The following is a 57,671-nucleotide window of genomic DNA, read 5'->3' as shown; positions in this document are numbered from 1 at the left end:
GACTTCTTCCGGGGTATAGACGCTGCCGACTTCAGTGGCCTGGGTCAGGGTCACGACCCGTGGTTTCGGGTAGTGGATGTCCTGGCGCTTGAGCGCGACTTCGCGGATCGACTGCGGGGTGATCTTGCCGTTTTCGGTGCCGGCGATCAGCAGTTTCGAGCCGTTGGAGAAGAATTCCGGCGCGCCGCATTCGTCGGTTTCGACGTGGGCGGTTTCCGAGCAGATCACGCTGTGGTAACTCTGGCACAGCGACGACAGTGCGAGCGAGTTGGCGGCAGTGCCGTTGAACGCGAAGAACACCTCGCAGTCGGTTTCGAACAGCTTGCGGAAATGGTCGGCCGCACGTGCGGTCCATTCATCGTCGCCATAAGCGCGCTGGTGGCCGTGGTTGGCCTGTTCCATGGCGGCCCAGGCTTCGGGGCAGATGCCGGAGTAGTTGTCGCTGGCGAATTGTTGGCTCTTGTCGGTCATGGCCGGCTTCCGTGGTCGAGACTCTTGTGAAGGCTCGTGGTCAATGAGGGTGCGCACTTTACCGAAGATCTTCCGGGGAGCACACGGGATGTCACTGTCAGGAAATTACCAGTTTGTTACCCGATTATGCACGTGACTAAACGCGACGGCGCGCTGGATCTGCTCAAGTGGCTGGCGCTGCTGAGCATGCTGCTCGATCACCTGCGATATGTCGGGATCAGCGCCGATTGGCTGTATGTGCCGGGGCGCATGGCATTCCCGTGGTTCTGTCTGGCGATGGCGGCGAACCTGGCCCGGGCCGGTGCGCAGAAGACCGAGTGGCGTTATCTGGGCTGGTTGCTGCTGTTCAGTCTGGTCAGCGAGATTCCTTACCGCTTGTACATTCCCGATCCCGACACCTTGAACGTGATGCCCACTCTGGCGCTGGGGTTGCTGGTGGTGCGGGGCTGGCAGGATCGTACGGTGTTGTCGCGGCTTTTGGGCGCGGGCGCCTTGCTGCTGGCGGCGCTGTTTTCGCAGTGGCTGATGTTCGGCATATTTGGCGTGCTGTTGCCGCTGGCGCTGCTGTGGGTGATCCGTCGCCCCTGGTATTTCGGCCTGCTGCCGGGGCTGGTGTGTCTGGCGGGCAATCAGTGGCGGGTGCTGTATGAGGCGGCGCAGTTCGGCAACTACGTGGCGGTGTTTGGTATCGCGGCGTGTCTGATTGCGCCATTGCTCGGGATGTTCCTGTTGCGACATGCGCGACATCTCCAGTCACCGCCAATGCGACGCTGGGGCTATGCCCTCTATCCTGCACATTTCCTCCTGCTGCTACTTATCCGCCAAGTCGCCGCATAACCCTGTGGGAGCAGGCTTGCCAGCGATAGCGGTGGGTCAGCCGTCATCAATGCCAGATGTGCTATCGCCGTCGCTGGCAAGCCAGCTCCCACAGGGTTCTTCAGTGTTTTCGAGATCGAGTCTGGCAAGACCATTTCGAGCCATGTCGTAAACGCACCTTTGTGTGGCGTCCGTAGGCATCTGGGCTGTCTGCGCCGGCCATACCATCGCATCAAAGGGCACCTCCGCAAGCCGCGTGCCTGACCAAGACGAAATGGCGCACCGACGCCGCTGGGAGAGACGCGATGTTCAGCAAGCAAGACCAGATCCAGGGTTACGACGATGCACTGCTGGCGGCGATGAATGCCGAGGAGCAACGTCAGGAAGATCACATCGAGCTGATCGCGTCGGAGAACTACACCAGCAAACGCGTGATGCAAGCGCAAGGCAGCGGCCTGACCAACAAATACGCCGAAGGTTATCCGGGCAAGCGCTACTACGGTGGTTGCGAGCATGTGGATAAAGTCGAAGCGCTGGCCATCGAACGCGCCAAGCAACTGTTCGGTGCCGATTACGCCAACGTCCAGCCGCACTCCGGTTCCTCGGCCAACAGCGCCGTGTATCTGGCACTGATCCAGCCGGGCGACACCATTCTCGGTATGAGCCTCGCTCATGGCGGTCACCTGACCCACGGCGCGAAAGTCTCGTCCTCGGGCAAGCTGTACAACGCGGTGCAGTACGGGATCAACACCGACACCGGGCTGATCGATTACGACGAAGTTGAGCGTCTGGCCGTCGAGTGCAAGCCGAAGATGATCGTTGCCGGTTTCTCTGCTTATTCGAAGACGCTGGACTTCCCGCGCTTCCGCCAGATCGCCGACAAAGTGGGTGCGCTGCTGTTCGTCGACATGGCCCACGTTGCCGGTCTGGTCGCTGCTGGCCTGTACCCGAATCCGCTGCCGTACGCCGACGTGGTCACCACCACTACCCACAAGACCCTGCGCGGTCCACGTGGCGGGCTGATCCTGGCCAAGTCCAACGAAGAGATCGAGAAAAAGCTCAACGCCGCGGTATTCCCCGGCGCCCAAGGCGGCCCGCTGATGCACGTCATCGCCGGTAAAGCCGTGTGCTTCAAGGAAGCGCTGGAGCCAGGCTTCAAGGCCTATCAGCAGCAAGTGATCGACAACGCTCAGGCGATGGCCAGCGTGTTTATCAAACGTGGCTACGATGTAGTCTCCGGCGGTACCGACAACCACCTGTTCCTGGTCAGCCTGATCCGTCAGGGCCTGACCGGCAAAGATGCTGACGCTGCCCTCGGCCGTGCGCACATCACCGTCAACAAGAACGCCGTGCCGAACGACCCGCAGTCGCCGTTCGTGACCTCGGGCCTGCGTATCGGCACCCCGGCCGTCACCACCCGCGGCTTCAAGGTCGCCCAGTGCGAAGTGCTGGCCGGCTGGATCTGCGACATCCTCGACAACCTCGGTGACGCCGACGTTGAAGCGAATGTGGCCAAGAACGTCGCGGCACTGTGCGCCGACTACCCGGTTTATCGCTGAGCGGTTTGGAGTAAATGACTATGCAACGCTATTCGGGCTTCGGCCTCTTCAAACACTCCCTCAGCCACCACGAGAACTGGCAGCGCATGTGGCGCACGCCGACGCCGAAGAAGGTCTACGACGTGGTCATCGTCGGCGGTGGCGGGCACGGTCTGGCGACCGCCTACTACCTGGCGAAAGAGCACGGCATCACCAACGTCGCCGTGGTCGAGAAGGGCTGGCTGGGCGGCGGTAACACCGCGCGCAATACCACCATCGTGCGCTCCAACTACCTGTGGGACGAGTCGGCGCACCTGTACGAACACGCGATGAAACTGTGGGAAGGCCTGTCGCAGGATCTGAACTACAACGTGATGTTCTCCCAGCGCGGCGTCTACAACCTGTGCCACACCCTGCAGGACATTCGTGATTCCGAGCGTCGGGTCAGCGCCAACCGCCTCAACGGCGTTGACGGCGAACTGCTCAACGCCAAGCAAGTGGCCGACGAGATCCCGTACCTCGACTGCTCGAAAAACACCCGCTACCCGGTGATGGGCGCGACCGTGCAGCGTCGTGGTGGCGTCGCTCGTCACGATGCCGTGGCCTGGGGCTTTGCCCGTGCCGCCGACGCCTTGGGCGTGGATCTGATCCAGCAGACCGAAGTCATCGGTTTTCGCAAGGAAAACGGCGTGTGCATCGGCGTTGAAACCAACAAGGGTTTCATCGGCGCCAAACGCGTCGGCGTGGTCACCGCCGGTAACTCCGGACACATGGCCAAGCTCGCCGGTTTCCGTCTGCCGATCGAATCTCACCCGCTGCAAGCGCTGGTGTCCGAGCCGATCAAACCGATTATCGACAGCGTGATTATGTCCAACGCCGTGCACGGTTACATCAGCCAGTCCGACAAGGGCGACCTGGTGATCGGCGCCGGTATCGACGGCTACAACGGCTATGGCCAGCGCGGTTCGTACCCGGTGATCGAGCACACCATCCAGGCCATCGTCGAGATGTTCCCGGTGCTGTCGCGGGTGCGCATGAACCGCCAGTGGGGCGGCATCGTCGACACCACGCCGGACGCTTGCCCGATCATTTCGAAAACCCCGGTACCGAACATGTTCTTCAACTGCGGTTGGGGCACCGGCGGCTTCAAGGCCACACCTGGCTCGGGCAACGTGTTTGCCGCGAGTCTGGCCAAGGGTGAAATGCACCCATTGGCGGCACCGTTCTCCATCGACCGTTTCCACAACGGCGCACTCATCGACGAACACGGCGCTGCTGCCGTCGCCCACTAACAGGAGAAATCCCCATGTTGCATATCTTCTGTCCTCACTGCGGCGAACTGCGCTCCGAAGAGGAATTCCATGCATCCGGTCAGGCGCACATTCCGCGTCCGCTGGATCCGAACGCCTGCACCGATGAAGAGTGGGGCGACTACATGTTCTTCCGCGACAACCCGCGCGGTCTGCACCATGAGCTGTGGGATCACGTCGCCGGTTGCCGCCAGTACTTCAACGTCACTCGCGACACCGTGACCTACGAGATTCTCGAAACCTACAAGATCGGCACCAAGCCGCAATTCACCGACAAGGCTGATTCGGCGAAAACAGCCACGACGGCGCTGGGAGAGAAGGTATGAGCCAGACCAATCGCCTGTCCAACGGTGGACGGATCGACCGCAACAAAGTGCTGAGCTTCACCTTCAACGGTCAGAGCTACAAAGGCTTCGAGGGCGACTCCCTGGCCTCGGCACTGATCGCCAACGGCGTCGACATCATCGGCCGCAGCTTCAAGTATTCGCGTCCTCGCGGGATCTTCGCCGCCGGTGCCGAAGAGCCGAACGCCGTGCTGCAGATCGGGGCCACCGAAGCCACGCAGATTCCCAACGTGCGCGCCACGCAACAGGCGCTGTACCAAGGCCTGGTCGCCACCAGCACCAACGGCTGGCCGAGCGTCAACAACGACATGATGGGCATTCTCGGCAAGGTCGGCGGCAAGCTGATGCCGCCGGGTTTCTACTACAAAACCTTCATGTACCCGCAATCGTTCTGGATGACGTACGAGAAGTACATTCGCAAGGCTGCCGGTCTGGGCCGTTCGCCGACCGAAGTCGATCCGGACACCTACGACTACATGAACCAGCACTGCGACGTGCTGATCGTCGGCGCCGGCCCTGCCGGTCTCGCCGCGGCCCTGGCGGCTGCGCGCAGTGGTGCGCGGGTGATTCTCGCCGATGAGCAGGAAGAGTTCGGCGGCAGCCTGCTCGATTCTCGCGAAAGCCTCGACGGCAAACCGGCGATCGAGTGGGTGGCCAGCGTCATCGCTGAACTGAAGAACACTCCGGACGTGCTGCTGTTGCCGCGCGCCACGGTCAACGGCTACCACGACCACAACTTCCTGACCATTCACGAACGCCTCACCGATCACCTCGGTGACCGTGCGCCTATCGGCCAGGTGCGTCAGCGCATTCACCGCGTCCGCGCCAAGCGTGTGGTGCTGGCGACCGGCGCCCACGAGCGTCCGCTGGTCTACGGCAACAACGACGTGCCGGGCAACATGCTCGCCGGTGCGGTCTCGACTTACGTGCGCCGTTACGGTGTGGCACCGGGCAAGAAGCTGGTGCTGACCACCAACAACGATCACGCCTACCGCGTGGCGCTGGACTGGCTCGACGCCAGTCTGCAAGTGGTGGCCATTGCTGATGCACGGAGCAATCCGCGTGGTGCACTGGTAGAAGAAGCCCGTGCCAAAGGCATTCGCATCCTCACCGGCAGCGCCGTGATCGAGGCCCGTGGCAGCAAGCGCGTCACCGCTGCCCGCGTTGCCGCGATTGACGTCAAAGCGCACACCGTGACCAGCCCGGGCGAATGGCTCGACTGCGACGTGATCGCCAGTTCCGGCGGTTACAGCCCTGTCGTGCACCTGGCTTCGCACCTCGGTGGCAAGCCGATTTGGCGTGAAGACATCCTCGGTTTCGTACCGGGCGAAGCACCGCAGAAGCGTGTGTGCGTCGGCGGCATCAACGGCGTTTACGGCCTCGGAGATTCGCTGGCCGATGGTTTCGAAGGTGGCGCACGCGCTGCCAGTGAAGCCGGTTTCGCGGTGGTCGAAGGCACGCTGCCAAAAGCGCTGAGCCGTCTCGAAGAAGCGACCCTGGCGCTGTTCCAGGTGCCGCACGAGAAGGGCACTTCGCGGGCGCCGAAACAATTCGTCGACCTGCAGAACGACGTCACCGCCGCCGCCATCGAACTGGCGACCCGCGAAGGTTTCGAGTCGGTCGAACATGTCAAACGCTACACCGCGCTGGGTTTCGGCACCGATCAGGGCAAGCTCGGCAACGTCAACGGCCTGGCCATCGCTGCCCGCTCGCTGAACGTGACCATCCCGCAGATGGGCACCACGATGTTCCGCCCGAACTACACGCCGGTAACGTTCGGCGCGGTAGCCGGTCGTCACTGTGGGCATATCTTCGAGCCGGTACGCTACACCGCGTTGCATCAATGGCACCTGAAAAACGGCGCCGAGTTCGAAGACGTCGGCCAGTGGAAACGTCCATGGTACTTCCCGAAAAACGGTGAAGACATGCACGCCGCAGTGAAGCGCGAATGCAAAGCCGTGCGCGACAGCGTCGGCCTGCTCGACGCTTCGACCCTGGGCAAAATCGACATTCAAGGCCCGGATGCCCGTGAGTTCCTCAACCGCGTGTACACCAACGCCTGGACCAAGCTCGACGTGGGCAAGGCGCGTTACGGCCTGATGTGCAAAGAAGACGGCATGGTCTTCGACGACGGCGTGACGGCCTGCCTGGCCGACAACCATTTCGTCATGACCACCACCACTGGCGGCGCCGCGCGCGTGCTGCAATGGCTGGAGCTGTACCACCAGACCGAATGGCCTGAGATGAAGGTCTACTTCACCTCGGTCACCGACCACTGGGCGACCATGACCCTGTCCGGGCCGAACAGCCGCAAGCTGCTCAGTGCCGTGACCGACATCGACCTGGCCAACGAAGCGTTCCCGTTCATGACCTGGAAAGAGGGTCTGGTCGGCGGTGTGCCGGCGCGGGTGTTCCGTATCTCGTTTACCGGTGAACTGTCGTACGAAGTCAACGTCCAGGCCGACTACGCGATGGGCGTGCTGGAGAAAATCGTCGAGGCCGGCAAACAGTACAACCTGACTCCGTACGGCACCGAGACCATGCACGTCCTGCGGGCCGAGAAGGGTTTCATCATCGTCGGTCAGGACACCGACGGCTCGATGACTCCGGACGACCTGAACATGGGCTGGTGCGTCGGTCGCACCAAACCGTTCTCGTGGATCGGCCAGCGCGGCATGAACCGTGAAGATTGCGTGAAGGATCAGCGTAAACAACTGGTGGGTCTGAAGCCGATCGACCCGAACGTCTGGCTGCCGGAAGGTGCGCAACTGGTGTTCAACACCAAGCAGGCGATCCCGATGACCATGGTCGGCCACGTGACCTCCAGCTACGCGCACAACTCCCTCGGCTATTCGTTTGCCATGGGTGTGGTCAAGGGCGGTCTGAAGCGCATGGGCGAGCGGGTGTTTGCACCGCTGGCTGATGGCAGCGTGATCGAGGCGGAGATTGTTTCTTCGGTGTTCTTCGATCCGAAGGGTGATCGGCAGAACATCTGACAGCTTCGAACCCTGTGGTGTGGCGGATATCGCCTTCGCGAGCAGGCTCGCTCCCACAGGTTTCGGGTTGTTAATGGAATTTGTGTCAGGCATCAGTCCCCTGTGGGAGCGAGCTTGCTCGCGAAGGCGGCAGTGCAGCCACCACAAGGACCGGACCAACAGAATTGAGATAGGTGCTTTATGACCACAGCCAACGTGTACCAACAACGCCCGACCACCGGGGCCAAGGCCGAGTCGTCGCTGCACCATGCCGACCTCGCCAGCCTGGTCGGCAAGGGTCGCAAGAACGCCGGCGTCATCGTGCGTGAAAAGAAACTCCTCGGTCACCTGACCATTCGTGGCGATGGCCACGATGCAGCCTTCGCCGCCGGCGTGCACAAGGCCCTCGGCATTGAGTTGCCGGGCGCCCTGAGCGTCATCGTCAAAGGCGAAACCAGCCTGCAATGGATGGGCCCGGACGAGTGGCTGCTGATCGTACCAAGCGGTGAAGAGTTCGCCGCCGAGCAGAAACTGCGCGAAGCGCTGGGCGATCTGCACATCGCGATCGTCAACGTCAGCGGCGGCCAGCAGGTGCTCGAACTGAGCGGGCCGAACGTGCGTCAGGTGCTGATGAAATCCACCAGCTATGACGTGCACCCGAACAATTTTCCGGTCGGCAAAGCGGTGGGCACGGTGTTCGCCAAGTCGCAGCTGATGATTCGCCACACCGCCGAAGACACCTGGGAACTGCTGATCCGCCGTAGCTTCTCGGATTACTGGTGGTTGTGGTTGCAGGATGCTTCGGCCGAGTACGGGCTGAGCGTGCAGGCGTAACACTAAGTGGTTGCCGCGATTGCTTCTTGTGGCGAGGGAGCTTGCTCCCGCTCCGCTGCGAAGCAGTCGCAAAAACCTGCGAGCGCATTCTTTCTGGAAGAACGCGGTTGCTGATTTTTGGGTCGCTTCGCAACCCAGCGGGAGCAAGCTCCCTCGCCACAGAACTCATTCGCCACAGAGTTCACTCTGCTCACAGATGTTGAAACAGGAGTCACCGCACCATGAGCCGCGCCCCAGACACATGGATTCTGACCGCCGACTGCCCCAGCGTGCTCGGCACGGTGGACGCGGTGACGCGTTTTCTGTTCGAGCAGGGTTGCTACGTCACCGAGCACCATTCGTTCGATGACCGGCTCTCGGGCCGCTTCTTCATTCGCGTGGAATTCCGTCAGCCCGAGGGTTTCGACGAGCAGTCCTTCCGCGCCGGCCTCGCCGAGCGTGGTCAGGCGTTTGGCATGGTCTTCGAGCTGACTGCGCCGAACTACCGGCCGAAAGTGGTGATCATGGTCTCCAAGGCCGATCACTGCCTCAACGATTTGCTCTACCGCCAGCGCATCGGCCAGTTGTCGATGGACGTGGCGGCGGTGGTGTCCAACCACCCGGATCTCAAGCCGCTGGCCGACTGGCACCAGATTCCCTACTACCATTTCCCCCTCGACCCCAACGACAAGCCGTCGCAGGAGCGTCAGGTGTGGCAGGTGATCGAAGAGTCCGGCGCCGAACTGGTGATCCTCGCCCGCTACATGCAGGTGCTGTCACCGGAGTTGTGCCGCAAGCTCGATGGCAAGGCGATCAACATCCATCACTCGTTGCTGCCAGGGTTCAAGGGTGCCAAGCCGTATCACCAGGCCTACAACAAGGGCGTGAAGCTGGTCGGTGCGACGGCGCATTACATCAACAACGACCTCGATGAAGGGCCGATCATTGCCCAGGGCGTCGAGGCGGTGGATCACAGTCATTACCCGGAAGATTTGATCGCCAAGGGGCGTGATATCGAGGGCCTGACTTTGGCCCGGGCCGTGGGTTATCACATCGAAAGAAGGGTGTTTTTGAACGCCAACAGAACTGTCGTTCTTTAGATCGCCATCGCTGGCAAGCCAGCTCCCACAGGGATTTGTGTCGTACACAATTTTTGAGTTCCACCCGAAACCTGTGGGAGCTGGCTTGCCAGCGATGAGGCCATAACAGGCAACACAACAATCAGCATCTGTACCCGAGCACTTAACGCGCTGCCTGCCTGGGCAACGCGGTTCCATAAAAACAACAGCGAGGTGAAAGCATGTCTGGCAATCGTGGTGTGGTGTATCTCGGCGCTGGCAAGGTCGAAGTACAGAAAATCGACTATCCGAAAATGCAGGACCCGCGTGGCAGGAAGATCGAGCACGGGGTGATTCTGCGTGTGGTGTCCACCAACATTTGTGGCTCCGACCAGCACATGGTGCGCGGCCGGACCACGGCGCAGACCGGTCTGGTGCTGGGCCATGAAATCACTGGCGAAGTGATCGAGAAGGGTTCCGACGTCGAGAACCTGAAAATCGGCGACCTGGTCTCCGTACCGTTCAACGTGGCTTGCGGGCGCTGCCGCTCCTGCAAGGAGCAACACACCGGCGTCTGCCTGACTGTCAACCCGGCCCGCGCCGGCGGTGCTTACGGTTATGTCGACATGGGCGACTGGACCGGCGGCCAGGCTGAATACGTGCTGGTGCCGTACGCCGACTTCAACTTGCTGAAACTGCCGGATCGCGACAAGGCCATGGAGAAAATCCGCGACCTGACCTGCCTCTCCGACATTCTGCCGACCGGCTATCACGGTGCGGTGACGGCGGGCGTCGGCCCGGGCAGCACCGTGTACATCGCGGGCGCCGGCCCGGTCGGTCTGGCCGCTGCGGCCTCGGCGCGCTTGCTGGGCGCGGCGGTGGTGATCATCGGCGACGTCAACACCATCCGCCTGGCGCACGCCAAGGCTCAGGGTTTTGAAGTGGTCGACCTGTCCAAGGACACGCCGCTGCACGAGCAGATCGCCGCACTGCTGGGCGAACCGGAAGTCGATTGCGCGGTGGACTGCGTGGGCTTCGAAGCGCGCGGCCACGGGCATGACGGGGTGAAAGCCGAAGCGCCGGCCACCGTGCTCAACTCGCTGATGGGCGTGGTGCGCGTGGCGGGCAAGATCGGTATTCCGGGCCTGTACGTGACCGAAGATCCGGGTGCCGTGGACGCCGCCGCAAAAATGGGCAGCCTGAGCATCCGCTTCGGTCTGGGCTGGGCCAAATCCCACAGCTTCCACACCGGCCAGACCCCGGTGATGAAGTACAACCGCCAGCTGATGCAGGCGATCATGTGGGACCGCATCAACATCGCCGAAGTGGTGGGTGTGCAAGTCATCAGCCTCGACCAGGCGCCGGAAGGTTACGGCGAGTTTGATGCCGGTGTGCCGAAGAAGTTTGTGATCGATCCGCATCGGCTATTCAGTGCGGCGTAAGTTTCAGGCAATGCAAAACGGCGACCTCAAGGTCGCCGTTTTTTATGGGGATGAGCACTAAACCTGTGGCGAGGGAGCTTGCTCCCGTTCGGCGGCGAAGCCGTCGTAAAATTCATACATGCGGCGTCTCAGGAAAATTACCCACTCAAGATTTGGGCCGTTTCGCAGCCCAGCGGGAGCAAGCTCCCTCGCCACAAAGGTTTGTGGGCCAGAGTCAGAGGGCTGCCAAAGCGCCTTGGTAAAGCACCGGACCGGTCGGCTGTCCGGTCGGCGAACCACCTTTCGGCTCCAGACTCACCGCCAGCGCAATCGGCTGGCCGATCAAGGCTTTCTGCGCCGCGCTCAGTTCAACCTTGCCTTTGCCGCCTGCAGGAATCACCCCCAGCGAAATCGGCTTGCCATCGGCGGGTATCGCCCACAGTTCCAGGCTGCGATCAGGCCCGACTGCCGCCAATGTCAGCGGTTCGACTTGCAGATAGTCCGCATGCGTCTCGACCTTCAGCGCCGGTTGCGCGTCGGCACTCAGCAGGGTGGCGCGATAGCGGGCGTCGTCGCGGTTGTACAGGGAACCGAGGAACACCAGCACCACGATCGAACACAGCGCGGCGCTGACCCGCAGCCAGTTCCAGAACGGACGTTTTTCCGGGACGTGCAGTACTTGCGGTTCGATGCGCGCAGTGATGCCTTGCCACACCCGATCCGGCACCGGTTGCTCTGGAACCGCGTCGGTCAGGCTGGCAAGGCTTTCCTGCCAGTGAGCGAGTTCTGTGCGCAGTGCTGCATCGTCCAGCAGCAATTGTTCAAAGCGCCGACGCGCCGCCGACGACATCAGGCCGATGGCGTAATCGGCAGCGAGGGCGCGGCGCAGGGCAGGGGTCTGGTAGTTCATGATTCAAGGCACCTGCGCAGACGTTCCATGCCACGGCGAATCCACGATTTCACCGAACCCAGCGGCGCGGCCAGGTGTTCGGCGAGTTCCGAGCAGGACAGGCCCTGAAAGTAGGCGACGCTGATCGACTGGCGCTGCATGCCGTCGAGGGTGTCGAGGCAACGGTGCAACGCGCTGGCTTCGCGGCTGCTGTTCAACAGGTCGTGGGCCGAAGGGCCTTCGTCCGGCAGGGTGGCCTGTTCGAAGTCGGTCAGCGGCCGGTCACGCTGTTTGCGTAACTGGTCGATGGCCTGGTGGCGAGTGATGTTGATCATCCAGGTCAGCGGCGCCGACAAATGGGCTTCGTAGCGCGAGGCGTTGTTCCAGATGCGCACGAAGCTTTCCTGCAGCACGTCCTCGGCCAGATCTGCCCGGCCCATGAAACGCAAGGCGACACCGTGCAAGCGCGGGCCGACGCTGCGGTAGAGGGTTTCGAATGCACGCCGATCGCCCAGTGAGCACTGGGCCAACAACTGGCGCAACTGATCGGGGTCGGCGGTGGAAATGAAGGTTCTCCAGGCAATGGGCGGACGACGAGGGCGCTGCTCGGGCTGTTCACAGGCTAGTTCAGCGACAGCGCTTGTGCCATTCATCTCGGGTTATCCACGGTTTCACGTTTTATATACGTGGCTATCCTGAAAATGGATGCGTCGGCGAGGAACATGCCAGCGCAAACCCGGTCAAATCGGCAGTTTTGCCGCCCCTAGACGGGCGGTTACCACAGTGCAAGAGGATGTATGAATGAAGATTTCACGCGGTATGGCCTTGGCTTCACTGATGACCCTTGCAGCGAGCCCGGTGTTTGCCGGTTTCAGCTTGAACGATGTCGCCGGTGCAGTCTCGGGTATGCAAGGGGGTGACAAGGCTGCCGCCGCTGCACCGACTTCGGAAACCGCTGGATTGCTGAGTGCCTTGAGTGCGCTGAACGTCACGCCCCAGCAAGCTGTAGGGGGAACCAGTGCGATGTTGGGCCTGGCCAAGAACCAATTGAGCAGCACCGATTATTCGCAGTTGGCCAAAGAAGTGCCGGGCATCGACAAACTGTCGGGCGGTAGCGGCAATCTGGCGGCATTGAGCGGGTTGCTGGGCTCGTCGGGCAAGTCAGCCGGGTTGGAAAATGCGCTGGGCAACGTCAAGACCACCAGCGACCTGAACAACGCTTTCAGTGCGCTGGGCATGGACAGCGGCATGGTTGGCCAGTTTGCCCCGGTGATCCTGCAATACCTGGGTCAACAGGGTGTTGGCGGTTCGCTGTTGAGCAGTCTGGGCAACATCTGGGGCGCCGGCAGCGGCAGCTGATTCAGCCGCGCTCACCGCGCAGTTCGCTGATGCGCTGATCCTTCTCGGTCCAGAGCTGGTTGACCCAGTTCTGGACCTGCTGGCGAAACTGCGGATCGTTCTCGTAATCGCCCTGCGACAGCGCCGGGTCGAGTTCGCGGGTCTGGATGTCGACGATCACCCGCGGCACGCTGCCGCTGATCAGATCCCAGAACCCCGGAATGTTCTCCTGTGGATAAACCACGGTCACGTCGAGCAATGCATCCAGCTGCTCCCCCATCGCCGCCAGCACAAACGCCACGCCACCGGCCTTGGGTTTGAGCAGGTGCCTGAATGGTGAGTGCTGCTGCGCACTTTTCGCCGCGGTGTAGCGAGTACCTTCCAGATAATTCACGACCGTTACCGGCTGGCGCTTGAACAGCTCGCAGGCCTGTTTGGTGATTTCCAGATCCTTGCCCGCCAGCTCCGGATGCTTCGCCAGAAACGCCTTGCTGTAGCGCTTCATGAACGGGTAATCCAGCGCCCACCACGCCAGACCAAGGAACGGCACCCAGATCAGCTCTTTCTTGAGGAAGAACTTGAAGAACGGCGTGCGCCGGTTGAGGGTCTGGATCAGCGCCGGAATGTCGACCCACGACTGGTGGTTGCTGACCACCAGATACGAGGTGTCACCGCGCAGGTCTGCGCCGCCGCGAATGTCCCACTGAGTGGGGATGCACAGACGAAAGATCAGTTTGTCGATTTCCGCCCAGGTCTCGGCAATCCACATCACCGCCCACGAGGCGTAATCGCGCCAGCGCCCTGGCGCAATCAGTTTGAGCAGGGCAAAGACCATCAACGGCCCGATCAGGATCAGGGTGTTGAGCAATAGCAGCAGGGTGACGAAACAGCCGGTGAGCAGGCGGCGCATAAGCAACTCTATGAAGGCGGATGGGCGCGCCATGATAAGTGGCTTCGGGCGACAGGCCAAATCGGCGGTGACGAATGTTTCACTTTTGGGCGGCTATGCTGGAGCCAATTAGTGAGGCTTGTGCTGGCCCCATCGCTGGCAAGCCAGCTCCCACAAGGATCTCCAGTGCATGTGATTTCCGCGAATGGCAGAGAAACCTGTGGGAGCTGGCTTGCCAGCGATGCGATATCAAGGGCGAACGAATTCCTTGATGGCTGTCTAAAATCTCGCGTCTGACGCCCTCATTTTCCAAGGAAGCCCTCTACGTGAAATCCCTCCTTGCACTGTTTGCCCTCGTCGCCCTGCCGGTCATGGCCGCCGAACCGACCCTGTACGGGCGTTATGAATACATCGCGCTGCCGGAAATCGGTGGTGAGGTGCTCAAGGCCAAGATGGACACCGGCGCGCTGACCGCCTCGCTGTCGGCCAAGGACATTGAGACCTTCACCCGCGACGGTGAAAACTGGGTGCGCTTCCGCCTCGGCACCAAGGACGCCAGCAACAAAGTGTACGAGCACAAGATCGCGCGGATCAGCAAGATCAAGAGCCGCTCGGACGAAGAGGACGAGGGCGACAGCACTGAAGTCGCCAAACGCCCGGTGGTCGATCTTGAACTGTGCCTGGGCAACGTCAAGCGTACCGTTGAGGTCAACCTGACCGACCGCAGCAACTTCAACTACCCGCTGCTGATCGGTGCCAAGGCCTTGCGCGAGTTTGGCGCCGCAGTGAACCCGGCGCGGCGTTTCACCGCCGACAAGCCAGACTGCTGAGTGGTCTCATTGACGTAAGGTCAGGCTTGGGGCACCGTTCGCGCACTTAACCCATGGGCTCGGACGCCATGCCTCATATCCTGATTGTCGAAGACGAAGCGGCGATTGCCGACACGCTGATTTTTGCCCTGCAGGGCGAGGGGTTCACGACCACGTGGCTGAGCCTTGGCGCCGCGGCGCTGGAGCATCAACGGCAGACCCCGGCCGACTTGATCATTCTCGATATCGGCCTGCCGGACATCAGCGGTTTCGAAACCTGCAAGCAGCTGCGGCGCTTCAGTGAAGTGCCGGTGCTGTTCCTCAGCGCCCGGGACGCCGAGATCGACCGGGTGGTAGGGCTGGAAATCGGCGCCGACGATTACGTGGTCAAGCCGTTCAGCCCGCGTGAGGTCGCCGCGCGGGTCCGGGCGATTCTCAAACGCATGGCGCCGCGTCCTGCGGTTGAAGCGTCCTCGACGCTGTTTCGCATCGATGCCGAGCGTGTGCAGATCGTCTATCGGGGACAGCCGTTGAGCCTGACCCGCCATGAATTTCGCCTGTTGCAATGTCTGCTCGAACAACCGCAGCGGGTGTTCAGCCGCGAGCAACTGCTCGACGCGCTGGGGGTTGCTGCCGACGCCGGCTACGAGCGCAGCATCGACAGCCACATCAAAAGCGTGCGCGCCAAATTGCGTCTGGTGCGGGCCGACGCCGAGCCGATCCAGACTCATCGTGGCCTCGGCTACAGCTACAGCCCGGGGCACAGCTGATGTCGCTGGGGCTGCGGATTTTTCTGGTGTATGTGCTGTTTATCGGCCTGACCGGTTACTTCGTGCTCAACACGGTGATGGAAGAAATCCGCCCCGGTGTGCGTCAGTCCACCGAAGAAACCCTGGTCGATACCGCCAACCTGATGGCGGAGATTTTGCGTGATGATTTCAAGGCCGGCACGCTCAGCGAGAACCGCTGGCCCGAGTTGTTGCGTGCCTACGGCGAACGCCAGCCGCAGGCGACCATCTGGGGGTTGCCGAAAAATCAGGTCAACCATCGCATCTACGTCACCGACGCCAAAGGCATCGTGGTCCTGGATTCCAGTGGCGTGGCGGTCGGGCAGGATTACTCGCGCTGGAACGACGTCTACCTGACTTTGCGTGGTGAGTACGGCGCTCGTTCGAGCCGCAGCGATCCGAATGATGCGAACTCCTCGGTGATGCACGTCGGCGCGCCGATCCGCGACAACGGCAAAATCATCGGCGTGGTCACCGTGGCCAAACCCAATAGCTCCTTGCAGCCTTACGTCGATCGCACCGAGCGGCGTTTGCTGTTTTACGGGGCCGGGCTGATCGGCCTCGGCCTGCTGTTCGGTGCCTTGCTGTCGTGGTGGCTGAGCCGTGCGCTGCACCGTTTGACCGGTTACGCCAAAGCGGTCAGTGAGGGGCGCCGGGTGGAGGTGCCGCATTACCGTGGCGGTGAACTGGAGCAACTGGCGACGGCGGTGGAGCAGATGCGCACCCAACTGGAAGGCAAGGCTTACGTCGAACGCTACGTGCACACGCTGACCCATGAATTGAAGAGTCCGCTGGCGGCCATTCGCGGTGCCGCGGAGTTGCTGCAGGATGAAATGCCAGCGATTCAGCGCCTGCGCTTTGTCGGCAACATCGACAGTGAAAGCGCGCGGATGCAGCAGTTGATCGAGCGCCTGTTGAATCTGGCTCAGGTGGAACAGCGCCAGGGTCTCGAGGAGCGCGTGGCGGTGCCGCTGGCGGCGCTGATCGATGAATTATTGCGCGCGCAGGCAGCGCGGATCGAAGGCCGGCGGCTCACGATCGAGCAGACCATTGCGCCGGATCTGCTGCTGATCGGCGAGCCGTTTCTGCTGCGTCAGGCGCTGGGCAATCTGCTGGACAATGCACTGGATTTCACCCCGATCGCCGGGTTGCTGCGTTTCAGTGCCGAACGTGTCGGGGAACAGGTCGAGTTGCGCGTGTTCAACGAAGCTGCCCCGATTCCCGATTACGCCTTGCCGCGCTTGAGTGAGCGGTTTTATTCGTTGCCGCGTCCGGACAGTGGGCGCAAGAGCACCGGGTTGGGGCTGAACTTTGTTGAAGAGGTGGTGAAGTTGCATGGTGGGTCGATGCAGATTCGCAATGTCGAGGGCGGTGTGGAAGTGACATTGCGCCTGCCTTGAGACCCTAAAAAGATCGCAGCCTTCGGCAGCTCCTACAGGGGAACGCAATCCCAAGGAGCTGCCGAAGGCTGCGATCTTTTGATCTTTCCACACAATCTCCATATTCCCCCCACATTCCCCTCATACATCAACAGCAGACTCTGCCCATCCAAACAGGGAGAGTCCCATGAACAAAAATTTGACCATAAAGCTCGGGGCCATTGCCCTGTTGATCCTGCTGTTGCTGATCCCGCTGCTGATGATTGACGGCATCATCGACGACCGCCAGCAACTGCGCGACGGCGTGCTCGAAGACATCGCCCGCAGTTCCAGCTACAGCCAGCAACTGAGCGGGCCGGTGATGGTGGTGCCGTATCGCAAGGTGGTACGCACCTGGAAGACCAACGAGAAAACCAATCAGCGCTATGAAGAGCTCGGCGAGGAACGCGGTCGTTTGTACTTTCTGCCGGAGCGCTTCGAGCTCGACGGCCAGGTGCAGACCGAGCTGCGCGCCCGGGGCATTTACCAAGCGCGATTGTTCCATGCTGACAATCGCATCAACGGGCATTTCTCCTTGCCGGCGCAGTTAGGCATCAAAGAAGACTTTGCCGATTACCAGTTCGACGCGCCGTTTCTGGCGGTGGGCATCAGTGATATTCGCGGCATTGAAAACGCGCTGAAACTGGAACTCGACGGCCAGCGTCTGGACTTTGTGCCTGGCACCCAGGTGGGCTGGCTCGGCGAAGGCGTGCGGGTCATGTTGCCGACACTGGACACCCGTAACGCCACGGAGCTGACCTTCGGTTTCGACCTGCGCCTGCAGGGCACCGGTTCGCTGCAGGTGTTGCCGGTAGGCAAGGCCAGCCGCGTCAGCCTGGCGGCGAACTGGCGGCACCCCAGCTTCATCGGCAACTTCCTGCCGGGCAAACGCGAGATCAGTGATCAGGGTTTCAGCGCCGATTGGCAGACCTCGTTTTTCTCCACCAACCTGCAAGAAGCGATGAATCGCTGTGTGATGGGCAATGATTGCGAGGCGTTCAACGGGCGCAGTTTTGGCGTGAGTTTCATCGACCCGGTGGATCAGTACCTGAAGAGTGACCGTGCGATCAAATATGCGTTGTTGTTTATTGTCCTGACCTTCGCCGGTTTCTTCCTGTTCGAAGTGCTCAAGAGCCTCGCGGTGCACCCGGTGCAATACGCATTGGTCGGGGTGGCGCTGGCGTTCTTCTACCTGTTGTTGCTGTCGCTGTCGGAGCACATCGGCTTTGCTTTGGCCTATCTGCTGTCGGCCAGTGGTTGTGTGTTGTTGATCGGATTTTATGTCTGTCACGTGCTGCACAGCGTGCGCCACGGCCTGAGTTTTTCCGCGGGATTGGCAGCGTTGTATGGTCTGCTGTATGGCCTGCTGAGCGCCGAGGACTATGCGCTGCTGATGGGTTCGCTGTTGCTGTTCGGCTTGCTCGGGGTGTTCATGGTGCTGACGCGCAAACTCGATTGGTACGGGATCGGGCAAAAACCGGCCAAGCCGCTGGCGTTTGATGTGGAGGCGATGCAATGAGCGGGTTGGGATTGCGTGAAGATCAGCGAGAGGTGGAGGTTTTGGTGACGCTGATTGTTGCAGCACTGCCGCCGCAACCCAGGTGGTGCCATCGCTGGCAAGCCAGCTCCCACAGGATTTGTGCTGAAACAGAGGGTTCTGTCATACCCAAATCCATTGTGGGAGCTGGCTTGCCAGCGATGAGGCCAGAACAGGTTCCGCCGATTTAAGGCTTGGGCAGGGTAGCGACCATGGACGGTCGCTGACTCACTTCAAAGAACCAGTTGGCCAGTTGTGGATTGGCGCTGCGCCAGTCCAGATCCGGATGACGCAGATCGATGTAACCCAATGCGCACGCCACGCTGATGGCGGCCACGTCGAAATGGCTGGTCAGCTCGGCGATGGCGTCACTTTCCAGATAGGCCAGGGCGCGGCGGATCTTCTCGCGCTGGGCATCGAGCCATTCGTCCCAGTGCTTTTCCGGGGCGCGCAATACCAGTTCGTAACGCACCATCACCGAGGCATCCATGATCCCGTCGGCCAGCGAGGCCAGGGTCAGACGGCGCCAGCGGGCCGCGCCGTCGCGGGGGATCAGCGGGTTGCCGACATGCTGCTGGTCGAGGTATTCGAGGATCACGCGGCTGTCATGGATGACGCTGCCGTCGGCCAGACGCAGGGCCGGGATCTTGCCCAGCGGATTGTCGGCGTTGAGCGCTGCGTCCGGGCTGACCGGGCTGAGCACGCAGTCTTGCAGAGCGACGCGATCCTGCTGGCCGGTCTCATGCAGCAGCACCATCACTTTGCGCACGAACGGGGAGAGCGTGTTGTGGAACAGGGTCATGCAGGGGGCGGACATTGGCAAACCTCGGTGGTCATCGAAGAACAGCAGGTTAGCCTAGCTACAACCACTGTGGCTGGCGAGGAATTGATGGTGTTCGTGAGATCGCCATCGCTGGCAAGCCAGCTCCCACAGTTTTTGCAGCGAACACAAATTTCAGATTCAGCATTAACCCCCGTGGGAGCTGGCTTGCCAGCGATGAGGCCATCACCGACAACACAAAAACTACCTGCGCTGCAACAAACCTCTAATGGCCAGATACGCCGGAACGCCCAGCCCGATCCAGCTCAACGCATCCCAGATTCCATCGCCCAACAACGCCGCAAACAACCCCGCCGCACTCAGCAGCGCAATCACCAGCGGCGTGCTGAAGACCTTCCAGAAATTGTTCTGACGCGGCTTCATGCGGCAGCCTCCACCGTCACCGGTTTTGCCGCTTTACGCCGCACCACCCACAGATACACGCCACTGCCAAGGACGATGATGGTCAGCACGTCGAGGGTCGCCCAGAGGATTTTCATCGGCATGCCGCCGTAGTCACCGAAGTGCAATGGCTGCGACAGGCCCATGGCGTCCATGTACCACGGGCGCTCGGCCACGGCGGTGACCTGCAGGGTGCCGGCGTCGATCAGCACCGGCGTCAGCAGGTGCGAGGTCAGGTGCGTGCCGCCCTTCATGAACACCGCGTAATGATGCTCGCTGGAAAAACGCGTACCGGGGAAGGCGATGAAGTCCGGGTTCATCCCCGGTGCCACGTCCCGGGCGATGTCGAGCAGGCGGGTGGCCGGGGCCAGTCGGGTCAACGGCGGGGCATCGCGGTAGGGCGCGACCATGGCGGTCAGCGAGTCATTGCGCCACGCGGCGATGATCAGATCGGCACAGGCGCTGATCACTCCGGTGACACCGACCACCAGCGCCCAGGTCAGCGTAACCACGCCGATCAGGTTGTGCAGGTCGAGCCAGCGCAGCCGGGAGGACTTGTCCTGGCGCACGGTGCCGAACTGCAAACGGCGCATGAACGGCAGGTACAACACAGTTCCCGAAATGATCGCGACCACGAACAGCAGACCCATGAACGCCAGCAGCAACTTGCCCGGCAGGCCGGCGAACATGTCCACATGCAGGCGCAGGATGAACAACATCAGGCCTCCGTTGGCCGACGGGGTTTCCAGCACTTCACCGGTGCGCGCATCGAGCATGAACGTGTGCGAAGAATTCGGCTCGGTACCGGCGGTTTTCGCCATGATGGTCAGCACGGCGTTGGGCTCGTCGTCCTCGAAACCGAAGTACTGCACCACTTCGCCGGGACGATGTTGTTCTGCCGCCTCGACCAGTTGCGCCAGGTTCAGGCGCGGGGTGTCGGCGGGCATTTCGCGCACTTGCGGGGCATCGCCGAGCAGGTGCTCGATCTCGTGATGGAAAATCAGCGGCAGACCGGTCAGTGCCAACAGCAGCAAAAACACGGTGCAGATCAGGCTGGTCCAGGTGTGGATGAACGACCAGCGGCGAATTGTTTTACTTTTCATTTCATGACCTTCAAAAACACCGAAGCCGTCCACGGGGGACGGCCTGGTGACAGGACCTGTTCAGCTCACGCGCTTACCACTTGTAGGTGGCGCTGGCGACGACGCTGCGCTGGTCGCCGTAGTAGCAATAGAAGCCGTCGCAGGTGGAGATGTAGTCCTTGTCGAACAGGTTGGTGGCATTGACCGCGACCGATGCGCCTTTGAGGCTGTTGTCCAGGCGACCGAGATCGTAGTGCACAGAGGCATCGAACACGGTGTAAGCATTGGCCTTGCCCAGCCAAGTGTTGCCCTGATCGCCGTAGGTGTTGCCGGTGTAACGCACGCCACCGCCGATACCGAAGCCGTCGAGTACGCCGTTGTGCCAGGTGTAATCGGTCCACAGCGAGGCCTGTTGGTTCGGCATCAGCTGCAGGCGGTTGCCTTTGTAGTCGCCTTTCTGCACTTCGGACTTGGCCAGGGTGTAGGCGGCAATCACTTTCAGGTTATCGGTGACGTCCGAGGTCGCCTCCAGTTCCAGGCCTTTGACTTTCACTTCGCCGGTCTGGCTGGTGATCGGGGTGTTGCCGACGGTGGTGGTGACTGCGACGTTTTTCTGCGTCAGGTCATACACGGCGGCGGTCAGCAGGGTCTTGCTGCCCGGTGGCTGGTACTTGACGCCCATTTCCCACTGCTTGCCTTCGGTCGGCTTCAGCGAACCGGTGGAGGAGGCGTCGGCGCCGGTGGTGGGCTGGAAGGATTCGGCGTAGGAAATGTACGGGACGAAGCCTGAGTCGAACACGTAGCTGAGCGCTGCGTTACCACTGAAGTTCTTGTCGCGCTGGGTGTTGGTCGCATCGGCCTTGTTGAAGAACGTGGTGCCGGTGTGGACCCAGTCTTCACGACCGCCCAGCGTCAGGCGCCATTGGTCGAGGGCCATCTGGTCCTGCACGTAGAGGCCGGTCTGGTAGGTCTTCTGGTCGTAGTCGTAATACGCGGTCGAGCGATCCGGACGGACGATCGGCTGGCCGTAGATCGGCTTCAGCACGTTGGTTTTCAGACCGTCACCGTAGATCGACAGGTAGTTGGTGTTGCTGCGTTGGTGATCCAGCCCCAACAGCACGGTGTGGCGAATGTCACCGGTGGCGAAGTCGGCCTGGAAGTTGTTGTCCACCGCGAACTGGCTGATGTCTTCGTCAACGCTGGTGCTGGTGCGCCCGACGTTGCCTTGATCGTCCACCTGGGTGTACGGGTAAGAACCGACGGTCAGGGCCTGGAACGACAGATCCGACTTGGTGTAACGCAGGTTCTGCTTGAACTGCCAGACATCGTTCAGCCGGTGTTCAAACGCATAACCGAGCGCGTAGTAAGTGCGGTCGTAGTATTCCCAATTCGGGTCGCCGAGGTTTTTGTGGTGCGAGACGCTACCGAACGGCATGTCGATCTTGGTGCCCTGCACCGGCAGGAACTGGCTGGTAATGCCGGTATCGTCGCGGGTGAACTGGCTCAGCAGGGTGAGTTTGGTGTCGTCGTCGATGTTCCAGGTCAGGCTCGGCGCGATGTTGTAGCGCTTGTTTTCGATGTGATCGACTTGCGTGTCGCTGTCACGCACCACACCGCTGATGCCGTAGAGAAACTGGCCGGCGTCGTCGATCTTGCCGGTGCTGGCGAAGTTGATCTGGCGATGGTTGTCGCTGCCGTACTGCAACTGGATTTCGCTGCTGGCGTCGCTGCTCGGGCGCCTGCTGACCATGTCCAGCAGGCCGCCCGGCGGGGTCTGGCCGTAGACGGAAGAGGCCGGGCCGCGCAGCAGGGCAAGGCGATCGAGGTTCCAGGTTTCCTGTTTCGGGTTGGCGTACACGCCTTTGGGCAGTGGCAGGCCATCGAGGAACTGGGTCGGCTCGAAGCCACGCACGCGCAGCCAGTCGGCGCGGGTGTCGCTGCCGTAGCTGCTGGCGGTAATGCCCGGCATATAACGCACGGCGTCATCGAGGCTGTGCACGCTGCGGTCGTCCATTTGCTGACGGGTCGCGACCGAGATCGAGCGCGGTGCTTCGACCAGCGCGGTGTCGGTCTTGGTGCCGGCGGCGGTGCGGGTGGCGGTGTAGCCTTCGACCGGGCCCCAGGCCGTTTCCAGGTTTTCCACGCCGATCACGGCGGTTTCCGGCAGCGCCAGTGTCCCTTCAGGCACGGCAGCCAGGCTGTAGGTACCAGTGCTGCTTTGTTCCAGTTGCAGACCGGTGCCTTGCAGCGCCGCGCGCAGAGCGCCGGCGGCGTCGTATTGCCCGTTGACCGGCGCCGAGGTCTTGCCCGCCGCCAGCGACGGATTGAGCGACAGCGCGAGGCCACCCTGGCTGGCGATCTGGTTCAACGTGGTCGACAGCGGCACCGCCGGCAGGTTGTAGGTACGCACGTTGGACGCCTGTTCAGCGGCGAGCAACGGGTTGCTGATCAGCGGCGCGCTGAGGGCAATGGCAACGGCCAGCAGACTGGGGCGCAACAAGGTGTCTAGCGAACGGGACATGCGAAGGCTCCTGAATGGAAATATTTCTCAATTGCCTGTGTGCCGGACGAGAATTGAAAAGTGATAGGGCTGGATGAAAATAATGTCGATTAACTGGGAGTGGGGCAGCCGATTCGCGTGGCAACATTGGTTTTGTGCAGTTGCGGGCGGCCTCATCGCTGGCAAGCCAGCTCCCACAGGTTCAGCGCAGCTCACAGAATTGGTATTCAACATCGATCTCTGTGGGAGCTGGCTTGCCAGCGATGGCGGCCGCTCGGGCACCAGATAAATCAGGGTTTTGTATCTGCTTTGGCCACCGTGACCCAATACGGCGTGTGCTGCTCGATCTGCACCGGCAGGGTCGGCAGCAGGGCGCTCAAGGCCTTGTCGGTGTCGTGCAGCGGGAAACTGCCGGTGATGCGCAGGTCAGCGACTTCCGGCGCCACGCCCAGATGCCCGCGCCGGTAGCGTCCAAGCTCACGCACCAGATCTTCCAATCGAGCGTTGTCCACCACCAGCATGCCGCGGGTCCAGGCATCGGCGCCTGGCGTGAGCGCAGCGACCGCGTCGAGGCCGTTATTGCGGATCAGTACTTGCTGGCCTTCGCGCAGGATCTGTTCTTCAGGATGGCTTTGCGGATGCGCCGCCACCGCCGATTGCAGGACGCTCAGACGCGTGCCCTGGTCTTCACGCTTGACCAGAAACCGTGTCCCCAATGCGCGCATGCTGCCTTCGCGGGTTTCGACGATGAACGGCCGCGCATCACCGTGACCGGTCTCGACCATGATCTCGCCTTCCTGCAATACGATCAGCCGCTGCCTGGCATCGAAGCGCACATCCACCGCGCTGTGGGTGTTGAGATTGAGCATGGTGCCATCGGCCAGGCGTACCGTGCGCTGTTCGCCGGTGGCGGTGCGTTGATCGGCAAGCCAGTAATCCAGCGGCAAATACCGATCACCGGCAAACAGCGCCAGACCGATCACCGCCACCACGCTGGCCAATCCGCTGCCGAGCTTGCGCACGCGCCGCCGAATGCCTTCGCGCGATTGCAGTAACGCAGCGCGGGCCGGGCCGTTGGCGACGTTGAAGCGCTGATCGAGCATGCCCAGTTGGCGCCAGGCGCGGGCGTGTTCTTCATGGGCCGCATGCCATTTGGCGAACTCCTCGCGCTCCAGCGGACTGCCGGAATCCAGCGACAATTGCCAGGCAATCGCCGCGTCCAGCACCTGGGCCGAGACCGGTTTGGAGCTGGCCGGATTCATGTCGGCTCACCGTAGAGGGCGATGTAGCACTGGCGAATGCCTTGCGCGAGGTATTGCCGCACGCGCGGCACCGAGACGCCGAGCTTCGCGGCGATTTCGGCGTGGCCGAGGCCGTCGAGGCGGTTATAAAGGAAAGCGGCGCGGGCCTTGGTCGACAGTTTGCCGAGCAGTCGGTCGATGGCCTTGAGGTCTTCCAGGATCAACTGCTGTTCCTCCACCGAAGGTTGTTCGCCTTCGGGGATCAGCATCAATTCGGCGAGATAGGCCTGTTCCAGCGCGGCGCGACGGAAGTAGTCGAACAACAGGCCCTTGGCGATCGCCACCAGAAACGCCCGGGGTTCGCGCGGGGTCAGCAGTTGATCGCGACCGAGCAGGCGCACGAAGGTGTCCTGGCTCAGGTCTTCGGCCCGTTGCGGGCAAGCTACATTGCGCCGCAGCCAGCTCAGCAGCCAACCGCGATGGTCGCGATACAACGCACCGACGATTTCACTGTGAGGGCTTGGGACTGACGACACCAGACGCACCGATTGGGAAATGTTAACCAACGAGAATTGTTCGCGATTCTCGCAGAGGTGGGAATGGTTAGCAATTGGCCACTGGTCGGGTGAAGTTAACGGTGAGCCCTGTAGGAGCTGCCGCAGGCTGCGATCTGTTGATCTTGCTTTAACAACAAGATCAAAAGATCGCAGCCTGCGGCAGCTCCTACAGGGGGATATGGTTCGGCCGAAAATCTAGAAGGAGGGCGCCTGCTGACGGCGTTTCCATTGAATCAAGCGCTGCTGCAGATTCAACGGACTATGAATCTGCTGCTGCCGCGCCCGGCTGAACAGGATCAACGCCAGCTCCGCCGTGGCCAGCGCATCGGCACTCGCGTTGTGCCGCTCGAACACCTCAAGCCTGAACCAGTCGATCCATTCATCCAGCCCGGCCTCGCGAATATTCGCCTGCGGGCACAACAGCGGCGCCATGTCCGCGACATCCAGAAACACGTTCTGCAGCTTGTAGCCCAAGTGCTCCTTCAGGGCGCGTCCGAGCATGTGCTGATCGAAGGGCGCATGAAACGCCAGCACCGGACTGTCGCCGATAAACTCCATGAGCTCCAGCAGCGCTTCGGCCGGGTCGCTGCCGGCGGCAATCGCGTTCGGCCCCAGGCCATGAATCAACACACTGGGGCTGAGCTTCAGCTCCCGGCATTGAAGGGTGCGTTCGAACTGCTGGCTGAAGTCGATTGCGCCGTCCTCGATGACCACTGCACCGATCGACAGCACGCGATCCTTGTTCAGGTTCAGCCCGGTGGATTCCAGATCGAGCACCACCCAGCGCTGCTCGCGCAGGCTGCATTCTTTCAGTTCGCCAATGGTCGGCAGTTTTGCCAGGCGCTGTTGCAGGTCTGCCGACAGCAGTGGGCTGGCCGGCCGCAGCCACGAAAACAGGCTCATAACTGATACCGCAAGGCCAGGCTGCTTTGCAGGCGCTGGGCCTGGCGCAGGGATTCACGCAGGATGCGCCGGTCCAGATGATTGAGGCTGTCCGGGTCGACGCGGTTGGACCAGGGCAGATTCTCACGGGTCTGGATCTGATGCTGCTGCATGCGCGTCTGTTGGATGAAGTGATAAGCCTCTTCATAAGCCGCGCCGTCGAGCCGTTCGATGACTTGTTTTTCGACCAGCTGACGCAAGCGTTCGAGGGTGTTGTTGGTTTCGATGCCATGCGCCAGCGCCAACAGGCGTGCACCGTCGACGAAGGGCGTCAGGCCCTGGACCTTGAGATCTAGAGTGGCTTTCTCGCCGTTTTTGCGCGCCAGCACAAACTCGCGGAAACGCCCCACGGGCGGGCGATTGCGTAGCGCGTTCTCGGCCATCATGCGCTGGAACAAACGGTTGTCGCCGACCTGATCGAGAATCCCGCGGCGCAGTTGCGCACAGCCTTTCTCGTCACCCCAGACCACCCGCAGGTCGAAATAGATGCTCGAACCGAGCAGGTTCTCCGGCGTCGCCTCGCGAATGAACGCTGCAAAGCGTCGCGCCCATTCTGCCCGGGACAGGCACAGCTCGGGGTTGCCGGCCATGATGTTGCCTTTGCACAGGCTGAAGCCGCACTGCGCCAGGCTCTGGTTGATCTGCTGGGCGATCGGCAGCAGCTTGCCGCGAATCTCCGCCGCCTGCGCCGCGTCCCGTGCTTCGAAGAGAATGCCGTTGTCCTGATCGGTGTGCAGCGTCTGTTCGCGCCGGCCCTCACTGCCGAAACACAACCAACTGAACGGCACGCCGGGGTCGCCTTTTTCGGCGAGGGTCAGTTCGATCACCCGGCACACGGTGTGGTCGTTGAGCAGGGTGATGATGTGAGTGATCTGCGTCGAAGACGCACCGTGAGCCAGCATGCGTTCGACCAGTTGGCCGATCTCGCCGCGCAGACTCACCAGTTGCTCGATGCGCTGGGCGCTGCGGATGGTCCGGGCCAGATGCACCAGATCGACCCGTTGCAGGGAGAACAGATCGCGCTCGGAGACCACGCCGCACAAGCGCTGATCCTTGACCAGACAGACGTGGGCGATGTGCCGTTCGGTCATGGCGATCGCCGCGTCGAAGGCGCTGTGATCGGGCGACAGAAAGAACGGCGAGCAGGTCATGTGGCGCTCGATGGCTTCGCTGAAATCACCGTTGCCATTGGCGACCACTTCGCGCAGATCGCGCAGGGTGAAGATCCCCAACGGCGCCTTGTGTTCATCCACTGCGACGATGCTGCCGACTTGTTGCTCGTGCATCAGCTTCACTGCTTCGCGCAGTGGTGTGTCGGGGCTGCAGGTCACCGGATGGCGCATCGCCAATTCGCCGAGGCGGGTGTTGAGCGAATACTGGGTTCCGAGGGTTTCCACGGCTTTCTGCTGGACTTGCTGGTTGACCTGGTCGAGCAGGCTGCTGACCCCGCGCAAAGCGAAATCGCGGAAGCTGCTGGACAGGGCGAACAGCTTGATGAACGCCGGTTTGTTCAGTTGCAGGCAGAAGGTGTCTTCGCCGGCCAGGTGTTCGGTGCGGGTCGCCCGTTCGCCAATCAGTGCGGCCAGCGGAAAGCATTCGCCGGTGGTGATCTCGAAGGTGGTTTCGGTGCCGGGCCGGGTGATGTGCTGACGCTCGCCGATCACGCGGCCCTGTTTGACGATGTAGAAATATTCGACCGGCCCGTCGGCAGGTTTGATGATGCTTTCGCCCTGGCCATAGAAGCGCAGCTGACATTGCTCCACCAGAAAAGCCAGGTGGGCGTGTTCCATCTGATTGAAAGGCGGGAAGCGCTGGAGGAATTGCAGGGTGCCCTGAATGTTCTGCAACACCGCGGTCTTCCCTGCCTGGGTGAAGGCGTCCGCTTTACTCATAACCATTACCGCAGTCTTTTTTGAATTGTTGTTGTCGGATCGTTGCAGCCATGGTCGGCCCCTGCGTGCAGGGTGCCCATTGGACGTAAGTCTAGGTTGGGGTTGCCGTTCGGCACATTTGGGAAGAACCCTACAAAAACAGTCGGAAATTCTCGCGTCAGCCTCTTGGAAAAAAATCCGACGAAGTGCACATTGAAGCTGTGCTTAGCGATGTCTGACGACTGTGCCAGGTGACTGAATTGAAAACGTAGAGAGTGCCATGTCCGACCACGATATTTTGAGCGACGCCGAGCGTGAAGCGCTCAGCGCTGTCATGCTCGAACCCGACTTGCCGCCGCAGCGTGTGCTGATCGTCGATGACGACAAGGACGCCCGGGAGCTGTTGTCGGAGATTCTCGCGTTGGACGGTATTCACTGCATGACCGCCGCCAGCGGTGAAACCGCACTGAAGATGCTCGCGGAAAAACCCTCGATTGGTCTGGTGATCACGGATCTGCGCATGGGCAACGTCGATGGTCTGGACTTGATCCGCCAGGTACGCGAATCGGTGCGGGCAGCGATGCCGATCATCATTGTTTCCGGCGATGCCGATGTAAAAGACGCGATTGCCGCGATGCATCTGAGCGTGGTGGATTTCCTGCTCAAGCCGATTGATACGGCCAAGTTGCTGGGCCTGGTCAAACACGAATTGGGCATCGAACCGTAAATCGTGTTTAGCCGCTACCCTTGTGGCGAGGGAGCTTGCTCCCGCTGGGCTGCGAAGCGGCCCCAAACCCTGCATCCACATTAATCCTGACACATCGCATTCGCTGAATTTACGACGGCTGCGCCGCCGAGCGGGAGCAAGCTCCCTCGCCACAGGGATTACTGCCTGCTTGGGGTTTCAGCCCAAACAAAAAAGCCCTGATCGCAAGATCAGGGCTTTTTCATGTCCGGCAGTCAGCGCAAGTTACAGGCCATTGGCCTTCTTGAACTCGCGACGACGACGGTGCAGGACCGGCTCGGTGTAGCCGTTCGGCTGTTTGGTGCCTTCGATCACCAGTTCGACCGCCGCCTGGAAGGCGATATTGCTGTCGAAGTTCGGTGCCAGCGGACGGTACAGCGGGTCGTTGGCGTTCTGCCGGTCAACCACCGGCGCCATGCGCTTGAGGCTTTCCATCACTTGCGCCTCGGTGACGATACCGTGGCGCAGCCAGTTGGCGATGTGCTGGCTGGAGATCCGCAGCGTTGCACGGTCTTCCATCAGGCCGACGTCATTGATGTCCGGCACCTTCGAGCAACCCACGCCCTGGTCGATCCAGCGCACCACGTAACCGAGAATGCCCTGGGCGTTGTTGTCCAGTTCGTTCTTGATCTGCTCCGGCGTCCAGCTCGGGTTGACCGCCAGCGGAATGGTCAGGATGTCGTCCACCGAAGCGCGGGCACGCTTGGCCAGTTCGGCCTGACGGGCGAACACGTCAACCTTGTGGTAGTGCAGCGCGTGCAGCGCAGCAGCGGTCGGCGACGGTACCCAGGCGGTGTTGGCGCCGGCCAGCGGGTGAGCGATTTTCTGTTCGAGCATCGCTGCCATCAGGTCGGGCATCGCCCACATGCCTTTACCGATTTGCGCACGACCTTGCAGGCCGGTGCTCAGACCGATATCGACGTTCCAGTTCTCGTAGGCGCCGATCCACTTTTCGGTCTTCATGTCGGCCTTGCGCACCATCGGGCCGGCTTCCATGGAGGTGTGGATTTCGTCACCGGTGCGATCGAGGAAGCCGGTATTGATGAACACCACGCGCTCGCTGGCCGCCTTGATGCAGGCCTTAAGGTTGACCGTGGTGCGGCGCTCCTCGTCCATGATCCCGACTTTCAGGGTGTTGCGGGCAAGGCCCAGCACGTCTTCGATGCGACCGAACAGCTCGTTGGTGAACGCCGCTTCTTCCGGGCCATGCATCTTCGGTTTAACGATGTAGACCGAGCCGGTGCGAGTGTTCTTGCGCGAGGTGTTGCCGTTGAGGTTGTGCATCGCCGCCAGACAGGTCACCAGACCATCGAGGATGCCTTCCGGCACTTCGTTGCCATCCTTATCGAGGATCGCATCGATGGTCATCAGGTGACCGACGTTACGCACGAACAACAGCGAGCGACCGTGCAGGGTCAGTTCACTGCCATCGACCTTGGTGTAGGTGCGATCCGGGTTCATGGTGCGGGTGAAGGTCTGGCCGCCCTTGGCGACTTCTTCGGACAGGTCGCCCTTCATCAGGCCGAGCCAGTTGCGGTAGATCACCACTTTGTCGTCGGCATCGACGGCGGCCACGGAGTCTTCGCAGTCCATGATGGTGGTCAGTGCCGCTTCCATCAGGATGTCTTTGACGCCGGCGGCGTCGGTCTGGCCGACCGGGGTGCTGGCGTCGATCTGGATTTCGAAATGCAGGCCGTGGTTTTTCAGCAGGATCGCGATCGGGGCATTGGCATCGCCCTGGAAACCGATCAGCTGAGCATCGTCGCGCAGACCGGTGTTGCTGCCGCCCTTGAGGGAGACCAGCAGTTTGCCGTCAGCGATCTTGTAACCGGTGGAGTCGACATGAGAGCCGGCAGCCAGTGGCGCCGCTTCGTCGAGGAACGCACGGGCAAAGGCGATGACTTTGTCGCCACGCACCTTGTTGTAGCCTTTGCCTTTTTCCGCGCCACCGTCTTCGCTGATCGCGTCGGTGCCATACAGAGCGTCGTACAGCGAACCCCAGCGGGCGTTCGAGGCATTGAGGGCGAAGCGGGCGTTCATCACCGGCACCACGAGTTGCGGGCCGGCGGTGCGGGCGATTTCATCATCGACGTTTTGCGTCGTTGCCTGGAAATCAGCCGCTTCTGGCAGCAGATAACCGATTTCTTGCAGGAAGGCTTTATAGGCCACGGCGTCGTGCGCCTGGCCGGCGTGTTCCTGATGCCAGGCATCAAGACGAGCCTGGAAGTCATCGCGTTTGGCGAGTAGGGCTTTGTTCTTCGGCGCCAGGTCATGAATGACCTTGTCGGCACCTTCCCAGAATTTTTCGGCGGTGAGGCCGGTACCGGGAATGGCTTCGTTGTTCACGAAGTCGAACAGGACTTTGGCGACCTGCAGGCCACCGACTTGAACGTGTTCAGTCATTGCTTGCCTCACTCTGCTCAGCTATTTCGCTTTTCAGCTCTTCAATTTAACAATGAAGCCTCTGGCCATTTAAACCACAAACCTTCCGACCAGTACATGCCATTGCTGGCGGCTGGGCTGGGACCAATCAACGGCTTGGGGGCCTTGCTGACGGGGCTTTCAGGATTGCGAACGTGCCTTGGGCAGACATCGATCCAGCGTTATGTAGTGCGCGCTGCGGCATACTACAGGATGAGTTGCGCTTGTGAAAATCAGACTATTTACGTCGTTCTGCGACCTCATGACGCATTGCGGTCACGTCGCGGAACGGGATGTTCTCAAAAAACCAGCAGATTGTTCCAGTTAAATATAAAAAGTTGTACACATAAATGCTGTGCAGCTCCCATTCAGCTTCGTTGCGCCTGCATTTGTGGCGAGGGAGCTTGCTCCCGCTCGGGTGCAAAGCACCCGCAAAAGCTATTACTGACTGGAGAGGGCGTCCTGCGGCCGCCAGCGGGAGCAAGCTCCCTCGCCACAGGTGTTGTTCACTTGAGCATGGCGGCTGAATGTCGGTGCTTGCCTATACTTGCCTTTCTATAACAAAAGTCATGACAAGAGGGCTGCGCCATGGACCATCTCGTACTCACTGTGTTTGCCCCGGACAAGCCCGGGCAGGTCGAGCGCATCGCCCAATGCATCGCCGAGCATGGCGGTAACTGGCTGGAAAGCCGCATGTCACGGATGGCCGGGCAGTTCGCCGGGATTCTGCGGGTGGGCGTGCCGGCGGAGGCTTACGACGAATTAGTCGATTCCCTACAAGCATTGTCGGCGCAGGGCATTCGCGTGCTGATTGCCGAGAGCGGCATCGAGCAGTCCTGTACCTGGAAACCGATCGCCATGGAGCTGGTGGGCAACGACCGTCCGGGCATCGTGCGCGACATCACCCGTTTGCTCAGTGAGCAGGGGGTGAACCTCGAACGGCTGGTGACCGAAGTGCGCCCGGCACCGATGAGCAGCGAGCCGTTATTCCACGCCGAAGCAATTCTCGCGGTGCCGCTGACCCTGTCGCTGGACGTGCTGCAATCGCGCCTGGAAACCCTGGCCGATGATCTGATGGTCGAACTGGTGTTACGCACAGACGTTTAAGCACCGCCAGGGTTATCCAGTTTTAACGTGCACCTGCCTGTGGATAACCTGTAGAGACCGGGCGCAACGCCACGCAGGCTGTGGCTTGCCGGGAACTGATCAAAAAACCGCCAGCATTCAGTGACTTGCGCACAAACGGCGGGGATCACGCTGTGGATAACCTTGGGAAGGAACGTTGCAGGCCACGAGAATCGTGGCCTGCAAAGCTTTGTGCGTTTTTTGATCAGCTGCGCCGACGCAGACTGATCACCGCATCGACGCTATAAACGGCCAGACCTGCCCAGATAAAGATGAACGCGATCAGCGTGCTCGACGACAGATGCTCACCAAACAGCAACACCGCCTGCAGCAGCACCAGCGTTGGTGCCAGGTATTGCAGGAAGCCGATGGTGGTGTAAGGCAGGTGGCGCGTGGCAGCGTTGAAGCACACCAGCGGCACCAGTGTCACCGGGCCGGCGGCTACCAGCCACCAGGCTTGCGAGGTGGTCCAGAATTCGGGTTGTGCACTGGTCGCGGTCTGGTTGAACAACAGCCAGGCAATAGCGATCGGCACCAGCATCCAGGTTTCCACTACCAGCCCCGGCAAGGCTTTGACCGGCGCCTGTTTGCGGATCAAACCGTAAAAACCAAAGGTCAGCGCCAGCACCAGCGACACCCACGGCAGACTACCGACCTGCCACACTTGCTGCGCCACGCCGATGGCCGCCAGCCCCACGGCGATCCACTGCATGCGCCGCAGGCGTTCGCCGAGAATCAGCATCCCCAACAGCACGTTGACCAGCGGGTTGATGTAGTAACCGAGACTCGCTTCGAGCATGCGTCCGTTGTTCACCGACCACACGTAGGTCAGCCAGTTGGCCGCGATCAAGGTACCGCTCAGGGCCAGAATCGCCAGGCGTTTGGGGTTGTCGAGCAATTCACGCAACCAGCCCGGATGCTTCCACACCATCAGCAACAGGGCGCCGAACAGCGCCGACCACAGCACCCGGTGAATGATGATCTCGACAGCGGGTACTTCGGCGATGGCTTTGAAGTAGATCGGGAACAGGCCCCAGATGATGTAGGCACTCAGGCCCAGAATGTACCCGCGACGCGGGTTGGCGGCTTGCATGCAGAATCCTTGCTTAGGCAGCTAACAAAGGAGGGATTGTAAGGAGGTTGTATAGATGTGTCGTGTCAGAAAGCGAAAAGATCGCAGCCTTCGGCAGCTCCTGCAGGGGAATGCGATCCATGTAGGAGCTGCCGAAGGCTGCGATCTTTTGATCTTGAATTCAGAACAACTTCAAAGGTTCTTCGTTGAGCGCCGACAGTTGCTCACGCAGCGCCAACACCTGATCGCCCCAATACCGTTCGGTGCCGAACCACGGAAAGCTGTGCGGAAACGCCGGGTCGTCCCAGCGCCGCGCCAGCCACGCGCTGTAGTGCATCAGCCGCAGGGCGCGCAGCGGTTCGATCAGCGCCAGTTCGCGCGGATCGAAGTCGTGGAATTCGTTGTAGCCGTCCATCAGTTCCGAGAGCTGGCCGAGGCATTCCTGACGATCGCCCGCCAGCATCATCCAGATGTCCTGCACGGCCGGGCCCATGCGGCAGTCGTCGAGGTCGACGATGTGGAACATTTCATCGCGGCACATCATGTTGCCGGGGTGACAGTCGCCGTGCATGCGGATGTTCTGGTGCGGCGTGGCGGCGTAGACGTCTTCGACACGCTTGAGCAAGTCGCGGGCCACAGACTCGTAGGCTGGCAGGAGGCTCTTGGGGATGAAGTTGCCTTCAAGCAATGTTGCCAGCGAGGCATGGCCGAAGTTCTGCACGCCGAGTGCTTCACGGTGTTCGAACGGCTTGGTGGCGCCGACCGCATGAATGCGCCCGAGCAACTGGCCGAGGCGATACAACTGATCGAGATTGCCCGGCTCCGGCGCACGCCCGCCGCGACGGGGGAACAGGGTGAAACGGAAACCGGCATGCTCGTGCAGGGTCTGGCCATTGTGGATCAGCGGCGCCACCACCGGGATTTCGACGTCGGCCAGTTCGAAGGTGAACTGGTGTTCTTCGAGGATGGCTTCGTTGGTCCAGCGTTGCGGACGGTAGAACTTGGCGATCAGCGGTTCGGAGTCTTCGATGCCGACCTGATAGACGCGGTTTTCGTAGCTGTTGAGCGCGAGAATGCGCGCATCGCTGAGGAAACCGATGCTTTCGACGGCATCGAGCACGAGATCGGGTGTAAGGGTTTCAAACGGGTGGGCCATGCTGACTCCTGCGCGCAGCAGGCTGCCGCGTCCGGCCCAGCATGGTAGCGCAGATGGCTGCGGGGGAGTGGGTTGGTGTCTGGGAGGACGCTATCGCTGGCAAGCCAGCTCCCACAAAGTCTTGCACTATTTTCAAATCAGCGCAGAACCTGTGGGAGCTGGCTTGCCAGCGATTAGGGCCTGTCAGGCGCCGACGATTCCACCGTCCTCACGGGTAATCGCCATCACCGATGAACGCGGCTTGCCATTGGGCAGATGCTCGGGGAAGGTCGAACCACCGTTCTCGCCCGGGTGCTGAATCCCGACAAACAGGGTCTTCTGGTCCGGCGAGAAGCTGATCCCGGTGACTTCGCAACCAATCGGCCCGACCATGAAGCGGCGAATCTCGCCGGTCTTGGGGTCGGCACAGAGCATCTGGTTGTTGCCCATCCCGGCAAAGTCGCCGGCATTGCTTGAGTCGCCGTCAGTCAGAATCCACAGCCGCCCGGCCTTGTCGAAGCCCAGCCCGTCCGGGCTGTTGAACATGTTCTGCGAGGTGATGTTCGACGAACCGCCCTTCGGCGTACCGGCATGGACGCCTGGATTGCCGGCGACCACAAACAGATCCCAGGCGAAGGTCTTCGAGGCGTGATCGTCGCGGTCGGTGCGCCAGCGCAGGATCTGCCCGTAGACGTTTTTCGCGCGCGGGTTCGGCCCGCCCACCGGCTGCCCGTCTTCGCCGCGTTTGGCGTTGTTGGTCAGGGTGCAATAGACCTGGCCGTCCTTCGGGCTGACCACAATCCATTCCGGGCGGTCCATGCGCGTGGCGCCGACCACGCTGGCGGCGAGGCGGGCGTGGATCAGCACTTCGGCCTGATCGGCGAAACCGCTGCTGGCGTCGATGCCGTTCTTGCCATGGGTCAGTTCGATCCACTGGCCCTGGCCTTTCGGATGATCCGGGTTGCCGTCACCGGCATCGAATTTCGCCACGTACAAAGTGCCGTGGTCGAGGATGTTGCGGTTGGCCTTGGCGTTGCGGTGGTTGATGCGGTCGCGGCTGACGAATTTGTAGATGAACTCGCCACGTTCGTCGTCGCCCATGTACACCACGGCGCGGCCGTCGTCGGTCTCGGCCAGCGCGGCGTTTTCATGTTTGAAGCGACCCAGCGCGGTACGTTTGACCGGGGTCGATTGCGGATCGAACGGATCGATCTCGACCACCCAGCCGTGACGGTTGAGCTCGTTGGGGTTCTTGGCCATGTCGAAGCGTGGATCGAACGGATGCCAGTTGATCTCGCGGCTGGCCGCCGACACACCGTAGCGCTTCTGCGCCGGGTCGAACTGCTGCTGGGCGTTGCTGCTGCCGAAGCAGTCGGTGAAGTTCTCTTCGCAGGTCAGGTAGGTGCCCCACGGTGTTTTGCCGTTGGCGCAGTTCTGGAAGGTGCCGAGGACTTTCTTGCCGTGCTTGTCGGCGGCAGTCTTCATCAACTCGTGGCCGGCCGCCGGGCCGCTGATGCGCAGCGGCGAGTTGCCGTGAATGCGGCGGTTGTAGCGCGAGCCCTGAACGAACTGCCATTGGCCGTTCTTGCGCTGCACTTCGATCACCGACACACCTTCGCAGGCCAGCGCCTTGCGCACGTCTTCGGCCGATTGCGGCATGCCGCCGTGCGGGTAGAGGTAGCGGTAGTTGGTGTATTCGTTGTTGATCGCCATCAACGCGCGGTTTCGGTCGTCGGGGAATTCGAACAGGCTCATGCCGTCGTTATTGTCGCCGAACTGCACTTCCTGGGCCGCGGCGGTGCCATTGCCGCTCGGATCGAACGCCGGGCCGTTCTTGTGCAACGGTTGGCCCCAACTGATCAGCACCGAGGACTTGTAGCCCTTGGGCAGGCTGATGACGTCGGTGGTCGCGGCGGGAATGCTCTCGAAACCCAGCAGGCGACTGTTGCCAGCGCTGACACCAGCGGCCAGCGCGCTGCGGCTGAGCAGGTTGCCGCCGAGAAACATGGCGGCGCCGCACAGCGCACCGGCGCTGATGAAACCGCGACGGCTGAGGCCGACCATCTTTTCCAGATCTGTGGATTGGTTTTCTTCTAATAGGCTCACATCAGGCTCCCTGCTTGGTTTTGGCAGCAACCTTAATGGGAGGCGATGAAGTTTTTGTTGCAGAAAGTCCGTTACAGCGGCGTGCCGATCAGCACATTGGACGGCGAGAACTGCACCTGCACCGGTTGCCCGACGCTGAGCCCGCGAGTGCGAAGCAGCAACGGCTCAGCCAGAGCGCAGAGCGTCTGGCCGTTGGGCAGGGCGACGCGCACTTCGCTGGGGCCGTCTTCGGCATCGAGAATGGCTTCGAGGGTGCCTTTGAGAAGATTGTGTCCAGATGTTGCCGCTTGATCCGCCGCCAACAATTCAAGCCAGCCGGCCTTGATCAATGCCACCACTTCAGTGCCCGGTTGCAGTTCCAGATGCACGGTGCTGTCGTGGGTGATCTGTGCATTGATCCACAGGCCTTCAGCCAGTTCGAGGCGGATCAAGTCATTGCGGCCCTGACCTTCGATGCTCACGACTTTGCCGTGCAGTTGATTGCGGGCGCTGGTTCTGAGCATCAATCGCCCAAGCAGATCCAGATCGCTGGCGTCCTCAGCGGCCTCCAGCACCTGTGCCTGTAAAGCTTGCAGCTTTTGATACAGACGCAACACCCGTTCGCCTTCGCTGGACAATCTGGCGCCGCCGCCGCCCTTGCCGCCGACCGCACGTTCCACCAGCGGTTTCTGCGCCAGGTTGTTCAGCTCATCAATCGCATCCCATGCCGCTTTGTAACTCAAACCGGCGCTTTTTGCGGCGCGGGTGATCGAGCCCTGTTCGGCAATGTGTTGCAGCAGGGCGATGCGCTGCGGACGGCGGACGATGTGCTGGGATAACAGAGACGGCATGGACATGGAGGGGGGCTTTTCACGATGGCGGTGGAAAGTGAAGTTGGCGGCTTGAGCCACAAGAGTCAAGCCACACACTGTCCTCCCACAAGGGGATTGTGCTGACTTCAATTCCCTGGTTTTGGTGTGCGCGCCAGGCAATACACGTCAACCCGCGCTGCGCCTGCATTTTTTAGCAGTCGCGCCAATGCCTGGGCCGTGGCGCCGGTGGTCAGCACGTCATCGACCAATGCGAAGTGCCGACCTTTCACCTCGGTGTCAGGGTTCAGCGCGAAGGCATCACGCAAATTGCGCTTGCGCGCTTTGGCGTCGAGATCCTGCTGGGCGCTGGTGTCGTGGACCCGCCGTAGCGCCTGTTCCTCAAAAGGCAGATCCAGCTGTTGGCTTAACCATCGCCCGAGCATCGCCGCTTGATTGAACCCGCGTTGGCGCAGTCGTTTGCTCGCCAATGGCACCGGCACCAACGCGTCGGGTCGTGGCAATCCCTCATCGAAGCGATGTTGCAGGTATTGTCCGGCAACGTCGGCGAGCAGGTGACCAAACGGCCATTTCGCCTTGTGTTTAAAGCGTGTGATCAGACTGTCCACCGGGAAGTCATAGCGCCACGGCACGACCACCTGTTCGAATGCCGGGGGCTCTAGCAGGCATTCGCTGCAGGTCAGGCCGGCGGCCGGCATCGGCAACGCGCACGTCTGGCACTGGTCGCCGAGCCAGGGCAGCTCGGTTTCGCAGGCGACGCACATTGGCAATTCTGCTTCTGCGGGCTCATCGCACAACAAGCAGGTATGTACGTTTTTTAAACAGATGTAAACCTGTTGTGCGTATCGTGGTTGACAGCGCATGACTCTTCCTTAAATATGCCGAACATCCGTGTCGCGCCTGTGGGTATTCCGTTCCCGCAGCCGCCAGCCAAGCATAACCAAGGAACTGCCCATGAGCGCCAGCACCTCTGCCACCCTGCGTCACGACTGGTCTTTAGCCGAAGTCAAAGCGCTCTTCGTACAGCCATTCAACGACTTGCTGTTCCAGGCGCAGACGGTGCACCGCGCACATTTCAACGCCAACCGCGTGCAGGTTTCGACCCTGCTGTCGATCAAGACCGGTGCCTGCCCGGAAGACTGCAAGTACTGCCCGCAGTCCGGTCACTACAACACCGGCCTGGAAAAAGAAAAGCTGATGGAAGTGCAGAAAGTCCTCGAGGAGGCTGCCCGCGCCAAAGCCATCGGCTCCACGCGTTTCTGCATGGGCGCGGCGTGGAAGCACCCGTCCGCCAAAGACATGCCGTACGTGCTGAAGATGGTCGAAGGCGTGAAAGCCATGGGTCTGGAAACCTGCATGACCCTTGGGCGTCTCGATCAGGAGCAGACCGAAGCGCTGGCCAAGGCTGGCCTGGATTACTACAACCACAACCTCGACACCTCGCCGGAGTTCTACGGCAGCATCATCACCACCCGCACTTACAGCGAGCGCCTGCAGACCCTGGCCTACGTGCGTGAGTCGGGGATGAAGATCTGCTCCGGCGGCATTCTCGGCATGGGCGAGTCGCTGGACGACCGCGCCAACCTGCTGATCCAGTTGGCTAACCTGCCGGAGCATCCGGAGTCGGTGCCGATCAACATGCTGGTGAAAGTGGCCGGTACGCCGCTGGAAAACGCCGACGACGTCGATCCGTTCGATTTCATCCGCATGCTCGCCGTGGCGCGCATCCTCATGCCGCAATCCCACGTGCGCCTGTCCGCCGGCCGCGAAGCGATGAACGAGCAGATGCAGGCGTTGGCATTCTTTGCCGGTGCCAACTCGATTTTTTACGGCGACAAACTGCTGACCACTGCCAACCCGCAGGCTGACAAGGACATGCAACTGTTCGCGCGTCTGGGTATTCAGCCAGAAGCCCGTGAAGAGCATGCCGATGAAGTGCATCAGGCCGCGATCGAGCAGGCGCTGGTGGAGCAGAAGAGCAGCGAGCAGTTCTATAACGCTGCCATCTAAGTTTTTTGATGCGATGCAAAACACTGTGGGAGCTGGCTTGCCAGCGATAGCGGAGTGGCTGTCGACATCTATGTTGAATGTGCCACCGTCATCGCTGGCAAGCCAGCTCCCACAGGGTCTGTGTCCGTCTTGATTCATCTGATCTGACTGTCGAGGCCTGCATGTCTTTCGATCTCGCCGCACGCCTTGCTGCCCGCCGTGCCGAAAATCTCTATCGCCAGCGTCCGTTGCTCGAGTCCCCGCAGGGGCCTGAAGTGGTAGTCGACGGGCAGCCGTTGCTGGCGTTCTGCAATAACGACTACCTTGGTCTGGCCAATCACCCGCAGGTGATCGAAGCCTGGCGCGCCGGTGCCGAGCGCTGGGGCGTGGGCGGCGGCGCGTCGCATCTGGTGATCGGTCACAGCGGTCCGCATCACGCCCTGGAAGAAGCCCTCGCCGATCTCACTGGCCGGCCACGTGCTTTGCTGTTCACCACTGGCTACATGGCCAACCTCGGTGCGGTCACGGCACTGGTCGGGCAGGGCGATACGGTGCTGGAAGATCGCCTCAATCACGCCTCGTTGCTGGATGCCGGTCTGTTGTCCGGCGCGCGTTTCAATCGTTATCTGCACAACGACGCCGACAGCCTGGCCAAGCGTCTGGAGAAAGCCACCGGCAACACGCTGGTGGTCACCGACGGCGTGTTCAGCATGGACGGCGACATTGCCGATCTGCCCGCGCTGGCCCGGGAAGCCAAGGCCAGGGGCGCGTGGCTGATGGTTGATGATGCCCATGGCTTCGGCCCGCTCGGCGCGAATGGTGGCGGAATCGTCGAGCATTTCGGCCTGAGTCAGGACGATGTGCCGGTGCTGGTCGGCACCCTCGGCAAGGCGTTCGGCACGGCGGGTGCTTTTGTCGCCGGCAGTGAGGAGCTGATCGAAAGCCTGATCCAGTTCGCCCGGCCCTACATCTACACCACCAGCCAGCCACCGGCGCTGGCCTGCGCAACGCTGAAAAGTCTGGAATTACTGCGCACGGAACACTGGCGTCGTGAACATTTGCAAACGCTGATCCGCCAGTTCCGCCACGGCGCCGAGCAAATCGGTCTGCAATTGATGGACAGCTTCACCCCGATCCAGCCGATCCTGATCGGCGATGCCGGTCGCGCCGTGCGCCTGTCGCAGATGCTGCGCGAGCGCGGCTTGATGGTCACGGCAATCCGTCCGCCGACCGTCCCGGCGGGCAGCGCACGTCTGCGCGTGACCCTGACCGCTGCCCACAGCGAGGCGCAGGTGCAGCTATTGTTGGAAGGACTGGCCGATTGCTTTGCCCAACTGTCGCCGGAGCCAAGCCATGCGTGATCGTCTGATTCTGCTGCCGGGCTGGGGCCTTGGTATTTCGCCGCTGGAGCCTTTGACCGCAGCGTTACAGGGACTCGACGAGCATCTGTATGTCGAGATCGAGCCGTTGCCCGAGCTTGATTCGAGCGACTTGCAGGAGTGGCTCGACGATCTCGATGAACGTACTCCTCAGGATGTGTGGCTGGGCGGCTGGTCGCTGGGCGGCATGCTTGCCTCTGAGTTGGCAGCACGGCGCGGCGAGCATTGCTGCGGTCTGCTGACGCTGGCGAGCAATCCTTCTTTCGTGGCCCACGAGCATTGGCCGAGTGCGATGCCGGGCGAGACGTTCGATGCATTTCTCGGCGGCTGCCAGGCCGATCCGCGGCTGACCCTCAAACGGTTCTCGTTGCTGTGTGCCCAGGGCGCGCAAGAGCCGCGCGGCTTGTCGCGGTTGATGCTGGGCGGCGCGCCGAATACGGCCCCCGAAAACTTGTTGGCCGGGCTGGAACTGCTCGCCCAACTGGATACCCGGGAAGCGTTGCAGGCGTTTCGCGGCCCGCAGTTGCACCTGTTCGCCGGGCAGGACGGCCTGGTGCCGGCGGAAGCGGCGGGGGCGTTGTTCGCGCTGTTGCCGGATATCGAAATTGGTCTGATCGAACAGGCCAGTCATGCGTTTCTTCTGGAAGACCCCCATGGCGTGGCGGGTGCGATCCAGGCTTTTCTACACGAGTGCGGTGATGACTGATTTGTCTCTTGTTGCGCTGCCCGGCGGCTTGCCCGACAAGCGCCAGGTCGCGGCCTCTTTCTCCCGTGCGGCGGCCAGCTACGACAGTGTTGCCGAATTGCAGCGTGACGTCGGCTCACAGTTGCTGCAGCGGTTGCCGGAAGATTTTCTGCCGTCACGCTGGCTGGATCTTGGCTGTGGCACCGGCTATTTCACTCGCGCATTGGCCGAGCGATATGTCGAGGGGCAGGGGCTGGCACTGGATATCGCCGAGGGCATGCTCGGTCACGCACGGCCACTGGGCGGCGCGCAGCATTTCATCGCGGGTGATGCGGAGCGTCTGCCATTGCAGGATTCGACCTGCGAGCTGATCTTCTCCAGCCTCGCGGTGCAGTGGTGTGCGGACTTCGAATCGGTGCTCAGCGAAGCTTTTCGTGTGCTCAAGCCGGGCGGGATTTTCGCGTTTGCTAGTCTTTGTGTCGGGACGTTGTACGAATTGCGCGACAGTTGGCGGCAGGTCGATGGGCTGGTGCACGTCAACCGCTTCCGCGAATTCGCCCGGTATGAGCAGTTGTGCGCCGCCAGTGGCTTGCGTTCGGTGAGTCTGCAGAATCAGGCGCATGTGCTGCACTACCCGGATGTGCGCAACCTGACCCACGAACTCAAGGCGCTCGGTGCGCACAATCTGAACCCCGGGCGGCCGGGCGGTTTGACCGGGCGGGCGCGGATCCTCGGCCTGATCGAGGCGTACGAACAGTTCCGTCAGCCGCAGGGATTGCCAGCGACTTACCAGGTGGTTTACGCGGTGTTGGAGAAACCCTTATGAGCGCAGCCTATTTCATCACCGGGACTGACACCGATGTCGGCAAGACCACTGTGGCAGCCGGATTGCTGCATGCTGCGCGCTCGGCGGGGCTGAGTACGGCGGCGGGCAAACCGGTGGCTTCGGGGTGCGAGGTAACCGCCAAGGGCTTGCGCAATGCGGACGCGCTGGCGTTGTTGGCTGAATGTTCGGTGTCGCTGACTTATCAACAGGTCAATCCGGTCGCGTTCGAGCCGGCCATCGCGCCACATCTGGCGGCGCGCGAGGCGGGTGTCGCGCTGACCGTGCAATCGCTGTTGGCGCCGATGCGCGAAATTCTGGCGCTGAATGCCGATTTCACCTTGATTGAGGGGGCCGGTGGCTGGCGGGTACCGTTGGCGGATCAGGACAATCTGTCGGATCTGGCCATCGCGTTGAAGCTGCCGGTGATTCTGGTGGTAGGCGTGCGCCTGGGCTGTATCAGTCATGCCTTGCTGACGGCCGAGGCAATTGCCCGCGATGGCCTGCAGCTGGCCGGTTGGGTGGCCAATATCATCGATCCGAAAACCTCGCGTCTGGAGGAAAATCTGGCGACGCTGGCCGAGCGGCTTCCAGCGCCTTGTCTGGGGCGGGTACCGAAACTGAAGTCGCTGAGTGCCGAGGCAGTGGCTGATCATCTGCAACTTGATCTGCTGGATTAATGTTTTTGGCTATGACAAGGCACTGTGCCATCAGTATTTTTGACGGGTGTTTTTCTGGCGCCTCTGCTTCAATGGCAGCCATTGATCCTTCCCAAGGATGAGAACTCCCATGGAAATCTCCGGTAACACAGCTTTTTATGCGGGTTTGAGCACGATTCAGACTGGTCAGAACCGTGTCGATCAGGCGGCCAGCCAGATCGCCAACAACACCATCGAGCGTTCGGTCACCAGCCAGTCGTCCGAGGCGCAGGTCGATCGTCTGCGCGGTATCGACCGCAGTCAGCAAATGGATCCGGGCAGCGCCATGGCCGAGATGGCCCAGGGCAAGTTTCAGGTGGAGCTGGGCACCAAGGTCGCCAAGGCTTCCGATGAAATGCTCGGTACGATCATCGATACGTTTGCCTGACTTTTCATCCTCACCGTTTGCCGAACGCCGCGCCCTGTCGCGGCGTTTTTCGTCGTAAGTCCTTCTCCCTCAACTAATCTTTTTTCATTGCCCGTGACGCTTTGCAGTTCATGGCGGTTTGCCGTGTCCGGCATTTGAAAAAAGTCATGACGAACGGCAAAAGATCGACGCTTGACAAGATTTCGGCGTAAACGTATGTTTCAAACAACTGTTTGACCGTCATAACAAATCAACACGGTCGTTCATTCCCGGTTACATCAGCAGAGGTTTATCGCTATGCCTGACTACAAGGCCCCCTTGCGTGATATTCGCTTCGTTCGTGACGAACTGCTCGGCTACGAAGCGCACTATCAGAGCCTTCCAGCTTGCTCCGAAGCAACGCCGGACATGGTTGACGCCATTCTTGAAGAAGGCGCCAAGTTTTGTGAGCAGGTACTGGCACCGCTGAACCGCGTGGGCGACCTCGAAGGCTGCACCTGGAGCGAGTCCGGTGTGAAAACCCCGACTGGCTTTAAAGAGGCCTACAAGCAATTCGTCGAAGGCGGCTGGCCAAGCCTGGCGCACGACGTCGAGCACGGCGGTCAGGGCCTGCCGGAGTCGCTGGGTCTAGCTGTGAGCGAAATGGTCGGTGAAGCCAACTGGTCGTGGGGCATGTACCCGGGCTTGTCGCACGGCGCGATGAACACCATCTCCGAGCACGGCACCCCTGAGCAGCAAGAAGCCTATTTGACCAAACTGGTTTCCGGCGAGTGGACCGGCACCATGTGCCTGACCGAACCGCACTGTGGCACCGACCTGGGCATGCTGCGCACCAAGGCCGAGCCTCAGGCCGATGGTTCCTACAAGGTTTCCGGGACCAAGATCTTCATCTCGGCCGGTGAACACGACATGGCCGACAACATCGTCCACATCGTACTGGCCCGCCTGCCGGACGCACCGGCTGGCACCAAAGGCATTTCCCTGTTCATCGTTCCAAAATTCCTGCCGAACGCCGATGGCACCATCGGTGCGCGTAACGCAGTGAGCTGCGGCTCGCTGGAACACAAGATGGGTATCCACGGTAACGCCACTTGCGTGATGAACTTCGACGGCGCCACCGGTTTCCTGATCGGCCCGGCGAACAAAGGCCTGAACTGCATGTTCACCTTCATGAACACCGCACGTCTGGGTACCGCGCTGCAAGGCCTGGCCCACGCCGAAATCGGCTTCCAGGGCGGCCTGAAATATGCTCGCGATCGTCTGCAAATGCGCTCCCTGACTGGCCCGAAAGCGCCGGACAAGGCCGCTGACCCGATCATCGTGCACCCTGACGTACGTCGCATGCTGCTGACCATGAAGGCCTTCGCCGAAGGCAACCGCGCGATGGTGTACTTCACCGCCAAACAGGTCGACATCGTCAAGTACGGCGTCGACGAAGAAGAGAAGAAGAAGGCCGACGCACTGCTGGCGTTCATGACGCCGATCGCCAAGGCGTTCATGACCGAAGTCGGTTTCGAAGCCGCCAACCACGGTGTGCAGATCTACGGTGGTCACGGTTTCATCGCCGAGTGGGGCATGGAGCAGAACGTTCGCGACAGCCGCATTTCGATGCTGTACGAAGGCACCACCGGTATCCAGGCACTCGACCTGCTGGGCCGTAAAGTGCTGATGACTCAAGGCGAGGCTCTGAAAGGCTTCACCAAGATCGTTCACAAGTTCTGCCAGAACAACGAAGGCAACGAAGCCGTCAAAGAATTCGTTGCACCGCTGGCTGCACTGAACAAGGAATGGGGCGAGCTGACCATGAAGGTCGGTATGGCAGCCATGAAAGACCGTGAAGAAGTCGGCGCGGCCTCCGTGGACTACCTGATGTACTCCGGTTACGCCTGCCTGGCCTACTTCTGGGCTGACATGGCGCGCCTGGCTGCTGAAAAACTGGCTGCCGGCACCACCGACGAGGCGTTCTACACCGCCAAGCTGCAAACCGCGCGCTTCTACTTCCAGCGCATCCTGCCACGTACCCGTACCCACGTGGCCACCATGCTGTCGGGCGCCAATAACCTGATGGACATGAAAGAAGAAGACTTCGCACTGGGCTACTAAGCCTCAACGCGGTCTGACCAAACCGCTGCTCCTCCGGGGGCAGCGGTTTTTTTGTTGCTGAATCGCTCAGCAACCCGGCTTTTCTGCCGTTAAAGAGACTGCCTGTGATCTGGATCACATTGTGTGTGCTTAACTGGCCACATTGCAGGCACAATGCCATCTCTTTGATATGACGGGTCGGAGCTTTACCCTTGCCGCGTTCTTCCGCTGTACGTTTCAGTCATTTCCTGCCTTCACTGCTGTTATTGCTCGCGGGGTTGGCGGCTGCGTACGTCAAAGACCTCAATGTGTTCTTCACTTCGCTGTTCAACGTGCTGCCGACCCTGGTGCTGCTGTTGGGCGGCGCTTACTGTGCGGTTTACCGACGTCAGCGCGAACTGTTTCTGATGCTCACGGTGTACATCGCCTACTTTCTGCTCGACACCCAGACTGACTATTACCGCGATAACGGCAAAGTGCGCGAAGACGCCGCGGTGGTGTTTCATCTGGTCTGTCTGCTGTTGCCGCTGTTGTTCGGCCTGTTCGCCGCGTGGCAAGAGCGCACCCATCTGTTTCAGGACATGGTCGCGCGGTTCGCCGTGCTGCTGGCCTTTGGCAGCGTCGCCCTCGGTCTTGAGCAAAGTTATCCCCAGGCGTTGCTGATGTGGCTCTCGGAAATCCGCTGGCCTGCGCTGCACGGCGCCTGGATGAGCCTGATCCAGATGTCCTATCCGGTGTTTCTCTCGGCGTTCCTGCTGCTGGCCTGGCAATACTGGCGCAACCCGCGCCCGTTGCATGCGGCGCAACTGGTCGGCTTGCTCGGGTTGTTCTGGATGCTGCCGAAAACCTTCATCCTGCCGTTCACCCTGAACATCATGTGCAGTCAGGTGATGCTGATGATTGCCGCCGCCGTGGCGCATGAGGCCTACCAAATGGCCTTTCGCGATGAGCTCACTGGTTTGCCGGGGCGGCGCGCGCTTAATGAGCGCATGCAGCGCCTGGGTCGCAATTATGTGTTGGCGATGAGCGACGTCGATCACTTCAAGAAATTCAACGACACTCACGGTCATGACGTTGGTGATCAGGTGCTGCGCCTGGTCGCGAGCAAACTGTCGAAAATCAGCGGTGGCGGTAGGGCATATCGCTATGGCGGTGAGGAATTCGCCTTGGTGTTTGCGGGCAAAACCCTTGAGGAATGCATGCCGCACCTGGAAGTGATCCGCGAGTCGATTGCTTCCTACAACATTCAGCTGCGTAATCAGGAAAACCGTCCGCAAGATGACCAGCAAGGTCGCCAGCGGCGTGGCGGCAGCGGTGCTTCCAGTGTCTCGGTCACGGTCAGTATCGGTGTTGCCGAACGCGTCGAGCAGCGAACGCCGGAAGAAGTCCTCAAGTCTGCCGACCAGGCGTTGTACAGCGCCAAGGGCGCCGGGCGTAACTGCGTCATGGCGTTCGGTCAGAACCGTCGCGGCGCGGTGCGCATGGACAGCGCCGCGGGCTGAGTCAAGCCACACGCCATCGCTCAAAAGCCCGCTGATTGCGGGCTTTGTTTTATCGCTGAATGCTAGTGACCAAAAATAACAAATCAGTCACCGGTTGACCCTATGTGTCGCAAAAGTTGTTGAGGTACACTCGGCCTCAACGAAAACACTCTTCCACGAATCACCTGTTTAGATCTTGCGAGGTTTGCCATGGCTGACTACAAAGCGCCGCTGCGCGATATGCGCTTCGTCCTCAATGAAGTATTCGAAGTCGCCAAACTCTGGGCCGAACTGCCGGCCTTGGCCGAGACTGTCGATGCAGAAACCGTAGAAGCCATTCTCGAAGAAGCCGGCAAGGTCACCAGCAAAAGCATCGCCCCCCTGAGCCGCGCAGCCGACGAAGAAGGCTGCCACTGGAAGGACGGTGCCGTCAGCACCCCGGCCGGTTTCCCACAGGCCTATCAGACTTACGCTGAAGGCGGCTGGGTCGGTGTCGGTGGCGATCCGGCCTACGGCGGCATGGGCATGCCCAAGGCTGTTTCGGCTCAAGTAGAAGAGATGGTCAACTCCGCCAGCCTGTCGTTCGGTCTGTACCCGATGCTGACCGCCGGTGCCTGCCTGTCGATCAACGCCCACGCCAGCGAAGAGCTGAAGGCCGCCTACCTGCCGAACATGTACGCCGGCATCTGGGCCGGTTCCATGTGCCTGACCGAGCCGCACGCCGGCACCGACCTGGGCATCATCCGCACCAAGGCCGAACCGCAGGCCGACGGTTCCTACAAGGTCAGCGGCACCAAGATCTTCATCACCGGCGGTGAGCACGATCTCACCGAGAACATCATCCACCTGGTGCTGGCGAAATTGCCGGACGCCCCGGCTGGTCCGAAAGGCATTTCGCTGTTCCTGGTGCCGAAGTTCATGGTCAATGCCGATGGCAGTCTGGGCGCACGCAATCCGGCGAACTGTGGCTCGATCGAACACAAGATGGGCATCCAGGCATCCGCGACCTGCGTGATGAACTTCGACGAAGCCGTGGGTTATCTGGTCGGCGAGCCGAACAAGGGCCTGGCGGCGATGTTCACCATGATGAACTACGAACGTCTGGGCGTCGGCATTCAAGGCTTGGCCAGCGGCGAGCGCTCTTATCAGAACGCCGTCGAATACGCGCGCGATCGTCTGCAGAGCCGTTCGCCGACCGGCGCGCAGAACAAGGACAAGGTTGCCGACCCGATCATCGTCCACCCTGACGTGCGTCGCATGCTGCTGACCATGAAAGCCTCGAACGAGGGCGGTCGCGCCTTCTCCACTTACGTGGCGATGCAACTCGACACCGCCAAATTCAGCGAAGACGCCACCACCCGCAAGCGCGCAGAAGATCTGGTCGCGTTGCTGACCCCGGTGGCAAAGGCATTCCTCACTGACCTAGGCCTGGAAACCACCGTTCACGGCCAGCAGATTTTCGGCGGCCACGGCTACATCCGCGAGTGGGGCCAGGAGCAACTGGTGCGTGACGTGCGCATCACACAGATCTACGAAGGCACCAACGGCATTCAGGCACTGGACCTGGTCGGGCGCAAGATCGTCGGCAGCGGCGGCGCGTTCTACAAGCTGTTCGCTGACGAGATCCGCCACTTCACCGCGACCGCCAGCGCTGACCTCGGCGAATTCACCAAGCCGCTGAACGACGCCGTGAGCACCCTCGACGAATTGACTGCGTGGCTGCTGGATCGGGCGAAAACCAATCCGAACGAAATCGGCGCAGCCTCGGTCGAATATCTGCAAGCGTTCGGCTACACCGCTTATGCCTACATGTGGGCACTGATGGCGAAAGCCGCGCTGGGCAAAGAAGCGCAGGACGATTTCTACGCCAGCAAACTGGGCACCGCACGCTTCTATTTCGCTCGTCTGCTGCCGCGTATCCACTCGTTGAGCGCATCGGTGAAGGCGGGCAGCGAGTCGCTGTTCCTGCTGAACGCTGAACAGTTCTGATGATGTAACGTCATGTAAGCATTCTCTTACATGACGTGCTGCTGTTCTCCCATAGGCGTAGATTGGATCCACAGCTAATCTACAACTCATGGACGTCGCGCAGGAAGCGCAAAGCAACAACACGGACACGTAGGATTCTGCCAGGGTGGCGGAGTGAAATGGATGTCAGGGAAACAGTCTGCAAAGCCCCGCTTCGGCGGGGTTTTCTTTTATCTGAAGAAAAGTTTTCAGGGCAGCGGATCCAGTGGTGGCGCGGCTTTCAGCGGTTTGTCTTCACGCTGAATCACCTCTTCCAGCAACGTGCGCAGCAACGCCAGAGACGCCTGTTGGCGCTGAACATCGCGACACACCAGGCCAACCTGCAGGGGCACCCGTGGCTCGCTCAGCGGTTTCCACAGCAGATCCTGATCGTCGTATTCCTTCTGTGAGCGCCCGGGCAGCACCGTCGCCAGTTTGGTGTGCGGCAAACTGTCGAGAATCCCCAGCATATTGTTCAGCTCGGCCTGCACTTGCGGGCGTCGCCCCAGGCTGGTCAGTTGCGCCTGCCAGATCTGCCGGATCTGAAACTCTTCGCCCAGCAGCAACATCGGCAATTCCGCTGCCTGTCGCATCGAAACCTTTTTGAATTCACGCAGCGGATGATCCGCCGGGATCACCAGCGTCAGCTCATCTTCATACAGCATTACGCCATGCAGACCGGGTTGCCGCGGTGGCAGGTAGCTGATGCCGATATCCAGCGAGCCGTTGAGCAGGCGGCGCTCGATCTCCAGACCGGTTAGCTCGTAAATCTGCACCACCAGATGCGGCTGCGCCTTGCGTACCCGCTCGAGCATTTGCGGGACGAGGCTGGTGTGCACGGTTTGCAGTACACCGATCGCCAAGGTGCGCAAGGCCTGGCCCTTGAAATTGCCCAATGCCTCGCGCGCGCGCTGCAATCCATCGAGCAGTGGTAGCGCGTGGTTGTACAGAGTGTGCGCGGCGAGGGTCGGCAGCAGGCGTTTGCTGCTACGTTCGAACAGGGTGACGTCGAGGTTCTGCTCGAGCTGGCGGATCTGTTGCGAGAGCGCCGGTTGCGAGATCGACAGACGCTCAGCGGCCCGGCCCACATGGCCTTCTTCGTAGACCGCGACGAAATAACGCAGTTGTTTGAAATCCATAAGTAATGCTTATCGAAAATGCTGGTAAATCGAAATGGCTCGAAGCCCGCTGTGAGCCTAGTCTAACCGCAATCACAAGGCTTACAGGGCCAGAAAGCGCGATGAATAGCGTTTGCTTCGACAGTGTTTGCATAGGCAGTTCAAAAAACCTCAAACGAGGTTTCTTTCAATGAATCTGTTCAGTTTGCGGCGCCAGGCGCCGAGTCTTGATGACCTCGCGTTCGAGCCCAATCCCGCCGGGGCAGGCGACAGTCTGAATGCCGAGCGCTTGATGCCCAGCGTCGAGCGCCCGCTGCAGGTGTTCGTTCGTGGTCAGGGTTCCTGGCTGTGGGACAGTCATGATCGCGCCTACCTCGACTTCTCCCAGGCCGGCGGTGCCAACAGTCTGGGGCACAGCCCTTCGGCGCTGGTCAAAGCGATTGCCAGTCAGGCTCAGGCACTGATCAATCCCGGTTTCAATCTGCACAATCGCGGCATGCTCAACCTTGCCGAACGTTTGTGTGCCAGCACTTCCAGCGACCAGGCTTACTTGCTCAACAGTGGCAGCGAGGCCTGTGAAGCGGCAATCAAACTGGCGCGCAAATGGGGTCAGCTGCATCGTGGTGGGGCGTCGCGAATCATCGTGGCGAAACAAGGCTGTCACGGCCGTAGTCTGGCGACGATTTCCGCGTCAGACAGTTGCAACCTGCACAACCGTTTCGCTCCGCTGCTGCCAGGTTTCGATCTGGTGCCATTCAACGACTTGCCGGCGCTGCACGCGGCTGTCGATGCGCAAACCGTGGCGATCATGCTCGAGCCGATTCAGAGCGATGCCGGGGTGATTCCGGCCACTGAGCATTACCTCAAAGGCGTTGAACGGCTGTGCCGCGAACTGGGCATTCTGCTGATCCTCGACGAAGTGCAGACCGGTATCGGCCGCTGCGGCAGTTTGCTCGCCGAGCAATCCTACGGTGTGCGCGCCGATATTGTCGTACTCGGCAAGGGCCTGGGTGGTGGTGTGCCGCTGGCAGCGCTGTTGGCCCGAGGCAAGGCCTGCTGCTTTGATGCGGGTGAACTGGGCGGCACTCATCACGGCAATGCACTGATGACCGCAGCCGGTCTGGTGGTGCTCGACAGCGTGCAGGACCGGGCATTTCTCGAACAGGTCAAAGATCACGGTCAGCACTTGCGCGAGGGACTTGCGCGCCTGGCGCACCGTTACGGCCATGGCGAACTGCGTGGTCAAGGACTGTTCTGGGGACTGAGCCTGTCAGAGGATTGCGCCGATGCCGTAGTCAGTGCCGCCCTGCACGAAGGCCTGCTGCTCAACGCGCCGCAAGCCGATTGCCTGCGTTTCACCCCGGCACTCACCGTCAGCAAGGCCAACATCGACGAAATGCTCCTGCGCCTGGCCCGCGCTTTCTCGCGGGTGCGCACCGCGCAACTGCAATGCCGCAAAGGGATTGCCGTCTGAACTGAAGTTTCCTGCCCGATTTCAAGAACCGTCTCGCGGTATAACGCACGCCTCACGCCTGATTCTTTTGGCGTGGGGCGTTTTTTTATGCCCGATAGTGGCGATCAAATGGCGTTTGCACTGAACCCTGACGAACGGCGCAGGTCGATTAGCTTGTATGGCTCAAGTGAGCCAACCCCCAATCAGGAGCTGACCCATGGACTTCATTCGTATCATCATCGCCATTCTGTTGCCGCCACTGGGTGTGTTTCTGCAGGTCGGGTTCGGTGGGGCGTTCTGGCTGAACATTCTGCTGACGCTGTGTGGTTATATCCCGGGGATCGTGCATGCGGTGTACATCATCGCCAAGCGCTGAGTTCAGTGGCGCGCGATAGATTGCTATCGCGGGCAAGCCCACAGTGTTTTCGGTAGGTCACACATTTTGTGTACACCAAAAGAACCTGTGGGAGCGGGCTTGCCCGCGATGGGGGCGGCGCCATTTTGAAAGAAGTGCGGTATTTAGTCCGCCAACTCCATCACTCGTCGATAAAACCTCCACTCCTGCTCCAGTGCATGCGCCTGATTCACCGCCCGGCGAAAACCATGGCGCTCTTCTGCGTAATAATGCGCCTCGACCGGGATGCCATTGCGTTCCAGCGCCGTGACCATGTCGCGGGTCTGTTGCGGCACCACCACGGCATCCAGCTCACCCTGAAAGAAAATCACCGGTACCCGGATGTTGCTCGCGTGCAGCAATGGCGTGCGTGCGGCGTAGCGCTCGGCGTCCTGTTGGGGATCGCCGATCAGCCAGTCGAGATAATCGCCTTCGAACTTGTGGGTCGCGCGGGCCAGTGCCACCGGGTCGCTGACGCCGTAGAGGCTGGCGCCAGCGCGGAACACCTGGTGAAACGCCAGCGCACACAACGTGGTGTAACCCCCGGCGCTGCCGCCGCGGATAAACGCGCGCTCGCCGTCGATCAGTCCTTGTCTGGCCAGATACGCCACCACCGCACAGGCGTCCTCGACGTCTACCTCGCCCCAGCTCAGATGCAACGCTTGACGGTATTCGCGGCCATAACCGCTGCTGCCGCGGTAGTTGAGGTCGGCGACAGCAAAACCGCGTTGCGTCCAGTACTGGATGCGCGGGTCGAGCATCGGGTAGCAGGCCGAGGTCGGGCCGCCGTGGATGAACACCACCAGTGGTGGCTGTGCTTCGTCGTTCATTGCCGGATAAAAGAACCCATGAGCCTCACCGCTGCCGCTCGGGTAGCGCAACGTCTGCGGACGACTGATGCGCTCCGCCGGCAGTGGCGCAATACCACCGGCCAGCACGTTCACTTCGCGGCTGGAACGATCAATGGCAATCACCGCCGAGGGGCTGATTGGCGAGGCGGCGATGCAATAGATGAGTTGCTGATCCAGCGCCAGGTGCCGGAAACGACTGTAGTCGCCGGTGAAGTCGTCGCCGTCGAGCGCCAGGCGACCAAAACCGCCCTCGGTCCAGCTCGCCAGAAACGAATCGCCCACCGGCAACCAGGTGCAGCCACCCATTTGCCAAGGGGCGGGCGCATGATCGGCCTCGGCGCAGGGCAGTCGCTGCAAACCGTCGGACGTTTCGCCCCACGGCTGCCAGAAACCGCCGCGATCAGTCAGGCACAACAAGCGTCCTTTCGCGTCGAACCGCGGTTGCTGGATCGACTCTTCAAGGTCAGCCCCCGCCACGCAACGCGGTGCGCCAAAGCCACCCTCAGCCAGACGCTCGGCCACCATCAATCGCGTGGATGTCCAAGGCTGATGCGGCCGACTCCACTCGATCCAGGCCAATCGCGAACCGTCCGGGCTGATCACCGGTGCTGCATAAAAATCCGCACCTTCAGCCAGCAAATGCCGGGTGCCGTCGGCCAGATCAATCGCTACCAGCCGATGCTGGTCGCGCAGTTCCTCAACCGCCAGCACCTGGCCGAAAGCACAATGCAGATCGCCATAACGACACCCGCCAGAAGTCAGCACCTCGGGCGCGCCATCCAGCGTCTGCCGATACAACTGCTGATCCGCCTCATTGACGAAAACCACCCCGTCTGGCGTCAGACAAAACGCGCCACCGCCATATTCGTACACCCGGCTACGCACGCTGAAGCCATTCGGCGTCAGACATTTCGCCACGCCGTCGCGCCAGTGCCAGATCCGGCACGCGGCGTCTTCGGGGCGATATTCATTCCAGAACAAACCGTGAACGCCAAGTTGCAGTTCGGCGAAGTCCATTCCGGCGGCGACGGCCTGGGTGGCGCTGAAAGGCTCAGCCCTTGGCGATGAGGCGTGAGTTTCGTTCATTACGGAAGGCCAGTTGTTCGATGGTCTGGGTGGCGGTCTCGGCTTCTTCGCGGGCCTTGAGAATCACGCCGTGATGGTCGGACTTGCTGCACACCGGATCGGCGTTACTCGCGTCCCCCGTGAGCATGAACGCCTGACAGCGGCAGCCGCCGAAGTCCTGTTCCTTCTCGTCGCAGGAGCGGCATGGCTCGGGCATCCAGTCGTAACCGCGAAAGCGGTTGAAGCCGAGCGAGTCGTACCAGATATGCTGCATGCTGTGGTCGCGCACGTTGGGAAATTGTACCGGCAGCTGTCGGGCGCCATGACAGGGCAGGGCGGTGCCGTCCGGGGTAACCGTCAGAAAGATGCTGCCCCAGCCGTTCATGCAGGCTTTCGGGCGTTCTTCGTAGTAGTCCGGGGTGACGAAAATCAGCTTGCACGGATGCCCTTCGGCTTCCAGTTTGGCGCGGTATTCGTTGGTGATGCGTTCGGCGCGCACCAACTGTTCCTTGGTCGGCAGCAGGCCGACACGGTTGAGCTGCGCCCAGCCGTAGAACTGGCAGGTGGCGAGCTCGACGAAGTCCGCTTCGAGCGCGATGCACAGCTCGATAATACGGTCGATCTTGTCGATGTTGTGCCGATGGGTGACAAAGTTCAGCACCATCGGATAGCCGTGGGCCTTCACCGCACGAGCCATCTCCAGCTTCTGCGCGAAAGCCTTTTTCGAGCCGGCGAGCAGGTTGTTCACCTGCTCGTCGCTGGCCTGGAAACTGATCTGGATGTGATCGAGGCCGGCCTTCTTGAAGTCACTGATCTTCTGTTCGGTCAAGCCGATGCCGGAAGTGATCAGGTTGGTGTAGAAACCCAACTGCCGCGCTTCACGGATCAGTTCGGCGAGGTCCTGGCGCACCAGCGGCTCACCACCGGAAAAACCCAGTTGCGCCGCGCCCATCTCCCGCGCTTCGCGGAAGACCTTGATCCACTGCTCGGTGCTCAGCTCTTTGCCCTGCTCGGCGAAATCCAGCGGATTGGAGCAGTACGGGCATTGCAGGGGGCAGCGGTAGGTCAGCTCGGCGAGCAGCCACAGCGGCAGGCCGACTTCAGGTTTTGGCGGTACTTGCACCGATGCCTCAGGCAAGTTCGATCCAGTGCTGCGCACGGGCAACCTCCATGAATTGCTCGATGTCGTCACCGAGTTCGGGTACGCCGGGGAACTGCTCATCGAGTTTGGCGATGATCGCTGCGACATCGCGCTCACCGTCGATCAAACCGCCGATCAGCGCGGCGCTGTCGTTGAGCTTGATCATGCCCTCGGGGTAGAGCAGCACGTGGCCTTTTTGCGCCGGTTCGTACTGGAAGCGGTAGCCGGGACGCCAGGTCGGGATCTTGCTGCGATCGAAACTCATAAGGTGATTCCTTTGTGCCAGACCCGTTGTTCAGTGACGCTGTGGTACGGCGGGCGGTTCAGTTCGTAAGCCATGCTCATGGCATCGAGCATGCTCCAAAGAATGTCCAGTTTGAACTGGAGAATTTCCAGCATGCGCTCCTGACCCTCGCGGGTCTTGTAGTGCTCGAGCGTGATCGCCAGACCATGCTCGACATCGCGCCGCGCCTGACCGAGGCGGGTGCGGAAATATTCGTAACCGGCCGGGTCGATCCACGGGTAATGCTGCGGCCAGCTGTCGAGGCGCGACTGGTGGATCTGCGGCGCGAACAGCTCGGTCAACGAGCTGCTGGCGGCTTCCTGCCAACTGGCGCGGCGGGCGAAGTTGACGTAGGCATCGACAGCGAAACGCACGCCGGGCAGCACCAGCTCCTGGGAACGCAACTGATCCGGATCGAGGCCGACCGCTTGCCCGAGGCGCAGCCAGGCTTCAATCCCGCCGTCTTCACCGGGGGCGCCGTCGTGGTCGAGCAGGCGCTGAATCCACTCGCGACGGACCTCGCGATCCGGGCAGTTGGCAAGGATCGCCGCGTCTTTCAGGGGGATGTTCACCTGATAGTAGAAGCGGTTGGCGACCCAGCCCTGAATCTGCTCGCGGGTGGCACGCCCTTCATACATCGCCACGTGGTACGGGTGGTAGATGTGGTAGTAGACGCCTTTGGCGCGCAGTGCGGCTTCGAATTCGCTGGGGGACAGCGGGGTGTCGGTCATTGCGGTTCTCCGGGGAACAACCGTTAAAATCTTGGGTGTCTGGTCGGACGTCATCGCTGGCAAGCCAGCTCCTACAGTTTTTGTGTACGCCACAGAACCCTGTGGGAGCTGGCTTGCCAGCGATGGAGCCATCCGCTACAGCACAATACTCATGCCATCGAACGCCACTTCAACATTACGCCGCGCCAACTCCGCGCGCTCCGGCGAATCCTCATCGAGAATCGGGTTGGTGTTGTTGATGTGGATAAGCACTTTGCGTTGCTCAGGCAACTGCTCCAGCACTTCGAGCATGCCGCCGGGGCCGTTCTGTGCCAGGTGGCCCATTTCACGACCGGTGCGGGTGCCGACGCCACGGCGCTGCATTTCATCGTCATCCCACAGCGTGCCGTCCACCAGCAGGCAGTCGCTGCCGGCCATGATTTCCAGCAGCGGCGCGTCGACCTTGCCCAGGCCCGGGGCGTAGAACAGTTTGCCGCCGGTGTTGAGGTCTTCGACGATCAGCCCGATGTTGTCGCCCGGGTGCGGGTCGAAACGGTGCGGCGAATACGGCGGTGCGGCGCTGCGCAACGGCAGCGGAGTGAAGCGCAGGTTCGGGCAGGCAGCGACGGTGAAGCTCTGGTCGAGTTCGATGCGGTTCCAGTTCAACCCGCCGTTCCAGTGGGTGAGCATCTTGAACAGCGGGAAACCGGTGCTCAAATCTTCGTGAACCATGTCTGTGCACCAGACCTGATGCGGGCAGCCTTCGCGCAGGCTGAGCAGGCCGGTGGTGTGGTCGATCTGGCTGTCCATCAGGATGATCGCGCTGATCCCGGTGTCACGCAGGGCTCGGCCCGGTTGCATTGGAGCGAAGCTCTGCAGTTGCGCGCGGATGTCCGGCGAAGCGTTGCACAGCACCCAGTTCACGCCGTCGTCGGAAATCGCGATGGACGACTGGGTGCGGGCCTTGGCATTCAGGCTGCCGTCGCGAAAGCCTGCGCAATTGACGCAGTTGCAGTTCCACTGCGGAAATCCGCCACCGGCGGCCGAACCCAGAATCTGGACGAACATGAACGCTCCCATCTTTCAACGCTGAAAATAAAACGCCCCGGCGAGCCGAGGCGTTGCACTGCAAGTCTGCGTAGGCAGAACTCAGCGGCTGGCGAAGTACATGGTGACTTCGAAGCCGATACGCAGGTCGGTGTAAGCCGGTTTTGTCCAGGACATGGGTGTCTCCTTCAGGGTGGGTGGGATAGCGCTGTCCATAGTTATAGTCCACGGCAGCGCAGGGATGTTCCAAATAGTTAGGCTGCTATGTTACTCAAAATTTCAACGGTATTGCCCGTGAATCTTTGAGAAAGCTCCTTGCAGCCTTGGTAATGATCATTTTGTCGCTTGCCACGGTGCGCCGGGTGACGGTGCGCTGGCCAGGCAGTGCCAGCCGCCCTCGGCGTTGAGCAAGCGCTGCGCTGCCGCCAGCAATGCCGAGCGTTGCAGTTGACCAATGGCCGTGTGCAGTTGTGCCAGATAATCCGACGAGTGGCCCGCGAGTTTGGCCTGCCACAGCAACTCGGCGGCGTCTTTTCCGGACAGCTGACGCTCATCGAACTGATCGGCGAGTGACTGGCGTTGCTGGGTGAAATGCACGTCGTCGAGGTTTTCGATCAGCGCAGGAATGTCTTTGAGGAACTGCTGGATATGGCCGAGCAGCTCAACGGGCGCAGTCTCTGGCGACTGCACACCGAACAGCAATCCACTCTGACCATGTACCTGTCGCAAGGCACTGAACACCGCGTAGCCCAATTGCAATTCGACTCGCAGGCGCTGATAGAACGGGGTCTGGCACAGCTGCGCGAGCAGTCGCCAGGCGGCTTCGTCAGCGATTTCGTGGCCTGCGGCCGGGCAG

Annotated in this window: 52 protein-coding genes (2 of these 52 cut by a window edge); 26 read left to right on the top strand and 26 right to left on the bottom strand. The window is 61.1% G+C overall.

What is annotated here, in order from left to right; genetic code table 11:
* Nucleotides 1-471 carry the 5' portion of a low specificity L-threonine aldolase gene (locus tag B1722_RS16915; RefSeq protein WP_016772826.1) on the bottom strand. 570 nt of this gene lie to the left of the window's left edge, so the window shows 471 of its 1,041 coding nt (coding positions 1-471); its start codon is at nt 469-471; its stop codon lies beyond the left edge, outside the window.
* A 126-nt stretch (nt 472-597) separates the two neighbouring features.
* On the opposite strand from B1722_RS16915, the gene B1722_RS16910 reads away from it, so the two are divergent.
* From B1722_RS16910 to fdhA, 8 genes are all read left to right on the top strand, one after another.
* Nucleotides 598-1,308, top strand: coding sequence for a TraX family protein (locus tag B1722_RS16910; protein ID WP_086793568.1), 711 nt, complete (start codon nt 598-600; stop codon nt 1,306-1,308).
* Nucleotides 1,309-1,592: 284 nt separating this feature from the next.
* Complete coding sequence (glyA, locus tag B1722_RS16905; RefSeq protein ID WP_007962601.1) at nt 1,593-2,846, top strand: serine hydroxymethyltransferase; 1,254 nt, start codon at nt 1,593-1,595, stop codon at nt 2,844-2,846.
* A 20-nt stretch (nt 2,847-2,866) separates the two neighbouring features.
* Entirely contained in the window at nt 2,867-4,117 is a 1,251-nt protein-coding gene (locus B1722_RS16900; RefSeq protein ID WP_003206307.1) for a sarcosine oxidase subunit beta, read from the top strand.
* Nucleotides 4,118-4,131: 14 nt separating this feature from the next.
* Nucleotides 4,132-4,461 (top strand): sarcosine oxidase subunit delta, encoded by a 330-nt coding sequence (locus B1722_RS16895; RefSeq protein ID WP_047596487.1) that lies wholly within the window; start codon nt 4,132-4,134, stop codon nt 4,459-4,461.
* Nucleotides 4,458-7,475: a sarcosine oxidase subunit alpha gene (locus B1722_RS16890; RefSeq protein WP_086793566.1), complete on the top strand. Its 3,018-nt coding sequence runs from the start codon at nt 4,458-4,460 to the stop codon at nt 7,473-7,475. The genes B1722_RS16895 and B1722_RS16890 overlap by 4 nt, the downstream gene beginning before the upstream one ends.
* Before the next feature lie 180 nt (nt 7,476-7,655).
* A complete protein-coding gene (locus B1722_RS16885; protein WP_008086919.1) occupies nt 7,656-8,288 on the top strand; it encodes a sarcosine oxidase subunit gamma in 633 nt (210 codons plus the stop codon).
* A 221-nt stretch (nt 8,289-8,509) separates the two neighbouring features.
* Nucleotides 8,510-9,367: a formyltetrahydrofolate deformylase gene (purU, locus tag B1722_RS16880; RefSeq protein WP_086793564.1), complete on the top strand. Its 858-nt coding sequence runs from the start codon at nt 8,510-8,512 to the stop codon at nt 9,365-9,367.
* A gap of 200 nt (nt 9,368-9,567) precedes the next feature.
* Nucleotides 9,568-10,767, top strand: a complete 1,200-nt coding sequence (gene fdhA / locus B1722_RS16875; protein WP_027610665.1) for a formaldehyde dehydrogenase, glutathione-independent — start codon at nt 9,568-9,570, stop codon at nt 10,765-10,767.
* Between the two features lie 214 nt (nt 10,768-10,981).
* Here fdhA and B1722_RS16870 read toward each other — a convergent pair whose 3' ends face one another.
* On the bottom strand, nt 10,982-11,656 hold the full coding sequence (locus B1722_RS16870; protein ID WP_086793563.1) for an anti-sigma factor domain-containing protein: 675 nt from the start codon (nt 11,654-11,656) through the stop codon (nt 10,982-10,984).
* On the bottom strand, nt 11,653-12,288 hold the full coding sequence (locus B1722_RS16865; RefSeq protein ID WP_086793561.1) for an RNA polymerase sigma factor: 636 nt from the start codon (nt 12,286-12,288) through the stop codon (nt 11,653-11,655). Before B1722_RS16865 ends, B1722_RS16870 begins: the two co-directional genes overlap by 4 nt.
* Before the next feature lie 148 nt (nt 12,289-12,436).
* Here B1722_RS16865 and B1722_RS16860 point away from each other — a divergent pair, with 148 nt between their 5' ends.
* Nucleotides 12,437-12,994 carry a DUF2780 domain-containing protein gene (locus tag B1722_RS16860; RefSeq protein WP_041069921.1) on the top strand — a complete coding sequence of 186 codons (558 nt, stop codon included), beginning with the start codon at nt 12,437-12,439 and terminating at the stop codon, nt 12,992-12,994.
* Nucleotide 12,995: 1 nt separating this feature from the next.
* Here B1722_RS16860 and B1722_RS16855 read toward each other — a convergent pair whose 3' ends face one another.
* Complete coding sequence (locus B1722_RS16855; protein ID WP_086793559.1) at nt 12,996-13,883, bottom strand: acyltransferase; 888 nt, start codon at nt 13,881-13,883, stop codon at nt 12,996-12,998.
* A 305-nt stretch (nt 13,884-14,188) separates the two neighbouring features.
* Between B1722_RS16855 and B1722_RS16850 the strand changes: the two genes are divergently transcribed.
* The 4 genes from B1722_RS16850 to creD all read left to right on the top strand — a co-directional run bounded on the left by B1722_RS16850 (nt 14,189) and on the right by creD (nt 18,396).
* Complete coding sequence (locus B1722_RS16850) at nt 14,189-14,692, top strand: ATP-dependent zinc protease (protein WP_041069928.1); 504 nt, start codon at nt 14,189-14,191, stop codon at nt 14,690-14,692.
* 68 nt (nt 14,693-14,760) lie between these two features.
* Nucleotides 14,761-15,441 (top strand): two-component system response regulator CreB, encoded by a 681-nt coding sequence (creB, locus tag B1722_RS16845; protein WP_041070160.1) that lies wholly within the window; start codon nt 14,761-14,763, stop codon nt 15,439-15,441.
* Nucleotides 15,441-16,859 (top strand): two-component system sensor histidine kinase CreC, encoded by a 1,419-nt coding sequence (gene creC / locus B1722_RS16840; protein WP_086793557.1) that lies wholly within the window; start codon nt 15,441-15,443, stop codon nt 16,857-16,859. The genes creB and creC overlap by 1 nt, the downstream gene beginning before the upstream one ends.
* A gap of 166 nt (nt 16,860-17,025) precedes the next feature.
* Entirely contained in the window at nt 17,026-18,396 is a 1,371-nt protein-coding gene (gene creD, locus B1722_RS16835) for a cell envelope integrity protein CreD (RefSeq protein ID WP_041069934.1), read from the top strand.
* Nucleotides 18,397-18,601: 205 nt separating this feature from the next.
* Here the strand turns inward: creD and B1722_RS16825 are convergent, their stop codons facing one another.
* The 8 genes from B1722_RS16825 to B1722_RS16790 all read right to left on the bottom strand — a co-directional run bounded on the left by B1722_RS16825 (nt 18,602) and on the right by B1722_RS16790 (nt 27,850).
* Nucleotides 18,602-19,231, bottom strand: a complete 630-nt coding sequence (locus B1722_RS16825) for a glutathione S-transferase (protein WP_086793555.1) — start codon at nt 19,229-19,231, stop codon at nt 18,602-18,604.
* A 207-nt stretch (nt 19,232-19,438) separates the two neighbouring features.
* Nucleotides 19,439-19,618 carry a hypothetical protein gene (locus B1722_RS16820; protein ID WP_086793552.1) on the bottom strand — a complete coding sequence of 60 codons (180 nt, stop codon included), beginning with the start codon at nt 19,616-19,618 and terminating at the stop codon, nt 19,439-19,441.
* Entirely contained in the window at nt 19,615-20,739 is a 1,125-nt protein-coding gene (locus B1722_RS16815; RefSeq protein WP_041070163.1) for a PepSY domain-containing protein, read from the bottom strand. The genes B1722_RS16820 and B1722_RS16815 overlap by 4 nt, the downstream gene beginning before the upstream one ends.
* Nucleotides 20,740-20,812: 73 nt before the next feature.
* The gene (locus B1722_RS16810) at nt 20,813-23,239 is read right to left on the bottom strand and encodes a TonB-dependent siderophore receptor (RefSeq protein WP_086793550.1); all 2,427 of its coding nucleotides are present in this window, start codon (nt 23,237-23,239) and stop codon (nt 20,813-20,815) included.
* A 269-nt stretch (nt 23,240-23,508) separates the two neighbouring features.
* Nucleotides 23,509-24,480, bottom strand: a complete 972-nt coding sequence (locus B1722_RS16805) for a FecR domain-containing protein (RefSeq protein ID WP_086793548.1) — start codon at nt 24,478-24,480, stop codon at nt 23,509-23,511.
* Entirely contained in the window at nt 24,477-24,995 is a 519-nt protein-coding gene (locus B1722_RS16800; RefSeq protein ID WP_041070166.1) for an RNA polymerase sigma factor, read from the bottom strand. Before B1722_RS16800 ends, B1722_RS16805 begins: the two co-directional genes overlap by 4 nt.
* 216 nt (nt 24,996-25,211) lie before the next feature.
* Nucleotides 25,212-25,919 carry a PolC-type DNA polymerase III gene (locus tag B1722_RS16795; RefSeq protein WP_086793546.1) on the bottom strand — a complete coding sequence of 236 codons (708 nt, stop codon included), beginning with the start codon at nt 25,917-25,919 and terminating at the stop codon, nt 25,212-25,214.
* Complete coding sequence (locus B1722_RS16790) at nt 25,916-27,850, bottom strand: putative nucleotidyltransferase substrate binding domain-containing protein (protein ID WP_302480352.1); 1,935 nt, start codon at nt 27,848-27,850, stop codon at nt 25,916-25,918. The genes B1722_RS16795 and B1722_RS16790 overlap by 4 nt, the downstream gene beginning before the upstream one ends.
* A gap of 259 nt (nt 27,851-28,109) precedes the next feature.
* On the opposite strand from B1722_RS16790, the gene B1722_RS16785 reads away from it, so the two are divergent.
* A complete protein-coding gene (locus tag B1722_RS16785; RefSeq protein WP_041069952.1) occupies nt 28,110-28,556 on the top strand; it encodes a response regulator in 447 nt (148 codons plus the stop codon).
* Nucleotides 28,557-28,799: 243 nt separating this feature from the next.
* Here the strand turns inward: B1722_RS16785 and B1722_RS16780 are convergent, their stop codons facing one another.
* Nucleotides 28,800-30,977, bottom strand: a complete 2,178-nt coding sequence (locus B1722_RS16780) for a malate synthase G (RefSeq protein ID WP_086793544.1) — start codon at nt 30,975-30,977, stop codon at nt 28,800-28,802.
* Between the two features lie 606 nt (nt 30,978-31,583).
* Here B1722_RS16780 and B1722_RS16775 point away from each other — a divergent pair.
* The gene (locus B1722_RS16775; RefSeq protein WP_007966538.1) at nt 31,584-32,102 is read left to right on the top strand and encodes a glycine cleavage system protein R; all 519 of its coding nucleotides are present in this window, start codon (nt 31,584-31,586) and stop codon (nt 32,100-32,102) included.
* A 223-nt stretch (nt 32,103-32,325) separates the two neighbouring features.
* Here the strand turns inward: B1722_RS16775 and rarD are convergent, their stop codons facing one another.
* The 5 genes from rarD to B1722_RS16750 form a co-directional block, all read right to left on the bottom strand.
* Entirely contained in the window at nt 32,326-33,213 is an 888-nt protein-coding gene (gene rarD, locus B1722_RS16770; RefSeq protein WP_041069958.1) for an EamA family transporter RarD, read from the bottom strand.
* A gap of 160 nt (nt 33,214-33,373) precedes the next feature.
* Complete coding sequence (locus B1722_RS16765) at nt 33,374-34,348, bottom strand: serine/threonine protein kinase (protein WP_027610685.1); 975 nt, start codon at nt 34,346-34,348, stop codon at nt 33,374-33,376.
* Nucleotides 34,349-34,531: 183 nt separating this feature from the next.
* The gene (locus B1722_RS16760; protein WP_086793542.1) at nt 34,532-36,433 is read right to left on the bottom strand and encodes a PhoX family phosphatase; all 1,902 of its coding nucleotides are present in this window, start codon (nt 36,431-36,433) and stop codon (nt 34,532-34,534) included.
* Nucleotides 36,434-36,504: 71 nt separating this feature from the next.
* A complete protein-coding gene (locus B1722_RS16755; RefSeq protein WP_086793540.1) occupies nt 36,505-37,269 on the bottom strand; it encodes a TOBE domain-containing protein in 765 nt (254 codons plus the stop codon).
* Between the two features lie 101 nt (nt 37,270-37,370).
* On the bottom strand, nt 37,371-38,105 hold the full coding sequence (locus tag B1722_RS16750; protein ID WP_086793537.1) for a ComF family protein: 735 nt from the start codon (nt 38,103-38,105) through the stop codon (nt 37,371-37,373).
* Between the two features lie 91 nt (nt 38,106-38,196).
* Between B1722_RS16750 and bioB the strand changes: the two genes are divergently transcribed.
* The 9 genes from bioB (at nt 38,197) to B1722_RS16705 (ending at nt 48,735) form a co-directional block, all read left to right on the top strand.
* On the top strand, nt 38,197-39,252 hold the full coding sequence (gene bioB / locus B1722_RS16745) for a biotin synthase BioB (RefSeq protein WP_086793534.1): 1,056 nt from the start codon (nt 38,197-38,199) through the stop codon (nt 39,250-39,252).
* Nucleotides 39,253-39,413: 161 nt separating this feature from the next.
* The gene (gene bioF, locus B1722_RS16740; protein WP_086793532.1) at nt 39,414-40,592 is read left to right on the top strand and encodes an 8-amino-7-oxononanoate synthase; all 1,179 of its coding nucleotides are present in this window, start codon (nt 39,414-39,416) and stop codon (nt 40,590-40,592) included.
* Entirely contained in the window at nt 40,585-41,316 is a 732-nt protein-coding gene (locus B1722_RS16735; protein WP_086793530.1) for an alpha/beta fold hydrolase, read from the top strand. Before bioF ends, B1722_RS16735 begins: the two co-directional genes overlap by 8 nt.
* A complete protein-coding gene (gene bioC, locus B1722_RS16730) occupies nt 41,309-42,121 on the top strand; it encodes a malonyl-ACP O-methyltransferase BioC (protein ID WP_041069977.1) in 813 nt (270 codons plus the stop codon). The genes B1722_RS16735 and bioC overlap by 8 nt, the downstream gene beginning before the upstream one ends.
* Nucleotides 42,118-42,798, top strand: coding sequence for a dethiobiotin synthase (gene bioD / locus B1722_RS16725; RefSeq protein ID WP_086793527.1), 681 nt, complete (start codon nt 42,118-42,120; stop codon nt 42,796-42,798). The genes bioC and bioD overlap by 4 nt, the downstream gene beginning before the upstream one ends.
* A gap of 109 nt (nt 42,799-42,907) precedes the next feature.
* The gene (locus B1722_RS16720; protein WP_003228898.1) at nt 42,908-43,204 is read left to right on the top strand and encodes a hypothetical protein; all 297 of its coding nucleotides are present in this window, start codon (nt 42,908-42,910) and stop codon (nt 43,202-43,204) included.
* 276 nt (nt 43,205-43,480) lie between these two features.
* Complete coding sequence (locus B1722_RS16715) at nt 43,481-45,286, top strand: phenylacyl-CoA dehydrogenase (protein ID WP_041069986.1); 1,806 nt, start codon at nt 43,481-43,483, stop codon at nt 45,284-45,286.
* A gap of 191 nt (nt 45,287-45,477) precedes the next feature.
* Nucleotides 45,478-46,767, top strand: coding sequence for a GGDEF domain-containing protein (locus B1722_RS16710; RefSeq protein WP_041069989.1), 1,290 nt, complete (start codon nt 45,478-45,480; stop codon nt 46,765-46,767).
* A gap of 189 nt (nt 46,768-46,956) precedes the next feature.
* On the top strand, nt 46,957-48,735 hold the full coding sequence (locus B1722_RS16705; RefSeq protein ID WP_027610696.1) for an acyl-CoA dehydrogenase C-terminal domain-containing protein: 1,779 nt from the start codon (nt 46,957-46,959) through the stop codon (nt 48,733-48,735).
* 227 nt (nt 48,736-48,962) lie between these two features.
* Here the strand turns inward: B1722_RS16705 and B1722_RS16700 are convergent, their stop codons facing one another.
* Nucleotides 48,963-49,892 (bottom strand): LysR family transcriptional regulator, encoded by a 930-nt coding sequence (locus B1722_RS16700; protein ID WP_041069991.1) that lies wholly within the window; start codon nt 49,890-49,892, stop codon nt 48,963-48,965.
* Between the two features lie 169 nt (nt 49,893-50,061).
* Here B1722_RS16700 and B1722_RS16695 point away from each other — a divergent pair, with 169 nt between their 5' ends.
* On the top strand, nt 50,062-51,345 hold the full coding sequence (locus B1722_RS16695; protein WP_041069994.1) for an aspartate aminotransferase family protein: 1,284 nt from the start codon (nt 50,062-50,064) through the stop codon (nt 51,343-51,345).
* Between the two features lie 196 nt (nt 51,346-51,541).
* Nucleotides 51,542-51,700, top strand: a complete 159-nt coding sequence (locus B1722_RS16690; protein ID WP_003228885.1) for a YqaE/Pmp3 family membrane protein — start codon at nt 51,542-51,544, stop codon at nt 51,698-51,700.
* 143 nt (nt 51,701-51,843) lie between these two features.
* Here B1722_RS16690 and B1722_RS16685 read toward each other — a convergent pair whose 3' ends face one another.
* The 7 genes from B1722_RS16685 to pqqF form a co-directional block, all read right to left on the bottom strand.
* Nucleotides 51,844-53,655 carry a S9 family peptidase gene (locus B1722_RS16685; protein ID WP_084234192.1) on the bottom strand — a complete coding sequence of 604 codons (1,812 nt, stop codon included), beginning with the start codon at nt 53,653-53,655 and terminating at the stop codon, nt 51,844-51,846.
* Nucleotides 53,621-54,793 (bottom strand): pyrroloquinoline quinone biosynthesis protein PqqE, encoded by a 1,173-nt coding sequence (gene pqqE, locus B1722_RS16680; RefSeq protein ID WP_041070002.1) that lies wholly within the window; start codon nt 54,791-54,793, stop codon nt 53,621-53,623. Before pqqE ends, B1722_RS16685 begins: the two co-directional genes overlap by 35 nt.
* Nucleotides 54,765-55,040, bottom strand: a complete 276-nt coding sequence (pqqD, locus tag B1722_RS16675) for a pyrroloquinoline quinone biosynthesis peptide chaperone PqqD (protein WP_041070005.1) — start codon at nt 55,038-55,040, stop codon at nt 54,765-54,767. The genes pqqE and pqqD overlap by 29 nt, the downstream gene beginning before the upstream one ends.
* Nucleotides 55,037-55,789, bottom strand: a complete 753-nt coding sequence (gene pqqC, locus B1722_RS16670) for a pyrroloquinoline-quinone synthase PqqC (protein WP_041070008.1) — start codon at nt 55,787-55,789, stop codon at nt 55,037-55,039. Before pqqC ends, pqqD begins: the two co-directional genes overlap by 4 nt.
* 135 nt (nt 55,790-55,924) lie before the next feature.
* On the bottom strand, nt 55,925-56,836 hold the full coding sequence (gene pqqB / locus B1722_RS16665) for a pyrroloquinoline quinone biosynthesis protein PqqB (protein WP_041070011.1): 912 nt from the start codon (nt 56,834-56,836) through the stop codon (nt 55,925-55,927).
* A gap of 81 nt (nt 56,837-56,917) precedes the next feature.
* Complete coding sequence (gene pqqA, locus B1722_RS16660) at nt 56,918-56,992, bottom strand: pyrroloquinoline quinone precursor peptide PqqA (protein WP_003422658.1); 75 nt, start codon at nt 56,990-56,992, stop codon at nt 56,918-56,920.
* 156 nt (nt 56,993-57,148) lie between these two features.
* Nucleotides 57,149-57,671 carry the final stretch of a pyrroloquinoline quinone biosynthesis protein PqqF gene (pqqF, locus tag B1722_RS16655; protein WP_086793525.1) on the bottom strand. 1,895 nt of this gene lie beyond the right edge of the window, so only the last 523 of its 2,418 coding nucleotides appear in the window; its start codon lies beyond the right edge, outside the window — the gene reads right to left on this strand; it ends in the stop codon at nt 57,149-57,151.

The organism is Pseudomonas sp. SCPG-7 (genome assembly GCF_002156405.1).
In the GTDB taxonomy this organism is placed as follows: domain Bacteria; phylum Pseudomonadota; class Gammaproteobacteria; order Pseudomonadales; family Pseudomonadaceae; genus Aquipseudomonas; species Aquipseudomonas parakoreensis.
The sequence above is the reverse complement of the archived record's forward strand: the minus strand, read 5'-3'. Positions and strand labels throughout refer to the sequence as shown.

Bases quoted from the DNA above. Each gene is read 5' to 3' on its own strand.
- B1722_RS16910 (WP_086793568.1), top strand. From the start codon at position 598: ATGCACGTGACTAAACGCGACGGCGCGCTGGATCTGCTCAAGTGGCTG.
- glyA (WP_007962601.1), top strand. From the start codon at position 1,593: ATGTTCAGCAAGCAAGACCAGATCCAGGGTTACGACGATGCACTGCTG.
- B1722_RS16900 (WP_003206307.1), top strand. From the start codon at position 2,867: ATGCAACGCTATTCGGGCTTCGGCCTCTTCAAACACTCCCTCAGCCAC.
- B1722_RS16895 (WP_047596487.1), top strand. From the start codon at position 4,132: ATGTTGCATATCTTCTGTCCTCACTGCGGCGAACTGCGCTCCGAAGAG.
- B1722_RS16890 (WP_086793566.1), top strand. From the start codon at position 4,458: ATGAGCCAGACCAATCGCCTGTCCAACGGTGGACGGATCGACCGCAAC.
- B1722_RS16885 (WP_008086919.1), top strand. From the start codon at position 7,656: ATGACCACAGCCAACGTGTACCAACAACGCCCGACCACCGGGGCCAAG.
- purU (WP_086793564.1), top strand. From the start codon at position 8,510: ATGAGCCGCGCCCCAGACACATGGATTCTGACCGCCGACTGCCCCAGC.
- fdhA (WP_027610665.1), top strand. From the start codon at position 9,568: ATGTCTGGCAATCGTGGTGTGGTGTATCTCGGCGCTGGCAAGGTCGAA.
- B1722_RS16870 (WP_086793563.1), bottom strand. From the start codon at position 11,656: ATGAACTACCAGACCCCTGCCCTGCGCCGCGCCCTCGCTGCCGATTAC.
- B1722_RS16865 (WP_086793561.1), bottom strand. From the start codon at position 12,288: ATGAATGGCACAAGCGCTGTCGCTGAACTAGCCTGTGAACAGCCCGAG.
- B1722_RS16860 (WP_041069921.1), top strand. From the start codon at position 12,437: ATGAAGATTTCACGCGGTATGGCCTTGGCTTCACTGATGACCCTTGCA.
- B1722_RS16855 (WP_086793559.1), bottom strand. From the start codon at position 13,883: ATGCGCCGCCTGCTCACCGGCTGTTTCGTCACCCTGCTGCTATTGCTC.
- creB (WP_041070160.1), top strand. From the start codon at position 14,761: ATGCCTCATATCCTGATTGTCGAAGACGAAGCGGCGATTGCCGACACG.
- creC (WP_086793557.1), top strand. From the start codon at position 15,441: ATGTCGCTGGGGCTGCGGATTTTTCTGGTGTATGTGCTGTTTATCGGC.
- creD (WP_041069934.1), top strand. From the start codon at position 17,026: ATGAACAAAAATTTGACCATAAAGCTCGGGGCCATTGCCCTGTTGATC.
- B1722_RS16825 (WP_086793555.1), bottom strand. From the start codon at position 19,231: ATGTCCGCCCCCTGCATGACCCTGTTCCACAACACGCTCTCCCCGTTC.
- B1722_RS16820 (WP_086793552.1), bottom strand. From the start codon at position 19,618: ATGAAGCCGCGTCAGAACAATTTCTGGAAGGTCTTCAGCACGCCGCTG.
- B1722_RS16815 (WP_041070163.1), bottom strand. From the start codon at position 20,739: ATGAAAAGTAAAACAATTCGCCGCTGGTCGTTCATCCACACCTGGACC.
- B1722_RS16810 (WP_086793550.1), bottom strand. From the start codon at position 23,239: ATGTCCCGTTCGCTAGACACCTTGTTGCGCCCCAGTCTGCTGGCCGTT.
- B1722_RS16805 (WP_086793548.1), bottom strand. From the start codon at position 24,480: ATGAATCCGGCCAGCTCCAAACCGGTCTCGGCCCAGGTGCTGGACGCG.
- B1722_RS16795 (WP_086793546.1), bottom strand. From the start codon at position 25,919: ATGAGCCTGTTTTCGTGGCTGCGGCCGGCCAGCCCACTGCTGTCGGCA.
- B1722_RS16790 (WP_302480352.1), bottom strand. From the start codon at position 27,850: ATGAGTAAAGCGGACGCCTTCACCCAGGCAGGGAAGACCGCGGTGTTG.
- B1722_RS16785 (WP_041069952.1), top strand. From the start codon at position 28,110: ATGTCCGACCACGATATTTTGAGCGACGCCGAGCGTGAAGCGCTCAGC.
- B1722_RS16780 (WP_086793544.1), bottom strand. From the start codon at position 30,977: ATGACTGAACACGTTCAAGTCGGTGGCCTGCAGGTCGCCAAAGTCCTG.
- B1722_RS16775 (WP_007966538.1), top strand. From the start codon at position 31,584: ATGGACCATCTCGTACTCACTGTGTTTGCCCCGGACAAGCCCGGGCAG.
- rarD (WP_041069958.1), bottom strand. From the start codon at position 33,213: ATGCAAGCCGCCAACCCGCGTCGCGGGTACATTCTGGGCCTGAGTGCC.
- B1722_RS16765 (WP_027610685.1), bottom strand. From the start codon at position 34,348: ATGGCCCACCCGTTTGAAACCCTTACACCCGATCTCGTGCTCGATGCC.
- B1722_RS16755 (WP_086793540.1), bottom strand. From the start codon at position 37,269: ATGTCCATGCCGTCTCTGTTATCCCAGCACATCGTCCGCCGTCCGCAG.
- B1722_RS16750 (WP_086793537.1), bottom strand. From the start codon at position 38,105: ATGCGCTGTCAACCACGATACGCACAACAGGTTTACATCTGTTTAAAA.
- bioB (WP_086793534.1), top strand. From the start codon at position 38,197: ATGAGCGCCAGCACCTCTGCCACCCTGCGTCACGACTGGTCTTTAGCC.
- bioF (WP_086793532.1), top strand. From the start codon at position 39,414: ATGTCTTTCGATCTCGCCGCACGCCTTGCTGCCCGCCGTGCCGAAAAT.
- B1722_RS16735 (WP_086793530.1), top strand. From the start codon at position 40,585: ATGCGTGATCGTCTGATTCTGCTGCCGGGCTGGGGCCTTGGTATTTCG.
- bioC (WP_041069977.1), top strand. From the start codon at position 41,309: ATGACTGATTTGTCTCTTGTTGCGCTGCCCGGCGGCTTGCCCGACAAG.
- bioD (WP_086793527.1), top strand. From the start codon at position 42,118: ATGAGCGCAGCCTATTTCATCACCGGGACTGACACCGATGTCGGCAAG.
- B1722_RS16720 (WP_003228898.1), top strand. From the start codon at position 42,908: ATGGAAATCTCCGGTAACACAGCTTTTTATGCGGGTTTGAGCACGATT.
- B1722_RS16715 (WP_041069986.1), top strand. From the start codon at position 43,481: ATGCCTGACTACAAGGCCCCCTTGCGTGATATTCGCTTCGTTCGTGAC.
- B1722_RS16705 (WP_027610696.1), top strand. From the start codon at position 46,957: ATGGCTGACTACAAAGCGCCGCTGCGCGATATGCGCTTCGTCCTCAAT.
- B1722_RS16700 (WP_041069991.1), bottom strand. From the start codon at position 49,892: ATGGATTTCAAACAACTGCGTTATTTCGTCGCGGTCTACGAAGAAGGC.
- B1722_RS16695 (WP_041069994.1), top strand. From the start codon at position 50,062: ATGAATCTGTTCAGTTTGCGGCGCCAGGCGCCGAGTCTTGATGACCTC.
- B1722_RS16690 (WP_003228885.1), top strand. From the start codon at position 51,542: ATGGACTTCATTCGTATCATCATCGCCATTCTGTTGCCGCCACTGGGT.
- B1722_RS16685 (WP_084234192.1), bottom strand. From the start codon at position 53,655: ATGAACGAAACTCACGCCTCATCGCCAAGGGCTGAGCCTTTCAGCGCC.
- pqqD (WP_041070005.1), bottom strand. From the start codon at position 55,040: ATGAGTTTCGATCGCAGCAAGATCCCGACCTGGCGTCCCGGCTACCGC.
- pqqC (WP_041070008.1), bottom strand. From the start codon at position 55,789: ATGACCGACACCCCGCTGTCCCCCAGCGAATTCGAAGCCGCACTGCGC.
- pqqB (WP_041070011.1), bottom strand. From the start codon at position 56,836: ATGTTCGTCCAGATTCTGGGTTCGGCCGCCGGTGGCGGATTTCCGCAG.